This window comes from SAR202 cluster bacterium, from assembly GCA_016872285.1.
In the GTDB taxonomy this organism is placed as follows: Bacteria; Chloroflexota; Dehalococcoidia; order Lucifugimonadales.
The window spans coordinates 1-57,671 of sequence record VGZZ01000005.1; the positions used below are offsets into that span (position 1 = coordinate 1).

General features: G+C 59.5%; 53 protein-coding genes (1 of these 53 running past the window's edge). 31 read left to right on the plus strand and 22 right to left on the minus strand.

Features of this window, described 5'->3' with window-relative positions:
• Nucleotides 1-28: 28 nt before the first annotated feature.
• Nucleotides 29-3,649, minus strand: coding sequence for a DNA polymerase III subunit alpha (locus tag FJ320_02715; GenBank protein MBM3924887.1), 3,621 nt, complete (start codon nt 3,647-3,649; stop codon nt 29-31).
• 118 nt (nt 3,650-3,767) lie between these two features.
• Between FJ320_02715 and FJ320_02720 the strand changes: the two genes are divergently transcribed.
• Together FJ320_02720 and FJ320_02725 are read left to right on the plus strand one after the other, a co-directional pair.
• Nucleotides 3,768-4,715: a complex I NDUFA9 subunit family protein gene (locus FJ320_02720; GenBank protein ID MBM3924888.1), complete on the plus strand. Its 948-nt coding sequence runs from the start codon at nt 3,768-3,770 to the stop codon at nt 4,713-4,715.
• A gap of 71 nt (nt 4,716-4,786) precedes the next feature.
• Nucleotides 4,787-6,001 carry an amidohydrolase gene (locus FJ320_02725; protein ID MBM3924889.1) on the plus strand — a complete coding sequence of 405 codons (1,215 nt, stop codon included), beginning with the start codon at nt 4,787-4,789 and terminating at the stop codon, nt 5,999-6,001.
• Nucleotides 6,002-6,243: 242 nt separating this feature from the next.
• On the opposite strand, the gene FJ320_02730 is transcribed toward FJ320_02725, so the two are convergent.
• Together FJ320_02730 and FJ320_02735 are read right to left on the minus strand one after the other, a co-directional pair.
• The gene (locus FJ320_02730) at nt 6,244-6,978 is read right to left on the minus strand and encodes a cysteine hydrolase (protein ID MBM3924890.1); all 735 of its coding nucleotides are present in this window, start codon (nt 6,976-6,978) and stop codon (nt 6,244-6,246) included.
• Between the two features lie 96 nt (nt 6,979-7,074).
• Nucleotides 7,075-8,856, minus strand: a complete 1,782-nt coding sequence (locus FJ320_02735) for an ABC transporter substrate-binding protein (protein MBM3924891.1) — start codon at nt 8,854-8,856, stop codon at nt 7,075-7,077.
• Nucleotides 8,857-9,278: 422 nt separating this feature from the next.
• On the opposite strand from FJ320_02735, the gene FJ320_02740 reads away from it, so the two are divergent.
• Nucleotides 9,279-10,190 (plus strand): universal stress protein, encoded by a 912-nt coding sequence (locus tag FJ320_02740; protein ID MBM3924892.1) that lies wholly within the window; start codon nt 9,279-9,281, stop codon nt 10,188-10,190.
• Nucleotides 10,191-10,254: 64 nt separating this feature from the next.
• Here FJ320_02740 and FJ320_02745 read toward each other — a convergent pair whose 3' ends face one another.
• Both FJ320_02745 and FJ320_02750 read right to left on the minus strand, forming a co-directional pair.
• Nucleotides 10,255-10,986: a hypothetical protein gene (locus tag FJ320_02745; GenBank protein ID MBM3924893.1), complete on the minus strand. Its 732-nt coding sequence runs from the start codon at nt 10,984-10,986 to the stop codon at nt 10,255-10,257.
• Complete coding sequence (locus tag FJ320_02750; GenBank protein ID MBM3924894.1) at nt 10,973-11,566, minus strand: hypothetical protein; 594 nt, start codon at nt 11,564-11,566, stop codon at nt 10,973-10,975. The genes FJ320_02745 and FJ320_02750 overlap by 14 nt, the downstream gene beginning before the upstream one ends.
• Nucleotides 11,567-11,611: 45 nt before the next feature.
• Between FJ320_02750 and FJ320_02755 the strand changes: the two genes are divergently transcribed.
• From FJ320_02755 to FJ320_02765, 3 genes are all read left to right on the plus strand, one after another.
• Nucleotides 11,612-11,965 carry a rhodanese-like domain-containing protein gene (locus FJ320_02755; protein ID MBM3924895.1) on the plus strand — a complete coding sequence of 118 codons (354 nt, stop codon included), beginning with the start codon at nt 11,612-11,614 and terminating at the stop codon, nt 11,963-11,965.
• Between the two features lie 196 nt (nt 11,966-12,161).
• Nucleotides 12,162-12,635, plus strand: a complete 474-nt coding sequence (locus FJ320_02760) for a response regulator transcription factor (protein MBM3924896.1) — start codon at nt 12,162-12,164, stop codon at nt 12,633-12,635.
• The gene (locus tag FJ320_02765) at nt 12,563-12,856 is read left to right on the plus strand and encodes a winged helix-turn-helix transcriptional regulator (protein ID MBM3924897.1); all 294 of its coding nucleotides are present in this window, start codon (nt 12,563-12,565) and stop codon (nt 12,854-12,856) included. The genes FJ320_02760 and FJ320_02765 overlap by 73 nt, the downstream gene beginning before the upstream one ends.
• Before the next feature lie 7 nt (nt 12,857-12,863).
• Here FJ320_02765 and FJ320_02770 read toward each other — a convergent pair whose 3' ends face one another.
• From FJ320_02770 to FJ320_02815, 10 genes are all read right to left on the minus strand, one after another.
• Nucleotides 12,864-14,339 carry a HAMP domain-containing histidine kinase gene (locus tag FJ320_02770; GenBank protein MBM3924898.1) on the minus strand — a complete coding sequence of 492 codons (1,476 nt, stop codon included), beginning with the start codon at nt 14,337-14,339 and terminating at the stop codon, nt 12,864-12,866.
• A gap of 41 nt (nt 14,340-14,380) precedes the next feature.
• A complete protein-coding gene (locus FJ320_02775) occupies nt 14,381-14,878 on the minus strand; it encodes a hypothetical protein (GenBank protein MBM3924899.1) in 498 nt (165 codons plus the stop codon).
• A 376-nt stretch (nt 14,879-15,254) separates the two neighbouring features.
• The gene (locus FJ320_02780) at nt 15,255-15,911 is read right to left on the minus strand and encodes a peptidylprolyl isomerase (GenBank protein ID MBM3924900.1); all 657 of its coding nucleotides are present in this window, start codon (nt 15,909-15,911) and stop codon (nt 15,255-15,257) included.
• Between the two features lie 99 nt (nt 15,912-16,010).
• Nucleotides 16,011-17,021, minus strand: a complete 1,011-nt coding sequence (locus FJ320_02785) for a methyltransferase (GenBank protein MBM3924901.1) — start codon at nt 17,019-17,021, stop codon at nt 16,011-16,013.
• Between the two features lie 11 nt (nt 17,022-17,032).
• The gene (locus FJ320_02790; protein MBM3924902.1) at nt 17,033-17,800 is read right to left on the minus strand and encodes a glucose 1-dehydrogenase; all 768 of its coding nucleotides are present in this window, start codon (nt 17,798-17,800) and stop codon (nt 17,033-17,035) included.
• A complete protein-coding gene (locus tag FJ320_02795; protein MBM3924903.1) occupies nt 17,797-18,093 on the minus strand; it encodes a hypothetical protein in 297 nt (98 codons plus the stop codon). The genes FJ320_02790 and FJ320_02795 overlap by 4 nt, the downstream gene beginning before the upstream one ends.
• Nucleotides 18,094-18,150: 57 nt before the next feature.
• Nucleotides 18,151-19,188 (minus strand): LLM class flavin-dependent oxidoreductase, encoded by a 1,038-nt coding sequence (locus FJ320_02800; protein MBM3924904.1) that lies wholly within the window; start codon nt 19,186-19,188, stop codon nt 18,151-18,153.
• A gap of 33 nt (nt 19,189-19,221) precedes the next feature.
• Entirely contained in the window at nt 19,222-19,815 is a 594-nt protein-coding gene (locus FJ320_02805; protein MBM3924905.1) for a hypothetical protein, read from the minus strand.
• 66 nt (nt 19,816-19,881) lie between these two features.
• Nucleotides 19,882-20,457: a hypothetical protein gene (locus tag FJ320_02810; protein ID MBM3924906.1), complete on the minus strand. Its 576-nt coding sequence runs from the start codon at nt 20,455-20,457 to the stop codon at nt 19,882-19,884.
• A gap of 65 nt (nt 20,458-20,522) precedes the next feature.
• The gene (locus FJ320_02815) at nt 20,523-21,101 is read right to left on the minus strand and encodes a hypothetical protein (protein ID MBM3924907.1); all 579 of its coding nucleotides are present in this window, start codon (nt 21,099-21,101) and stop codon (nt 20,523-20,525) included.
• A 52-nt stretch (nt 21,102-21,153) separates the two neighbouring features.
• Here FJ320_02815 and FJ320_02820 point away from each other — a divergent pair, with 52 nt between their 5' ends.
• Nucleotides 21,154-23,358: an acetate--CoA ligase family protein gene (locus tag FJ320_02820; GenBank protein ID MBM3924908.1), complete on the plus strand. Its 2,205-nt coding sequence runs from the start codon at nt 21,154-21,156 to the stop codon at nt 23,356-23,358.
• A 7-nt stretch (nt 23,359-23,365) separates the two neighbouring features.
• Here the strand turns inward: FJ320_02820 and FJ320_02825 are convergent, their stop codons facing one another.
• From FJ320_02825 to FJ320_02835, 3 genes are read right to left on the minus strand one after another with little or no spacing between them, the layout of a single operon-like run.
• Nucleotides 23,366-24,292 carry a hypothetical protein gene (locus FJ320_02825; protein ID MBM3924909.1) on the minus strand — a complete coding sequence of 309 codons (927 nt, stop codon included), beginning with the start codon at nt 24,290-24,292 and terminating at the stop codon, nt 23,366-23,368.
• Between the two features lie 18 nt (nt 24,293-24,310).
• A complete protein-coding gene (locus tag FJ320_02830) occupies nt 24,311-25,222 on the minus strand; it encodes a hypothetical protein (protein ID MBM3924910.1) in 912 nt (303 codons plus the stop codon).
• Nucleotides 25,215-25,934 (minus strand): hypothetical protein, encoded by a 720-nt coding sequence (locus FJ320_02835; GenBank protein ID MBM3924911.1) that lies wholly within the window; start codon nt 25,932-25,934, stop codon nt 25,215-25,217. The genes FJ320_02830 and FJ320_02835 overlap by 8 nt, the downstream gene beginning before the upstream one ends.
• 371 nt (nt 25,935-26,305) lie before the next feature.
• Between FJ320_02835 and FJ320_02840 the strand changes: the two genes are divergently transcribed.
• From FJ320_02840 to FJ320_02925, 18 genes are all read left to right on the plus strand, one after another.
• The gene (locus tag FJ320_02840; GenBank protein MBM3924912.1) at nt 26,306-27,286 is read left to right on the plus strand and encodes a MoxR family ATPase; all 981 of its coding nucleotides are present in this window, start codon (nt 26,306-26,308) and stop codon (nt 27,284-27,286) included.
• A 25-nt stretch (nt 27,287-27,311) separates the two neighbouring features.
• On the plus strand, nt 27,312-28,508 hold the full coding sequence (locus tag FJ320_02845; GenBank protein ID MBM3924913.1) for a DUF58 domain-containing protein: 1,197 nt from the start codon (nt 27,312-27,314) through the stop codon (nt 28,506-28,508).
• A 15-nt stretch (nt 28,509-28,523) separates the two neighbouring features.
• Nucleotides 28,524-30,986, plus strand: coding sequence for a transglutaminase domain-containing protein (locus tag FJ320_02850; protein ID MBM3924914.1), 2,463 nt, complete (start codon nt 28,524-28,526; stop codon nt 30,984-30,986).
• Nucleotides 30,987-31,310: 324 nt separating this feature from the next.
• Entirely contained in the window at nt 31,311-32,246 is a 936-nt protein-coding gene (locus tag FJ320_02855; GenBank protein ID MBM3924915.1) for a TIGR03619 family F420-dependent LLM class oxidoreductase, read from the plus strand.
• 562 nt (nt 32,247-32,808) lie between these two features.
• Nucleotides 32,809-33,105, plus strand: a complete 297-nt coding sequence (locus FJ320_02860) for a hypothetical protein (GenBank protein MBM3924916.1) — start codon at nt 32,809-32,811, stop codon at nt 33,103-33,105.
• A complete protein-coding gene (locus FJ320_02865; GenBank protein MBM3924917.1) occupies nt 33,105-33,725 on the plus strand; it encodes a cytochrome c3 family protein in 621 nt (206 codons plus the stop codon). Before FJ320_02860 ends, FJ320_02865 begins: the two co-directional genes overlap by 1 nt.
• A 4-nt stretch (nt 33,726-33,729) precedes the next feature.
• Nucleotides 33,730-36,006 (plus strand): 4Fe-4S ferredoxin, encoded by a 2,277-nt coding sequence (locus FJ320_02870; GenBank protein ID MBM3924918.1) that lies wholly within the window; start codon nt 33,730-33,732, stop codon nt 36,004-36,006.
• A 2-nt stretch (nt 36,007-36,008) separates the two neighbouring features.
• Complete coding sequence (locus FJ320_02875) at nt 36,009-36,764, plus strand: 4Fe-4S dicluster domain-containing protein (GenBank protein ID MBM3924919.1); 756 nt, start codon at nt 36,009-36,011, stop codon at nt 36,762-36,764.
• Entirely contained in the window at nt 36,748-38,175 is a 1,428-nt protein-coding gene (locus FJ320_02880) for a hypothetical protein (GenBank protein ID MBM3924920.1), read from the plus strand. Before FJ320_02875 ends, FJ320_02880 begins: the two co-directional genes overlap by 17 nt.
• 20 nt (nt 38,176-38,195) lie before the next feature.
• Complete coding sequence (locus tag FJ320_02885; GenBank protein MBM3924921.1) at nt 38,196-39,572, plus strand: molybdopterin oxidoreductase; 1,377 nt, start codon at nt 38,196-38,198, stop codon at nt 39,570-39,572.
• A 20-nt stretch (nt 39,573-39,592) separates the two neighbouring features.
• Nucleotides 39,593-40,105, plus strand: a complete 513-nt coding sequence (locus FJ320_02890) for a DUF3341 domain-containing protein (protein ID MBM3924922.1) — start codon at nt 39,593-39,595, stop codon at nt 40,103-40,105.
• Nucleotides 40,105-40,785 (plus strand): cytochrome c, encoded by a 681-nt coding sequence (locus tag FJ320_02895; protein ID MBM3924923.1) that lies wholly within the window; start codon nt 40,105-40,107, stop codon nt 40,783-40,785. The genes FJ320_02890 and FJ320_02895 overlap by 1 nt, the downstream gene beginning before the upstream one ends.
• Nucleotides 40,786-40,839: 54 nt before the next feature.
• Nucleotides 40,840-41,397, plus strand: a complete 558-nt coding sequence (locus FJ320_02900; GenBank protein MBM3924924.1) for a cytochrome c-type biogenesis protein CcmH — start codon at nt 40,840-40,842, stop codon at nt 41,395-41,397.
• The gene (locus FJ320_02905) at nt 41,390-43,402 is read left to right on the plus strand and encodes a heme lyase CcmF/NrfE family subunit (protein ID MBM3924925.1); all 2,013 of its coding nucleotides are present in this window, start codon (nt 41,390-41,392) and stop codon (nt 43,400-43,402) included. The genes FJ320_02900 and FJ320_02905 overlap by 8 nt, the downstream gene beginning before the upstream one ends.
• A 284-nt stretch (nt 43,403-43,686) precedes the next feature.
• Nucleotides 43,687-44,052 (plus strand): hypothetical protein, encoded by a 366-nt coding sequence (locus FJ320_02910; GenBank protein MBM3924926.1) that lies wholly within the window; start codon nt 43,687-43,689, stop codon nt 44,050-44,052.
• Nucleotides 44,049-45,245, plus strand: coding sequence for a hypothetical protein (locus FJ320_02915; GenBank protein ID MBM3924927.1), 1,197 nt, complete (start codon nt 44,049-44,051; stop codon nt 45,243-45,245). Before FJ320_02910 ends, FJ320_02915 begins: the two co-directional genes overlap by 4 nt.
• 340 nt (nt 45,246-45,585) lie before the next feature.
• Nucleotides 45,586-46,161, plus strand: a complete 576-nt coding sequence (locus tag FJ320_02920; protein ID MBM3924928.1) for a TlpA family protein disulfide reductase — start codon at nt 45,586-45,588, stop codon at nt 46,159-46,161.
• 305 nt (nt 46,162-46,466) lie between these two features.
• On the plus strand, nt 46,467-47,600 hold the full coding sequence (locus FJ320_02925) for a hypothetical protein (protein MBM3924929.1): 1,134 nt from the start codon (nt 46,467-46,469) through the stop codon (nt 47,598-47,600).
• 315 nt (nt 47,601-47,915) lie between these two features.
• On the opposite strand, the gene FJ320_02930 is transcribed toward FJ320_02925, so the two are convergent.
• The 3 genes from FJ320_02930 to FJ320_02940 form a co-directional block, all read right to left on the minus strand.
• Complete coding sequence (locus tag FJ320_02930) at nt 47,916-48,251, minus strand: DUF1232 domain-containing protein (protein MBM3924930.1); 336 nt, start codon at nt 48,249-48,251, stop codon at nt 47,916-47,918.
• On the minus strand, nt 48,236-49,201 hold the full coding sequence (locus FJ320_02935; GenBank protein ID MBM3924931.1) for an FAD-binding protein: 966 nt from the start codon (nt 49,199-49,201) through the stop codon (nt 48,236-48,238). Before FJ320_02935 ends, FJ320_02930 begins: the two co-directional genes overlap by 16 nt.
• 290 nt (nt 49,202-49,491) lie before the next feature.
• Nucleotides 49,492-50,826: an aminotransferase class III-fold pyridoxal phosphate-dependent enzyme gene (locus FJ320_02940; GenBank protein ID MBM3924932.1), complete on the minus strand. Its 1,335-nt coding sequence runs from the start codon at nt 50,824-50,826 to the stop codon at nt 49,492-49,494.
• 97 nt (nt 50,827-50,923) lie between these two features.
• On the opposite strand from FJ320_02940, the gene FJ320_02945 reads away from it, so the two are divergent.
• The 5 genes from FJ320_02945 to queF all read left to right on the plus strand — a co-directional run bounded on the left by FJ320_02945 (nt 50,924) and on the right by queF (nt 56,193).
• Complete coding sequence (locus FJ320_02945; protein ID MBM3924933.1) at nt 50,924-52,099, plus strand: threonine synthase; 1,176 nt, start codon at nt 50,924-50,926, stop codon at nt 52,097-52,099.
• A 477-nt stretch (nt 52,100-52,576) separates the two neighbouring features.
• On the plus strand, nt 52,577-53,830 hold the full coding sequence (locus FJ320_02950) for a hypothetical protein (GenBank protein MBM3924934.1): 1,254 nt from the start codon (nt 52,577-52,579) through the stop codon (nt 53,828-53,830).
• Between the two features lie 295 nt (nt 53,831-54,125).
• Entirely contained in the window at nt 54,126-55,025 is a 900-nt protein-coding gene (gene ispH / locus FJ320_02955; protein ID MBM3924935.1) for a 4-hydroxy-3-methylbut-2-enyl diphosphate reductase, read from the plus strand.
• Nucleotides 55,026-55,312: 287 nt separating this feature from the next.
• Nucleotides 55,313-55,729 carry a hypothetical protein gene (locus FJ320_02960; protein ID MBM3924936.1) on the plus strand — a complete coding sequence of 139 codons (417 nt, stop codon included), beginning with the start codon at nt 55,313-55,315 and terminating at the stop codon, nt 55,727-55,729.
• A 68-nt stretch (nt 55,730-55,797) separates the two neighbouring features.
• Nucleotides 55,798-56,193: an NADPH-dependent 7-cyano-7-deazaguanine reductase QueF gene (queF, locus tag FJ320_02965; GenBank protein MBM3924937.1), complete on the plus strand. Its 396-nt coding sequence runs from the start codon at nt 55,798-55,800 to the stop codon at nt 56,191-56,193.
• A 154-nt stretch (nt 56,194-56,347) separates the two neighbouring features.
• Here queF and FJ320_02970 read toward each other — a convergent pair whose 3' ends face one another.
• Complete coding sequence (locus tag FJ320_02970) at nt 56,348-56,665, minus strand: non-heme iron oxygenase ferredoxin subunit (protein ID MBM3924938.1); 318 nt, start codon at nt 56,663-56,665, stop codon at nt 56,348-56,350.
• A gap of 351 nt (nt 56,666-57,016) precedes the next feature.
• Here FJ320_02970 and FJ320_02975 point away from each other — a divergent pair, with 351 nt between their 5' ends.
• Nucleotides 57,017-57,671, plus strand: partial view of a thiamine pyrophosphate-dependent dehydrogenase E1 component subunit alpha gene (locus FJ320_02975; protein ID MBM3924939.1) — the 5' portion only. It continues 380 nt past the right edge of the window; only the first 655 of its 1,035 coding nucleotides appear in the window; its start codon is at nt 57,017-57,019; its stop codon lies beyond the right edge, outside the window.

Sequence of the window (57,671 nt, forward strand, 5' to 3'; positions counted from 1 at the left end):
CAAATACGTCCATTTAATGCTCGGCATGTTACATCGCGCCGGTCTTAGCCGCTCCATTCCCAGAGTTCGCTTCGGCCGCTTCCACGGCTAACTTGCCCGGCCCCAAAAGCGTTTCCAACCTCTGCTCCAGTTCCGCGCAATGACCGACGCTGATAGGCATATCGACTCTTACCACCCGGCCGCCTGTGCGTATCCGCAGGTGTACATGGTCGTTGCCTGGATATTCCAGAAGGGCTTGCAGCAAGTCCTGGAGAAGATAAGCGTCCTCTCCCTGGTTTTCGGACTCATCGAGAGTAATCAGGATTGTATTAGTGGGAGCCAAGGGCGTCGGGGTCTCCTTATGGGCGCCGTTGGTCTTGACGCCGTTGGTTTTATTGCCGTTCGTTCTCGATCCGTTGCCGTTCTGCCTAGGGCCGTTTCTTTTTGACTCGATGGCTGACGAAGCGTCGTCGATGCTCGACTCGGATTCCTGGCCGGTATACTCCCTCGCGTCGTCGCAGTAGATTGAGATATCCTCGCCGCGCACCACCACCTTGCCGGTGCAGAGCAGCAGGCGTCCCTCCTGCCACACCCCTCTAGTCCGCTCTAAGGCCTGAGGCCATGCCAGCACCTCCAGCTCACCTCCCAGAAGCTCCAGCGTCGCGCTGAGGAAGGGGCGCTGGTCCTTGGTCATGCGCTGCTGTGTGGAGGATAGCTGGCCCAGCACCGTCACCTGCTGTCCCTCCATCTCCACGTCCAGCTGGTCACGAGAGGCTATAGCCTTGCTGGGAATGCCTTTAGCCAGGGCTTTAAGAGGATTGGAAGAGATGGGTATCCCCAGCAGCTCCTTCTCCCACGCCACCTTCTCCTCCATCAAGGCGTCTTCACCAGTAGGCCTGACCACCACCATAGCCACGTCGTCAGTCGCGGCCACACCCTGGAAGAGGCTTGTCTGGCCGGTCTGCCGCATCCTGGCCTCCCGCTGCGACTGGGCCAGTATCGTTTCCATGACATTGAGAACAGCGCCGCGTTTGCCCAGACAGTCCAGCGCGCCGGCCTTAATAAGGCTTTCCAGGCCGCGCTTGTTCAGTCCCCTGGGGTCGGAGCGCCGCGCGAAGTCCTCCAGCGACTTGAAGGGGCCGCCCTCTTCGCGAGCCTTCACTATAGGCGTCACCGCGCTTTCGCCCAGGTTCTTTATCGCCGACAGCCCGTACCGGATGCTTTCCTTGCCATCGACATCCTTGTCCAGGGCAAACTCCACGTCGCTGCGATTCACGTCCGGCGGCAGGATGGGAATCCCCATCCTAAGGCACTCGTTGATGGCGTTGTTCATCTTCTCCGGCTGGTCCCGCCGCGCGTTAAGCACCGAGGCCATGTACTCAAAGCGGTAGTTAGCCTTAAAGTACCCGGTCCAGTAAGAGATGAGGGCATAGCTAACGCTGTGCGCCTTATTGAAGGCGTATCCGGCAAAAGGCTCAATGAGGCTGAAAACCTCCTCGGACAACCCTTTGGAGAACCCCTTCTTGACCGCGCCCTCCAGGAAACGTTCCCGCTCCTTGCGCATAAGCTCAGGAATCTTCTTGCCCATGGCCTTGCGCACGATATCGGCGCTGCCCAGGCTGTAATCCGCGAAGGTCTGAAGTATCTTCAGCACCTGGTCCTGGAAGACAATAATGCCGTAGCTATCCTTTAATATTTCGTCCAGGCTGGGGTGAGGGGAGCGGACAGGAATGCGCCCGTGCTTGGCGTCGATGAACCGAGGTATCTGCTCCATAGGGCCGGGGCGATAGAGGGCTATCATCGCGGCCACGTCATTAATCGCCGTCGGTTTCAGCTCCTTAATATTGCGCTGCATCCCCGCGCTTTCAAGCTGGAACACTTCGTTGGTATGGCCCGATGACAAGAGATCAAAGGTCTTCTTGTCGTCCAGCGGTATCTTCTGCAAGTCCAGGCTGAGACCCCGGGTCTTCTGCAGCATCTTTACGGTGCGGTCTAGGATGGTAAGGTTTGTGAGGCCCAGGAAGTCCATCTTCAGCAGCCCCAGCTTCGCGATAGGCTCCATGGCGAACTGAGTCATCGATACCTGGCCCGCTTCGCCACGCACTGGCTGCTGCAGCGGTATGTACTCCGTCAGCGGCTCGTCTGATATTACGACGCCAGCGGCGTGTGTGCTGACGTGGTGGGGAATCCCTTCCAGCCCCTGGGCGTCGTCCAGGAGGTTCTTTATCTCTGGGTCGCCGTTGTACATATCCTTCATTTCAGGAACGCCTTCCAGGGCGTCCCTGAGCGTGCGCACTTTGAAGGGGACGAGCCGCGCTATGCGGTCGGTATCGGCGTAGCCCAGCCCTCGCGCCCGGCCCACGTCGCGAATCGCCGCCTTGGGCCCCAGTGTCCCGAAGGTGATGATTTGCGCCACCCTATCTTTGCCGTACCGCTGCATCACGTAGTTCAGGACCTCGTCGCGCCGGTCGTCCTGGAAGTCCATGTCGATGTCCGGCATCTCTTTGCGTTCTATGTTCAGGAAGCGCTCAAAGACCAGCCCGTACTTCAGCGGGTCGGCTTCAGTCACTCCCATGCAGTAGAGCGCCAGGCTGGCGGCGGCGCTGCCACGCACGCCCAGGAGGATACGGTTCTGCCGCGTGAACGACACTATCTCCCACACTACCAGGAAATAGTTAGCGAACCGTGTTTGCCTGATGACATCCAGTTCATACCTCAGGCGTGATTTCTGCTCCTCGGTGGGGTTCCCATAAAGACGCTTTAGCCCCTCCCAGCAAAGCTTTTCAAGGAACTGGTCTGCGGTAAAGCCTTCCGGGACAGGGTATCTAGGCAAATGAAGCTCGCCAAAGACCAGCTTGGTGTTGCACATCTCGGCGATTCGCTGGGTGTTGGTGATCGCCTCAGGCAAGTCCTTGAAAAGCTCCGCCATCTCTTGCGGACTTTTGATATAGAAGGACTCATCCTCCATCTTCAGCCGTTTGGGATTATGAATAGTATCATTAGTAGAGATGCAAATACGAATGTCCTGGAGGTGGGCATGGCCCTTCACGGTATAGTGGCTGTCGTTGGTGGCCACCAGCGGGATGCCCAGGGACTTGCTAAGCTCCAACAGTCCCTTGTTTATCGCCGGAAGCTCCGGGATACCCGAGTGCTCCTGCATCTCCAGGAAGAAGCGTCCAGGGAAGACCTCGTTGCACCACTTGGCCCGGGCAGCGGCCTTGTCCATACGGCCCTCGGTTATGAACCGCGGTATCTGGGCGTTGGGACAGCCCGATAGCACGATTAGTCCCTCCGAGTGCTGCGCGAAGACCTCGTCATCGATGCGTGGCCGGTAGTAGAACCCTTCCAGGTGCGCCTTGGTGACAAGCTGCATCAGGTTTTTATAGCCCCGGTTGTCCATTGCCAGGACGGTAAGGTGGTAGGGGCTTTTCTCCGACGGGTCCTTTATATGCCGGCTCTCCTTGGCCTCGTAGATCTCGCAGCCCAGGATGGGCTTCACCCCTGCCTCCATCGCCGACTGGTAGAAGTCCACCACCCCGTATAATGAGCCGTGGTCGGTGATAGCCAGGGATCCCATGCCCAGCTCCTTGGCCCGATGGACCATCTCATGGATCCGGCTGATGCCGTCCAGGAGGCTGTATTCGGAGTGAACGTGAAGATGAGTAAACATGGTTGGCTTTAGGGCCGCATAAACATAGTATATAGCCATATGGTGGTCAAGGCGGCAAGGGGCAGAATTACAACAAAGCGATGCAACAAATTAATAGGCTAATACAAGGGGTTGTAGCATGTTTGTACTAGTCACTGGCGCTACTGGCTTTGTCGGCAGACATGTTGTCAAGGAGTTGTTGGCCCGGGGACATGCCGTTCGTGCTCTAGTCCACCGAAAGCCCGCCAACGGCGTGTTGCCGGCACCCGTGGAGGCAGCCCAAGGCAGCGTTTCTAACAAGAAGTCCTTGCAGCCCGCCGCTCAGGGCTGCGACGCCGTCATCCACCTTGTGGCCGTCATCAGGAAGCGCGGCCCCAACCCCTTCGATAGGATTAACGTTGAAGGAACGCGAAACGTAGTCCAAGCCGCCAAGTCCGCCGGCGCCAAGCGTTTCATCCACGTCAGCGCCCTGGGCGCCCAGAACAACGAAAGGTATCCGTACCTGTTGAGCAAGTGGAGGAGTGAAGAGGCTGTTAAAAGCGCCGGCCTCCCTTACGTTATTTACAGGTTCTCCATTATGTTCGGCGAAGGCGATGAGTTCACCAACTCCCTGGCGGGGCTGGTGAAGGCCTTTCCGATAGTGCCTGTCGTCGGGTCCGGCAAAAACAAGTTCCAGCCTATACACGTGGAGGACGTGGCCCGGTGCATTGTCCTCTCCTTAGAGAGACCCGAACTGAACGGGGATACCCTGGAGTTAGGCGGCCCTCAATACCTGACCTACGACGACATCATCGACGTTATCGCCCGGACCCTCGGAAAGCGTCCTCCAAAACTCCACATCCCAGTGGCAGTAATGAAACCTATGGCCGCCCTAATGGACATCGCGACTCCCAGGTCTCCGGTCACCACTGACCAGCTAGACCTGTTGGCCGTTCCCAACTACGCTGAGATAGGATCGGTGGAGAAGGCCTCCGGCTTCAGCCCGAGGCCCATGGAAGGAAATTTGGACTACGTGAAGAAAATAAAAGCTTCCGATGGTCTTCGCATCGCCCTGGGCTTCATGCCAAAGCACATCCGCGACCACTAAAACCTAACTTCGTTGACACCTCTTGGGTGGCGGCATAGACTGGCCCTTAGTAACCCAACGGAGGCGATGGAATGGCCTGGAACGGCTGGAAGGTTATCGACATGGACTCGCACATTCAGGAGCAGCCCGCTCGAATGTATAACGGCTATGTGGACAAAGAGTACGAGGAGGACTTCCAGCGCCTCAAGAAGGCCATCGAGGCCAATATCCAGTCCGGCGGCAAGGGCGCCGTGGCCGCCAGCCGATACGCCATCCTGGCGCCCGTAGTCTCCGACGGCACCCTGGGCATGATGGACAGTTTCGGTATGGCCCCCCGCGAGTTTATTCTCCAGCCCAAGAAAGGCACCCGCACCAACTTTGGCCGCCCCGAACGCGGCGACCTCCCCATGATCCGGCCCGAGGTCAACTGGGACGTGAAGGCGCGAATCGAGGACATGGACGCCTCCTATGTGGACGTCGATGTCCTGTACCCTACCCACGTATCCAGCTACTGCGCCCTCAACGACGTGGGCTTCGAGAACGCCCTCTACCGCGCATACCATAGATGGGTCAGCGACTTCTGCTCCCAGGCCCCTGCCCGGCTCAAGTGGACGCTGGTGGCCAACATGCGTGACTCCCGATCAGCTGTGCAGGAGATTAAGTACTGGGCCAAAAAGGACATAAATCTGGTAGGTGTCTATTTCTCACCCCAGGGCCCCAACGACATGCTCCTGGACGACAAAAGCCTCCACCCCATCTACGCCGCCGCTCAGGAGGAGGAGCTTCCCATCCTGGTCCACGGCGGCACCGCCCGGCCTCCCTACGCCCCCGGCACCTTCGACCTCCGCGGCGCCTGGTTCCTGCAGCACTCCCTGGGCAACCCCTGGGCGGGCATGGCCTCCATGGGCGCGCTCATCGGCGGCGGCATCTTCGAGAAGTTCCCATCGCTCCGGGCGGCGGTGGTCGAGACGGCGGCAGGCTGGCTCCCCGGCATCCTTGACCGATACGACAGCCACTACGCCCTGTCGCCGGCCCACGTGCCCTACTTGAAGCACACGCCCAGCCAGGTGGTCAAGGAAAGCGGCCGCTATTTCCACGGCATCGACACCTGGGAAAAGACCCTCGAATGGCTTGTCGGCGAGCTGGGCGAGGACGTCCTCGTCTTCGCCACCGACTGGCCCCACGGCGACACCGCCTGGCCCGAGGCTGTCCAGCAGGTGGTCGAATGGAAAGGCCTCAGCGACAGCGCCAAGCGCAAAATTCTAGGCGAGAACGCCCTGAAGCTCTGCCCCAGGCTGCAAGGGTAACCCCCTTACGGCTCTACTTACTTGCAGTGTTAGAACCCGCAGAGTGGTAAGGTGCTAGATCCCGTCTGGTCCTCTCCCTCCTTGAGGCCTGTCCCGAGTATCCCCCGAGGGAGGGAGAGTTAGAGAGGGGGGTCGGGGTGGAGAGGAGCGGGAGTCTTCATTCGCCACGTCCATAATTATTAGTCCCCTTACGATTGAATGAATGCCGCCTCGACCTTTCAGCGGGGCGGCATTTTTGTTTCTTATGCCTGGGTGGCGGGCTGCTTGGCGCCGCCCAGGGCCGCCACAAACTCTTCAGTGTTTACCACGCTGGCTATGCGCGGCAGGAGGTGCTTAAGGGCGGCCTCGTTGACCACAGGGTCGCGGTCGGCGCAGCCGTCGGCCAGGACCACAATATCCAGGTCCATATCCACCGCGTCGCGGGCCGTGGACTCGACGACCCCCACAGAGCTAACGCCAGTCAGGACTACGGTAGTAATCCCCCTCCCGTAAAGCACCTGCTGCAGATCGCTGCCGGTGAAGGCGCTCATTCGCTTCTTCGTGACTATAACGTCCCCCTGCTGCGGCGCCACCTCCTTGCATATCTGCGCCTCCGGCGAGCCGATTTTCATTCGCCCCGCCTCCTTGACCGCCTTGAACCATCCAGTCTTGCCAATCTCAGGGTGGCCCTCCCTAAAGCCAACGACCACGTGTATAACCGGCACCCCAGCGGCCCGGGCCGCGGCCATGCCGCGCTGCAGGACTGGCATGAGACGCTGCCGCTCTGTCGTAGGCAGCGCGCCGACGATCCCCTCCTGGCAGTCCATCACCAGGAGTGCGGAGGAGCCTTTATTTATAGAGAGGGCCATGGTTATCACCTTCGATAAGAGTTCAGAGAGCGGAGCGCAGGGAGTATCCCCACTGTCGGCATTCGGTGTCAAGAAGATGCCGGCGATGATGCCATGAAATATCGCGCCGTCCTGAACAGCCCTGCCCAAAAACAACCGTGTTAATTTAGGCGGCTTCCATGGCCCCGACAAGCCAAAGGCCCCCCGAAATCGGGGGGCCTTAATCCGCGTGCGCTGAAACCCAGGCTACTTGAACATAGCCTTGGTGTACTCGTGATGCCGGGTCGGGCCAAAGTGCAAGTGATTGGCCAGGTATTCCTGCACCACACTGGGGTCGTAGGGGACCTCCGGCAGAATGTACGCCATTGGCACGATTAAGTGCTGGTCGTACATGTAGTCGCCAATCTTGATCATCTGGCCCTGGATCTCGTTGGGCTGAAGCCGGGCCTTGAGGTCCAGGAACATGTCGTCCAGCACGGGCACCTCCCAAGAAGACGAGCCGCTTCCCCCTGCCACGTTGCTCATGGGGAAGGTCCAGCCCAGGTAATTCCGGTAGGGATAGGTGGAATACCGGATAAAGAAGATGCTCTTGTTGTATCCCCGGTTCCGCTGCTTGGTCAGCACGTCGCCGGACGGAATAGTCTCAATCTTTGCCGTCATACCTATGCTCTTCCAGTACTGGGCCACGGCCTCTGACACCTCAATCATCTCCGGCACGCCTGAAAACTTCGCGGTGGTCAGCGTGAACTCGAACCCGTTGGGATATCCGGCCTGGGCCAGGAGCTGCTTCGCCTGATTGGGGTCGTACGGGTAAGGCGCCCACTCCTTCTTATGGTAGTCAAAAAGCGGCGACATGTTATGGATGCTGAAAAGGACGGCGGCCTTGCCCCAGAACTTGTCTACAAGCTCCTGCCGGTTAATCGCCAGGTTAGCCGCTTTGCGCACTTCCAGCTTCCGGAAGGGATCGTCGGCGCTGTAGCCCGGCGCCACAGGCTCAGTTTGCCCTTGCTTGCTGCCCGCCCTTATAGGCATAGGCTTGTCGTAGTAGAGACCGCTGAAGAAAGCGTAGGCGAAGAAGCCGGGCGTTGTGCTGGTCGCAATCTTGTAACCCTGGCCCTTAGCCTCTTTCAGCAGCGACTTGGGCACGTCCGCGATGTGGACTTCCTTGGCCAGCAGCTGCGCCAGCCGGGTCGCATCCTCCGGCACGTAGAAGAACTGAAGCTCCTGGAAGTCAGCGGTCTTTCTCCAATGGTTCTCGACCCGCTTGTGAAGAATATGCTGGTTAACCTTTATCTCCACAAACTGGAAAGGCCCCGTTCCTACCGGGTTATCCAGATACTTCTCCAGCCCTCCCACCTTGTCTTGATAGTCCTGGCTTATGATTCCCGCCACCCACTGTTCGCTGAGCCAGAACGGAAGGAAAACGTCCAGCTTAGCCGCCTTCCAGACCAGCTCATTGGGGCTGACTATCTGAAAGTTTTCATCCTTCAGGCCCATGTCCTTGAATATCTGGTAGCTGGCTAACGAATCGTCGCGGCCAACGGAGCGGAAGGTGGCAATGTAGTCCTTAGCGGTGACTTCCACCCCCTTGAAGTCGCCCACTGTATGAAACGGGATACCCTTCTTTATCTTGAAAGTCCAGGTCTTCCCGTCGGCGGACATAGCCCAGCTCTCGCCTACCTGCTCGTTGTTTAGCTCTTCGGTGAAACGGTTCATCCCTATAGGATGCTCATACATACCCTTAAACGGACCCGTGCCGCTTTGGGCTACTTTCCACATCATGTTAGTCTGCTGAAGCGGCGGGACTATCCCAACCTTAAGCCTCGGCGAGACCGGCACCTTGGGGGCGGCGGTGGGCGTTGGAGTAGCCGCCGGCGCCGACGTTGCGGTGGCCGTGGCCTGCGGCTGGCTCGTGACGCCTCGGGTAGGCGTATTGTCCTCTCCGCAAGCCGCAATGAACAGCATTAACCCCAGCAGCAATGTCAGCGGGAGCATGAACTTCAAAACTAATCGAATATTCGTAACCAAGGACTGGTCCTCCTCTCAATATTTATGAACTCAAAACGTGGAGTCAGGCTCTGCTAATCTATACATAGCGGAAAATTTTGGCGGCAATAACTCGTAAAAGACTAAAGCAGTGTCTTCTAGTTGCTAACCGCTGTATCCGCCAGAACCTAGCATTATATCAGCATAAAGTCAATATATACTTTTCGAATTCTATATCATCAATCCATCCGCATAATCGATATCTAAATATCAGCGATTGCTGTCCATACTCATAATTTAATTCCCAAAATCTTTCCTCGCGCTGCTCCGCTCTCAGCCTAAGATCGCTTTCTATGTCCATGTTCATGGAACCTGCTACCCCATTCGGACTATTCGCGATGATAATTGACCCGTTTTCGTACTGTGCATATACTCAAATTTGAAGCTCCTCAAGGAGGACACGCGTGTATTCCCACATCGTCGTGCCCGTGGATGGTTCCAATCTCTCGGAAAGCGCCCTGCCCTGGGCGTACGCCTTAGCCAAAGCCTTCGAAAGCAGAATTATCCTAGTAGAGGCCCTTGCCCCCGGCGAAGCCACCGCCGGCCACTGGAAGGAGACTGAAGCTAAGACACGCGGGGCCATGGCAGAGGCGCGCCGTAAGGAGCAAGCCTACCTTACTATGTTGGAGCAGCGTCTCCACGGCGTTCAGACCGCCCATTCCCTCAAATCAGGCCGTCCCGAAAGAGTCATTGTGGCCGAAGCCAAACGCCACGGCGATTCCACCCTCATCGCCATGTCAACCCATGGGCGCACCGGTATTGGCCGATGGCTCGTAGGCAGCGTCACCACAAAAGTTATCCACGGCGCGCCTTCCTCTATGCTGATCGTACGGCCTGAGCAACAGGACAATCACAAGCAGTTGGAAGCCAGGTTAAGGCATGTCATCCTGCCGCTGGACGGCTCCCCCCTGTCCGAGGCCGCCACACCCACCGCCTTAGAACTGGCAGTTAAGCTCAATTTGCCCATAACTCTAGTACGCGTAGTGCCCACAGCCCAATTTACCGCCGCTGGCGGCTGGGCCGGCACTTACGCCGGGGGCTATGCGCAAGTCCTGGAAGCTGTCGAGTCGGAAACCAAAGAATACCTGGCTGCCAAAGTATCGGACCTGAAAGGCCGTGGAATCTCACAGGTGGATTCCAAGATGTTCTTGGGCGACCCGGCCGGCCACATAGTGGACCTGGGACGAGAGAGTGAGGGCAATCTTATCGTTATGTCTAGCAGAGGCCGCACAGGCCTGGGCCGCGCGGTCCTCGGCAGCGTCGCTGATAGGGTGGTCTCCAGCTCCGGAGCGCCCGTCCTCCTCGTCAAAACCTAGCCCGCCGCCTCACCTCCAACCTCCATTTATCCGAGACCCCATCGTGAATCAGCGGTTGCCGTCTTTAAGGGCCCTTCCGGCGAAAAAGCGAGAAGAAGCGGTCCTGGTAATGCTGGAAAAGGCCCCATCGGTCCAGCTCTCTTTTCAGAATTGCGGGATCCGCGCCCCTCTCAGTGTCTCTAAAAAGCTCTTCAATGCGCTGGATCGCCGCTCTTGGCGCTTCCATCTCCCCCGCGGGATCAAACAACCGGCGCGACTGCAGCTCTTCAACATTCCCCGCCACAGACGCCGCCGTGTATTCGTAAATGAACTTTAGCAGCGACACATCCCATAGCTCGTCAACGCCCAGCATCACCACAGAAAGGTTGTTGCTTTCGTCCTTCAGCCTGCTGCTCACCCGCTGGGCCACCTCAACGGCCGCTCCTTCCACTATCTCCATCTCGCCCGGCTCGTTCTTGTAGTGGTAAAGCAGCCCAGGCGCATTGGCGCCATGACGGAGAGCCAGGGAGTTGAAATACGCCTTGGCGTCATCTCCAAAACCATCAAGCTGGGCCATATACGCTGGCGTGACAACCTGAGGCCGCTCCGCGGTCACAACCCCTTGCCTGATAACCGCCTCCGACGGCCCGGGGGCTACCTCTTTGTAAACCGGTTCGGTGACAATAAAATACTGCAATCTCGTGACGCCAAAAGTGTGCAAGTATTGATGAGGCGCCTTCACTACCTGTGTCCTTGAGACGGCGTCTATCAAACGACGGTATTGACCGTCCAGGTCCTCCATGTCAGACCATCTCAACGAGATGCTTCTTGTTCTCTTCCAGATGCTGCTCGTACTGACGGTCAATCTGGCTGGCAATCCGCATCCACTGCTGTTGAAACTCCGGCAGGGTCTCCACCTGTATCTGGACCTGCCCTTGCTGCGTTCCCCGCTGGCGGCTCAGCGCCTCCATGACCTGTTGCTCCATCTGCATCTTCAACTGCTGTCTGGTCTGCTCCCTCTGAGGCACCGCGAACTGCCAGTACTGGTCGGAAACATACTTGGCGCGGGATAACAGTTCCTTGGCTTTGGGCTTCTCCTTAAGAAGCCTCTCCAGGCCCTCAATCATTTTAGTGTTCGCCAGATAAGTTGCCTGGGTCCTGGGCAGCTGCAGATTCGAGATTAAAACGTTAGCCATTCCTCTAACTAGATAAGGCCGGTGCTCCGGCGGCGCGCCGGCGATTTTCGAGAACGGGGCGCTCTCCCCCTTTATGAACTCCCCCGCCAGCTTCTGGCCTTCGGGCAGCAGCTTCCACTCCAGTCGCTGCCTATCGTTGGGCTTCTCAAGCTGCTCAATCTTCTCCATGGCTCTTTCGTATGCGGATTTAATGCGGTCCATATTCTTTCTTATAAACTCCCATCGCGGTACGTACAGTATAGCAAGATGTCCAAAAGGCATGAAACGCCCTTTGCGGAACTTACCACTCATGCAGATGTTGACCCGACGACGCCTTTGTGCTATCTCTCTGCTATACACAAGCGCATCGGAGGCCCTATGTCGGAAAGCATTGGAAAGAAACTAATAGAATCTGCTCAGAACGCCGTGCCCTCTATCTCCACGGACGAGGTCCAAAAGAAGTTGCAGCGCCGGGAAAAGATCGTCGTTCTGGATGTCAGAGAACCGGACGAATGGGCCAACGGCCACATAAAGGAGGCCACTCTCCTTGCCCGTGGGCGCATCGAGGGCAGGATTGAGGAGATGATCCCAGACAAGAACACTCTCATAGTCACCCATTGAGGGGGCACAGGCCGCGCTGCCCTGGCAGGGCAGACCCTTAAGAATATGGGATACAAGAACGTGTGCTACATGAATCCCGGCTTCAGCGGCTGGAAGGAGGAGGGCAAGCCCATCGTTAAACCGTCCTAAATCCCCACTGCCCCCGTCATTTCGCCCTTGAACCCCCTATTGCTTTCGGGGGTATACTAGAAAAACCATGGCGACTATTTTACTGGTGGATGACGAAAAGTCGGTGCTGGACATGCTTAGCGCATGTTGCGAGGAGGCTGGCCACCAGCCCCTCCCCGCCTTAAGCGCCCTGGAAGCCCTGCGGCTCCTTTTCAAGTACCAGCCCGGTCTGGTTATTACCGATATCCGAATGCCCGGCATGACGGGTTTCGACCTGGTGAAACGCATCCGCGAGGTCACTGATATACCTGTCATCCTTCTTAGCGCCATGGGCGGCGAAGATGAGAAGGTCATAGGTCTGAAGCTGGGCGCGGACGACTATTTGGTAAAACCTATCGGCATCAAGGAGCTGTCCGCGCGAATTGAGGCGGCCCTCCGGCGCGCTAAAACCCCCGTCACAGCGCCCAGGGAGTCTACTCGGACGGCACCATTTCAATCAACCTGGACCGGCAAGAAGCCTATCTCAAGGATAAGAAGCTTGACCTCACGCCAAAAGAGCTAAAGCTCCTTATCTTCCTGACACAAAAGGCTGGGAAAGTAGTATCCGTTCCGGAAATACTACGGTCGGTTTGGGGGTCCCTAGGATACTCGGAAGAAAGCGTGAAATGGCACATCGCCAGTCTCAGACGCAAAATAGAGAATGAGCCCCATAACCCCAAGCTTATCCTAACCGTGTGGGGGTCCGGCTATAGATACGAGCGTCAGCTAGCAGAAGCAGCCTGAACCAGGCCTACCCTACTCCGGCGGTAAGTTTCTCAACCATCGACTGCCTGCTCAACGGGAACTTTATAACCACCTCCGTGCCCTCCCCCTCCGCGCTCTTGACCTCAATGCTCCCGTTATGCTCGGTTACTATACGATGGCAGACGTACAGTCCTAGGCCTGTCCCCTTGCCCACTTCCTTTGTCGTAAAGAACGGCTCAAACAATCGGTGTTGCACGCTCTCCGGTATCCCCCTGCCATTGTCTTGGACCGACACGCCGGCAAACCCGTCCTCAGCCCAGCACTTAACCGTAATCTGACAGCCTGACCCGGAAGCGTCTTTAGCATTCATCAAAAGATTGACAAAGACCTGCTCAATCTTATCCGGCCAGCCCTGGATATACTGCGTATCAGAATAATCCTTCTGAATCTCTACGCCCTTATTCGCGATGTCCCTGCCCACCAGGTCCAGGGCCACGTCCATAGCCTCCGACAGCTTTACCTGCCTGGGCGTGACCGACGGCCTGGAATACGCCAGAAGCTCCTGCACAATCTTCGCCGCCCTCTGGGCCATCTCGTGAATCGCCTCTATATACTCGCGTACCCTCATGCTGGCCAGGTGCTTCTCCGGCGCCCTCAGCAGCAGCTCCGCCCTCCCCAATATCGCGAACAGTGGGTTGTTTATCTCGTGCGCCACACCCGCCGCTAGGGTGCCTACCGACGCCATCTTGGCGGACTGGATTAGCTGTGCCTGCGTGGTCTTCAGCTCGTCCATCTGCTTCTTCAGTCGGGACGCCAGCTCAATGTTTTCCCGCGCCTCTTTAACACTCCGGGTCAGAGCAATATAGGCCAAAGCCATAGGAATGACCATAAGCAGCATGGACCACCAGGCCTCATGCCAGAGCACTAACGCCAGGAATCCTAGGGGCAAGATAGCCGCTTCTTGTACGTTGTCCAGAATCCAGGCCCGCCTCCACATGGACCAAAAAGCGGCGCCTTTTTGTATGGAAAGCATCCCAATCATCGCGGCGACGTTGACAGCGTGTAATGCCATTCCCGCCAGCACTGAGGCTCCCAGCACCCCGGCGCTCAAAAGGGCGCCGTCCTTGCTCCCGCCTAGGCTTTGGAACACCATCCCTGAGAGGCTCACCGACAGGACTACCACGGCGGCGTTGAAAGTCGCCACTTCTTTCCGTCGTCGCAGCCACAGGTCTGCCGATATGGACCCTGCCGCCGTGGCTACCGCCGCCTGAAGCGGCGACAACAGCAGCACCCCCAAAAACAGCGGCGCGATAGCCAGCGACGCATCCGCCTGAGGCGATACCTTCAAAGCGTAGACCAGGGCTATCCCCACCAGCACGGCCGTCAGTCCCATAACCGCTGCCTCCTCCCCTCCCCACTCCCCCGGCCACAAACCCTGGCCTAGAGCCATGACCGCGAGCCCTGCGATCAAAACGGCGCCTATATACCAGCGGTATTTCATTTCTTTACGCCATGCCCTCATCAAAGTCAAGCCAAATTAACCGTAATTAGTCCTAATAGCTGCTATTTGAGCATCAATCTCCCACTGACCTCCGTGTTGGAATCACCCCTGGCTATCTGCTTGAATTTGTCGCCGTCCACTGATGCCATAATCTTGGTCGCATGGGTCGTGGCTGAATGCGTAATAACTGTTACCTCCACATGAGTCACCTTCGATTTGCCGCGCTTCGGTCCGTTTGTAACGGTGGTTACCGAGCCGACGACGCCGCACCCCAGGTCATCGGATGACTCCTTCACTGAAACGGCCGATACACCCTCAGGCAATGTGACGTTGACTGTTATGCCTGTCAGGTCGCAGCCGTTTTCTGTTGGCACGTCCACTCTTATCGCAACGATATGGCCGTTGCTAAGCTCTATGACCGGGTCCACGCCGCTCCAGCTCATCCACGCGGAGCCGGTGGACGGCAAAGCCCATAAGACCGCCGCCATCATAAGGGCGGCAGCCAGAAGGAGGATCTTCTTGCGAGTTCCCATGATATTCAGCACTCTTGAGTTAACCATTCTGACCCCCTGTCGCTAGGGTAATTGTGCCGGTTAGTGACTTCCTATGGTTTCAGTCATTTCAGTTTGGCAATCGCGGGCAAGTATAAGCCATCAAAAGTGTGAAAATGGTGAGATATACTGCTAAGTTTCGTTATTATTCTTTCATTGATTTCTAAAATTCTTTTAAGATTTTCCTCCTTCTCCTAATTCGTTTAGGCACGCTTCCCCGGTATTCCTTCATTAGCCCTTCGCGTTACTATTCAAGTAGTCTAGGTCTCATACCTTAGCGATATCGAAATGATTCGTTGGAATTCTGCATGAATCCTGGCCGTCAAAACAAAGAGCAGCCGCCCCGAAGAGTCGGGGCGGCTGCTCTGCTCGGCCTCTTATAGTTCTAAGATTCTGTGATGGTTACAGTCTTTATGAAGACCTGCTCCAGCGGTTTTGAACGCTCCTGTCCTGTGTCATTGAGGCCTACAGGCACGTTGGCAATGGCGTCCACCGTGTCCAGTCCCTCCTTGACTATGCCAAAGATGTTATAGCTCTTCGGCAGCCCCGCGTTTTGATGCATTATGAAAAACTGGCTTCCATTAGTATTCCGGCCAGAATTAGCCATGGCGATAATGCCGCGCGAGTAGTCCCGCGTCACCGGCTCGTCTTGGAAGCGATATCCCGGCCCCCCGAAGCCAGTCCCCAGAGGGTCCCCGCTCTGCACCATAAACCCCTTGATCACCCTGTGGAACACCACGTCGTTATAAAAGCCCTCCCGTGCCAAAAAAACGAAGTTGTTCACCGTTACCGGCGCCTCTTTCGCGAAAAGCTCCAGGGTTATCTTCCCCTTATTGGTGTCCACCACCGCCTCGTACTTCTTGTTCGCGTCGATGGTCATGGCGGGCGCCGCATTATACGTTTTCTTCACTGTTCCTCCGTTTTGGGGTTGATTTGTAGGACTGGCCGCGGATGAAGGCGCTGTCGCTGTCGCGCCGCCGTCATCGCCGCACGCGCTCAATAAGGCCACGCCCACCGCAGCCGCCACTAGCCAGAGTTTCATTCGGTATGCCGTTCTAACTAGCTCCAACGTCTCACTCCTATATATCGGATTCCAAGCATAAGCCCGATACTGGATACTAACACAAGGCCCATCGCTCCACTAGGCTGGCTTTTGAGCTTCAATCAATACCGAAGCCCCGTCCAGCCGTCTCCTGCGAATTTTCACGAAGCCCACCTCTTCCAGCCATTCTCTAAACACGCTGTACGGCCTCGTCCCCCCCTGCGGCATCACCACCAGAGCGAACAGGTTGAACAGCGAGCTGAACGTCGGCGATACCCCGTCCTCCTCCAGCACGTAGTCCACCACCAGCAGCTCCCCGCCGGGCGTTAATGCGTCGAAGCTCTTTTTCAAGAGACTCTGACACTGCTCGTCCCCAAAGTTATGAAAGATATTGCTGAATAAATGAACGTCCGCTTCCTCCGGCAGCGGTTCGGTGAAAAAATCGCTGCCCTTGGCCGTTACTCGATGCGAAAGTCCCGCTTTTTCTATGTTCTGCCTTGCCGCCTCGCACACCCCAGGGCGGTCTAATATCGTGATCTTTAAGTCTGGGTTCGCCGCCGCCAGCGCCAACGCCATCGCCCCTGACCCGCCCCCTACATCCAGCAGATGCCTTCTGACACGCAGACTGCGCCTAGATGCCAGCGCCCTCGCCGCCGGCGCCCTGAGGTGGTGGGTCGCGACGGCCAGGAGCCGGCCCTCCTCTCGCGATATGGGCACATGCCTGCCTGACTCATCTACGCTCCACAACGCTTTCCCCGTCCTCACCGCCTCTTCAAATCTCAAGAAAGGGCTGTAAAATATCCTATTCATGGCGACAAAGAAATCCCCTAGATACTCCCGCTTTCCCTCCACCAGGAAACCCTCCACCTCATCCGCCACCTTATAGCGCGGCCCCTCCTTTTCTAGGAGCTTCAATGAAGTCATCGCGTCCATCAATATCCGCGCCCCTCTTTGGGATAGTCCCGCCGATTCCGAAAGCTTTTCCACTGTATCTTTTCCCTGGTTCACCAGAGTGAACAGTCTCAAGCTGCACGCCGTCAAAAACGCCTTGGACTGCCAGTAACTTAGCCCCAGGTCTAAAAGTCGCTGACGATGTTGTGACGGTCTCAATACAGGCTTCTCTACTGTGCCGTCCGGCCGCCGTCTATCACTATCTCCGCGCCCGTCACGTAGGATGACTCGTCCGATGCTAGATACACCGCCAGGTGGGCTATGTCCTCGGGTGTGCCCAGCCGTCCAAGCGGCGCCTGAGCCAGCCGCGACGCCATCCTGGCCGGGTCCGCCAGGTAGTCCCTATTCATCGGCGTCAGCACGTCTCCGGGGTGCACAGAATTTACCCGTATGTTTTGCCCCGAGTACCGCAGCGCCATAGCCTTGGTCAGCGCCCTCATTGCCCCCTTGGACGCCCGGTAGTCCACCGACGCCCCGCCGCCGATCATCGCCGCCACCGACGATATGTTGATAATCGAACCGCTCCCACTCTTAGCCATGGCGGGAGCGCAGTATTTTATACCCAGATACGCGCCCATCGCGTTCACATCCATCGTCCGCTGCCAGTCCTCCAGGGTCGTCTCCTCTACAGTTGATCGAGAACCAATTCCCGCATTGTTCACCAGGATATCCAGCCTTCCAAACGTCGCCACCACCAGTGACACCACCCGCTCCCAGTCCCCTTCAACCGACACGTCCATCCGGTCGAACACGACCTCTCCGCCTTGGCCTTTAATACTCTCTGCCGTCTCCCGTCCTTCCCTTTCCAGCACGTCCCCTATCAGCACCCTTGCCCCCTCCTTCGCAAACGCCCCGCAAATCGCCGCGCCAATCCCCCTGGCCCCGCCGGTCACCACCGCAGCCTTCCCTGCCAGCCGGTTCCCCCGCGACGCCTTCACACCTCGGTAACCTCACCCTCATCGATGGCATCCACCAGCGCCGCGCCGACTCGCTTCAACAGGGCCTTCCTTCCCGTCTCCTCCTCCTCATCCCCCAGCTTAGACGCCACAGACTTGATATACATTACCCAGTCCAGCGGCATCCCCTGCGGCGCTTCGCGAGTCAGCACCTCCTGGGCTGTCGAAAGCAAGTCCTCCCGGCCCGACTCCGCCTCCTGCACCACGCCATCGATTATCCGCATGGCGGCTTGAGCAAGCGCGTCCGAGTAGGAGTCTGAAGACCTTCGGGACATGGCTGTATCCGTGATGTTCTCTTAGTAACCTGCAAGCCATTGTACAGGATGGCAAAACTAAGGGCTTATTCCCTTCACAAAGGTCTTATATTGTTCAACGTCTTCGCCCTCTGGCATCGGCACGAAAATATGAGTGATACCTAGGGCCTGATATTCGATGAGCCTTTGCCGCACTTCCCTCTCGCTGCCCACTATCGCCACCTGCGCGGCCAGTCCGTCAGGAATAATGCGGCGTACCGCCTCATAATCTGCGGCTTCTCGAAACTCGCGAGTCCACCCGCCCATCGACAGCACCTTCGTGGCCCTGGTAACCCGCCGCAGTTCTTCCACAATCCTCGGAACGTCAAAATCTTTCGACACCATGGCGTTATCCAACCCGGGAAGGCTGTACATCACGCCCATCTGTTCCTTCATCCCCGCCAGCGCAAACCCCACCTCCTCCGTCACCTTGAAACCTGTCTGCACCGCGAAAATAAATCTTTCACTATCCAGCCCCACCTTAAGCCGCTCCGCCTTTACCAATGGAATCGTTTTGCGCAAAAACTCCACGCTGGGCCAGCTAAACACCAGCCCGTCGGCCACTCGCGCCGCCACCTCCACCATCCTAGGCCCCACTGCCGCTACATATATCGGTATGTGTTCCTGTACGCCCTCTACGTCCCGCCGCAGCTTGCGTACCTTGAAATAGCCTTCCCCGCTGGCCTCGTAAGGCTCCTGCCACCACTGCCGCAGCAAGCCAATGTTCTCCCTGACCACTTCCACCGCGTCGCCCACGTCCATGCCTAGCAGTTTCTCATACCACGGCGTCATGCTCCGGCCCAAGCCCAAAAACGCCCGCCCCTGGCTCAAACGGTCCAGGGTGGCAATGGACATAGCCTGTAGGTGCGGCGGCCTCAAGTACGGGCTGGTTACCCCCGGCCCCAGACGGATCCTATTCGTGCCGCCGGCCAGGTATCCCAGAATCCCAAAGGCGTCCCAATGAAAAAGCTCCTCCGACGCCCACGCCGACTCCACACCCGCCGCTTCCGCCTTCTTTACCAGCGACAGCAGGTCTTGCGGCAGACCGTCCCGAAGCGGACGGTGGCCTATCTCAATGCAAAACTTGACGTGCTCACCCCAAAAGGATGTTTAGAGCTTGTGACCTTGCGGCACCAGCCAGGACTCGGAAAACGCCAGCGACGACTGCGCCTGGGTGTTGGGATGCTCGCTCACCAGGAACGTCCTGCCACTTACTGACTTGCCGTTGATGCTTAGCCGCGCCCCGCCGGTAGGTATCATGCAAGCGTAGACGCCAAAGGGCCGCGGCGGGTTGCTCCCAGGCGCCCTCGCGATGTTGTACGGCTCGCCGATGTCGTGCCACGTCATCTCGATGTCCTCATCCCGCGACGAGATGGTCTCCGTCCAGAAGGAGCGCACGTCGCCATAAGCGTCAAAGTCGGCCTGTATTACTTCCAGGCTCTCGTCGCCGAAGGGCTTGTGCTGCCAGTTGGCTATGTTCTTCTGGAACCATCGCGCCATGTTCAGATTGTCCGAATATATCTTGGGTTTCTGCCCCGTCAGCTCGCTGACGATAAACAAGGCGTTGCCCGGCCCAGCCGGCGAGAATATGACCTTCCACAGGCTTGTTCTGGCCGTCAATTCGCCATCCGGCTTGTGGGCCAGCCTGATGTACGGGTTCTCTCCCGTGAAAAGTATTTTGTTTGGATCGGCGCCAGGGGGCATGACTCACCTCCCGCAGAGATTGTCCAGGATTTTATATGACAAGCCCCTCAAACAAAAGGGTATCGTTTATCTGCTGACGAGCCACGTCTCGGAAAACGCCAGCCCGCATGTGCTGCTAGCCCCTCCCATCAAGTCCTGTGGAAAGACACGGCCCTGGGCTTCCTTGCCGTTCAATGTCAGCCGCGCCGCCCTGGCAGGAATAATCGTCCCGTAGATCCCAAAGGCTGCCCCGGGCCTCCCGCCCGTCGGAACCACCGCGATGAACGGCTCCCCTAAATCGTGCCACGTCAACCGTATTCGCTCCACGCTAGACACCACCTCCTCCGTCCAGAAGGCCCTCAAGTCCCCGCTGGACCTAAACCGCGCCTCCTCCACCGCCAGCTCCTCATCCCCAAAGGGCGTCTTTCGAGGCCCCTCCAGCGTCCGCTGCATCCATCTTGCTAGATTGATGTTGTCTGAATAGACTCTCGGACGACCCTCCGTAAGCTCGCTGAGGAGGAACAACACGTGTCCCGGCCCCGCCGTCGATAGCAATATCCGCCAGAAGCTGGCGTTAGTGGTAAACGGCTGACCCTGGGCCGGCCCCAGCCGCAGAAACGGGTTCTCCCCCGTCAAAAGCACTTTATTCGGGTCAACGCCCATCGGTCCACCTCGTTCCGTGGGGCCGCCAAAGCTATGATGACGGCCCCGCGCAATTGCTCAAGCGACTACTTCCTTGGCCCCAGCCATGACTCCGAAAACGCCAGGCTGGCTGTGCTGCCGATGGCGCTCTCCCGCTTCAGCTCGTACGGCTTCCCCGACGCCTGCTCCCCATTGATGGTGAGCCGCGCCCCTCGCGCCGGTATAAGCACCGTGTACACCCCGTGAGGGCTGGTGGGCCGCTGCCCCACCGGCGTGTGCGATATGAAGGGCTCCCCCAGGTCGTACCATGTCATGTGTATCTCGCCCTCCGACGAGTATATGGACTCAGTCCAATAGGAGCGCAGGTCCCCGGACTTGTCGAACTCGGCATCCACCACAGGCACGTTCTGGTCTCCAAACGGCGCGTGCAGGTACTTCTCGATTTCGCCCTGAAGCCACCGCGTCATGTTGATGTTGTCGGAATAGACCTTGGTCTTGTTCCCCGTCAGCTCACTGGTGATGAACAGCACGTGCCCCGGGCCGCCGGGCGAAAACAGGATCCGCCAGTAGCTGCTTCGAGTCGTGAACTCCCCATCCTTTTTGGGGGACAGCCGTATGTAAGGGTTCTCGCCGGTTAGAAGAATCTTGTTGGTATCGACGGGCATAACTACCTCCCCAGTTTTGTTGACGGCGCCATTGTAACAGCGACGTTATGTAATGACTACCCTGGGCCGACGCCCTGGCGCAAGCCGTCCTGGATGGCTAATATTAGTTCGCTTCATTCATCCTCCGGAGGCATACCACCGAATCATGGCCCAGGCCCCTTCCGCCAAGCTTCAGTCCATCGACCGCATGCTCAACCCTCGAAGCGTGGCCGTCGTCGGCGCCACCGAACGCCCCCAGTACGGCGGGCGGTTCCTTCGTTCCGTCCTCGCCAGCCAGGACAAGCTGAGAGTCTATCCCATCAACCCTCGATATCAAGATGTCCTGGGCATGAAGTGCTATCCTCGCCTCACCGACCTCCCCGAGACCCCCGACCTCGTCGGCGTCATCGTCCCCGCCGAAGCCGTCATGCCCGTCCTGGAGGACTGCGCCAAAATCAAGGTCCCCTCAGCCATAGTCATCTCCGCCGGCTTCTCTGAGCGCGGCGACACCGCCCACCAGCAGCAGCAGGCCAAACTCAAAGAGTTCGCCGCCCAGTCCGGCGTTCGAGTGTGCGGCCCCAACTGCCTCGGCGTCGCCAACATCAGGACCGGCGTCTGGGCCAGCTCCTCCGCCCCTTACACCGACCTTAAGCCCGGCCCCATCGCCCTGGTCTCCCACAGCGGCGCCACCGCCTTCGGCCCTCTTATGACTCGCGCCGCCGACATGGGCGTCGGCTACTCCCACATCATCTCCACCGGCAACGAGGCCGACCTGGAGTCCTCCGACTTCATCGACTATCTCCTCGACGACCCCGATGTGAAAGTCATCGCCTGCTTCATCGAAGGTTTTAAAGATGGGCGCAAGTTTATCGCCGCCGCCAAAAAAGCCCTGGACGTGGGCAAGGCCATCGTCCTGCTCAAAGTAGGCCGCTCTGAGACCGGCGCCAAGGCCGCCATGTCCCACACCGCCGCCCTCACCGGTTCCGACGCCGTCCATGACGCCGTTTTCAAACAGTACGGCGTCCTCCGCGTCGACGACTACGACGATTTAATCCAGGCTTCCAACCTCCTGGCCTACGCTCCCGCCCCGTCAAAAGTAGGCGTGGCCGTGGTCTCCCACTCCGGCGGCGTCAGCTCCCTCATCGCCGACCACCTCGGCCTCAACGGCCTGTCCCTGCCTCCCCTGACCCGGACCGCCGAGGAAGGCATTAACAAGATTTTGAACGGCTTCGGCTGGGCCTCCAACCCCGCCGACATCACCGGCTACGCCAACCGCCCGGAACTCGACGCCATCATGCGCCTGCTGGAGCAAGAGCCCGAAGCGGGCGCAGTTGTCGTCGCTACCGCGGGCCGCGCCTCCCAGGCCCAGCAGGTCATCAAGCTCCGCGACGAGTCCTCCAAGCCCATCATCTTCATGACCACCGGCGGCGAGGAGACGGAAGAGGGCCTCGCCCAGCTCCGCCAGGCCCACATTCCCCTCTTCGACTCGCCCCGCCGCATGGCCGGCGCCATGGGCGGTTTCTTCACCTACCATAGGCGCCGCAAGCTTTGGCGGCAGGCCAAGGCAGCAGTCAAATCCTCCAAGGGCGTTGTTGCCCCGGACTTTAAATCCGGCCCCCATTTCCTCACTGAACACGCATCCAAAACACTTCTCGCACATTGGGGCGTGCCATCCACCCGTGAAATTCGAGCCTCCAATGCCGATGAAGCCGTTAACGCCGCCAAAACCCTCGGCTATCCCGTCGCGCTAAAGCTGGAATCTGAACACATCCTGCATAAGACCGAGGCTGGCGTCGTCCGCCTCGGCCTCCAAAACGCCAACCAGGTTAAACAGGCCTACGCGGAAATCGTCGCCTATGGAATAAAATTCGCCCCCAATTCCAAAGGCTCGCCCGTCTTGGTGCAAGAGATGGTGAACGGAGGCGTGGAAGTCATCGTCGGCCTCTCCCAGGACTCCCACTTCGGCCCCGTCCTCCTCGTAGGCCTTGGCGGCATCTTCGTGGAAGTCTTCAAAGACACCGCCATGCGCGTCTGCCCCATCACCGAAAACGACGCGCGGGAGATGCTCGAAGAAATCCGCGGCGCCAAGCTGCTGAAAGGCTTCCGAGGCAAGCCCCCCGCCGACATCGACGCCCTAATCAAAGTAATGCTGGCCCTCTCCCATCTCTCCCAAGACCTAGCCGCCCGCCGCCCCGAACTCGACATCAACCCACTGGTGGTCCTCCCCAAAGGCCAAGGCGTGAAGGCCGTCGACGCCCGCATTAATCTCCACGAGTGACCGACCCCTACTCCTTCCCCGCCTTCTCCATCGCCCGTCGCTTCTCCTCATCCCGCGCCCGGCACCGCGACGCTCGCTCCAGCACCGCCTTGGCCCACTCGTCCACCGGCACGTCGATCATACGCTTTCCCAGCGGCACCGCTGCCGTCCCCCTGGCCACTCCCTCGGCGAACACCTCTCGCACCTTCTTGTAATACTCCACCTGCTCCGCCGTCGGCGAGAAGGCCCTGTTAAACGGCCCTATCCATTCTCGATTGCTGAACAACGCGCCTTTGAATCCCAGGTCTTTAGCGTTGGTTCCCAACCTAAACAAGTCCTCAGATGAACACTTCGGTCGCAGTGTGCCGAGGGGGTGCGGCACATCCAGCGGCTGCACCTTAGCTGCCGTCGCCTCTACCACTACCCTGCCCCTGGCATACTCAAACGGGTCCAAGCCCTCTTGTAACTTAATATCCAGGTCCTTCGCCAGAGCGATCTCGTCCAGTGACACCTGCGTAACCCTTGGAGACGCTTTAATAACCTCGCGTACATTCCACACGCCCAGGGCCGTCTCCAGTACCGGTACTATTTGCAAGCTGCCCTTAGATATTCCCCTGCGAGTCTCGTAATCCTCCAGCCGTTTATCCAACGCCACCACCTGCTCCCCTGTCTCCGCTCCCCCGAAAACCACCCCCGACAGCCCCGGCCACACACCAGCCCCCAGTTGCCGTTCCGTCGCCTTGGAATCCACCACTACGAAGACTTCAGAGCCCCCGTATGAAGCGAAGCCCGTGCTTATCCTCACCCATTTCCTGGATTGCCCATTTAGGGCCTCGGCAGGCATCCCCCGTAAGTCCAGGGCCACAGCGTCGGCCCCCAGCTTCCAGAGGTCGTCCATACCCTTCAGCGTCTTCAGGGAGACCATCAAAATTGTTCGACGCACCAGGCTAAGCACTCGCGCCTCCCTGGTCCTTCATCGACTTCGCCTTCCGACGGTCCTTTCCGCGCAAGCCTCGGCAAACTCCAACAGCGCCTTCGCCCGCCTGGCTTCGTACCTATCAATCACTCGTCCCTCCAACTCGGCCCAGGCCCGTCCCTCCGCCTCCAGCGTCTTGTATAACTCCATGACCCGCCGTGCCTCGGACACCTCCTCCGCCGTCGGCGTGTGCCCTCGGTTCTGTGGCTCCACCACGTTTGGATGCAGTCCCCCGCCGATGTAAAAGCCTAGCTTCCGGCTGGCCTCGGCAATCTTGAAAGTATAATCGGCGTCGCTCACGCTGCCTGAAACATCTGGAATAAAAATAGCGGCGTGTATATCCATCTCCTTCACCATGCCCGCCAGCTCCAGCTCCCCCTTGCCGTACATGAACTGCTCAAACCCCACGAACATCTCCACGCCCAGGTCTCGCGACATGTCGTACCCCGCGCCGCCCCCAAAGTCATTAATCCGAGGGCTCGCCGCCGCGATTTCATGGGCGTTCGACACCCCCAGCGCCGTCTCGATATTCGCGCCAATCTCTATATAACCCGGCGCAATGCCCCGCTCCTTCTCCAGACGTGAAATTATTGAATCCACAAATCGAATCTCCTCCGCCGTCTCCGTCTTTGGATAGTTGACCCGCCTCAGCCCGGGCCATACCGCGGCTCCTAGGTCCTCCTCCACCATATCGTGGTTTATCCGCACCCAGACTTCAGCCCCGCCCTTGGCGGCTACCGGTATCGCCGTCTTCACCAGACTTCGAGCGTAGGCCTTCTGCTGCGGCGGCACCGAGTCCTCTAAATCCAAAACAAGGAAGTCGCATCCCCGCGTCCAAGCCTTCTCCAGAAAACGAGGGTTATTGATTGGGAAAATTAGCCCAGAACGCCGCACCAGTCTTTCAGCCATGACTGAACCCTCGATTTACCGGCTCCACCTGATGGCCTTCAACGCAGAACGCCCCCTTGAACCCCAGCGCCTTTCCTCTCAGCGACGCCTCGTATGTATCCTCCGCCCCCGCCCGCAGCCCCCGCGCCGTCGAACGCCACCACGCCCCTAAAGGGACCACCCCTGCCGCGCGCGCGATGATAATCAGCCTCTCCATAAAATAAGGTAAGAGATGCAATTCGCCGGACGGCTCCGGCCTCAAGTCCATCTCTAGGTCCGCCCTACCTAAGGTCACACCCCACACCCTTGGACTCGCTTTTACTATCTCCATGGCCTTGTGGTTCCCCAAAGCCGTCTCCAGCGACGCCACAACCCCCAGGCTCTTCGGCGCTAGGCCCCTCTCATCCTCCAAACGCCCCAGCGCCTCATCGCAGGCCGCCACCTCCTCCGCCGACTCTACCCTAGATAGCACCACCCCTGAAAGGCCCGGCCAGGCCACCGCGCCAAGCTCCTCCCTTAGCCTGGACTTGTGCGCCATAGCGAAAACTTCGCTGTGTACTGAGGCATGTCCAATAGCGCGGAGGGCCTGCTGCCGCGCCCGTCCCCTTTGGGCGTCCGGCGTAAGCTCCACCAAGTCCACCACCATAACGTCCGGCATGGACTCCGCGGCCTTAAAAAACTCTTCGATATTGTGTGGCGGCGCCAGAAGCCACGATCGGCGTTTAGAAATCATTCGTCTGTGCCGGAGAAAAGTTGCCAGCTAGCATATCTAAGGCCGCTGCGCCGCGCAACGGGCGACGGCTCGTCATGTCCGTTGCCATATTTGAGCGTCTTAATAATTTCTTCCCCCTTCATATGTACTCTGTACAATAAGAATCAAAGGGGCGTGGGTCAGAGGGAAGTCATCCAACCATCTTCTCATCCAAAAACGTAACAAGTCCGGGCGGGAACTATTTTCATCGAAAAGACATCATATATATTATCGGCGTCCCGCCAAAAATTAGTCTTGCGTCAGGTATCTTGCGCTTGCATAATGCGTTAAGTTAAGCTGATGCCGCCCATCCATCTAAGCTTCCAGCGAGGGCCACAGTGGAAAACTTCACACTGAATGATGCGCGTGAAATAGCCAGCCGTCTTACGGCCAACGTTGAGAAAGTTATCGTCGGCAAAAATAAAATCGTGAAGTCCGGCGTCATGGCCCTCCTGTGCAGGGGTCACGTACTTATCGAGGGCGTCCCCGGCGTCGGAAAGACCATGCTGGCCCGCAGCATCGCCGTATCCATCGGCGGCACCTTCAAGCGCATCCAGTGCACCTCAGACCTCCTCCCCAGCGACGTCACCGGCACCTACGTCTTCGACCAGCGCGACCGCGAATTTCACTTCCGCCCCGGCCCCATCATGGCCAACCTGGTGGTGGTCGATGAGATAAACCGCGCCTCCCCGCGTACCCAGTCAGCTTTCTTGGAGTCTATGGAGGAGCGCCAGGTGACCGTGGACGGCACCACCCATCCGCTACCAAACCCCTTCTTTATTCTCGCCACCCGCAACCCCATTGAGCATGGCGGCACCTTCCCGCTGCCGGAGACCGAATTGGACAGGTTTATCATGCGCGTGCGCCTTAGCTATCCCACCGTCGGCGACGAAGCTGCCATTGTTGAAAATCAGATGCTGGCCCACCCCATTACCACTTTGGGAAAGGTGGTAGACCTGGACGAGATAGTTAAAGCGCAGGAAGCCGTCCGGCGCGTCTACATGGACCGTCTAGTTACAGACTACGCCGTGGCCATCGTCAGCGCCACCAGGCAGCACCCCCTTATCCACCTCGGCGCTTCACCCAGGGCCACCCTTTCCCTTGTAGCCTTGGCCCAGGCCAACGCCCTGGTGGAAGGCAGGGACTTTGTGCTGCCCGACGATATCAAGGCCGTAGCCGCCGAGGCCCTTAGCCATCGCGTCATCCTCAACGCGGAAGGGCGCGCCGGCGGCGGCGAAGACCAGGTTGTCGAAAACGTCCTAAGCACCGTCCCCGTAGAACGCACCGCCGCCGCCCAGCGCACCCCCTTCCCCACTGCCCGTGCTGCCAGCTAATGAGGGCCTATCAGGATAACTCCTAATGAGAAGGCTCATAACTCTAGTCTTCTTCTTGTTGCTGGCCTTGGTCTTAGCCCTGGCCACCGGATACAGGCCCTTATACCTCGTCCTTTACACCCTGGTTTCCATATCAGCCCTGGCCTACCTCTGGGCGTGGATACAGACTCGCGGCCTTGAAGCCGCCGTCGAAAACCTCACCTCCAGGCCCCACGTAGGTCAGCCTATCCTCCTCAAAGTAACCCTCCGCGACAGATGGGGACTCCCTCGAATCGCCCTGCGGGTGCAGCCGGACAACGTATCCCTTGAAACTCAGAACTCGGTTAACCTGCGACCAAGAGGCTCCTTCGAATTCAGCGTCAACGCCAGAAGCCATCATCGCGGCTACAATCCTATCGGCCGCGTCACTGTCACCGCCAGCGACCCCTTAGGCATAGCCCACATCCAGCGGCGCCTCGGCTCCTCTCATGATGTCCTGGTCTATCCTGAAGTCATCCAACTGACGCCCGGCCTCTCCGTCGGCTCCGCCGCCCTGGGCCACATCGGCTATGTCACCACCCTTGCCAGCGCCAGCACCTCCGCCTCCAGGGTCCGCGAGTACCACCCGGGCGACAGCCTGAGCCATATCCACTGGCCCACCACGGCGCGTCGCAACAGCCTCATGACCAAGGAGTTTGACAGCGGCGGCCACAGCGAAGTCTGGATCTTTGTGGACCTCCAGGGGTCAAACCAGGCGGGGACCGCCCCGGAGAACACCGAGGAGTATTCCATCACCATCGCTGCCTCCATAGCCTACAGCCTCATTGACCAGGGCCAGTTAGTGGGACTGGCTTACCAGGGCGCCGTCTTCCAGCGCATAGCTCCCAAACGCACCGCCGAGCATCTATGGGACGTCCTGACCGCCCTCGCTGTCGCCAGGGCCCAGGGCAGCGCGCCCATCGCGGCCCTGGTAGAAAACAGCGTCCCCTTCCTCGCTCCGGGCAGCGTCGTCTTAGCCGTGGCGTCAGGCTCCGCCGCCCCCCTGGTCGCCCTGGGACATCGAATGGAGCGCACCGGCGCGTCGCTGGTGCCCGTCATGCTGGACCCCTCCAGCTTCGCTCAAGGCAAACAAAACGGCGCTAAAGCCCCCTCCTCCAACGGCTCCGTCCCCGTCTTCAACATCCGGCAGGGCGACAATCTCGGTCCTTCTCTTTCTTCAGTCATGGACCGTCTTATTTACTAGCGCGGGGAATAAGCAATGGCCAGACAAAACCGTGCCGCTAAAAGCGGAGTGAAGAAAACCCCTCCCATCAGCTTGGTATCCACCATCTTGCAGACCTTGCTCAGCCTTGTCCTTATAGGCCTCCCTATGTACGTAGCCTTCTATCCGCTTCAGGAGGCCAAATGGGTTGCCGGCCTGCCGCCTCTGATTATCCCCATAGCCATATCTCTTACCTTCAGCCTCCTCCTCGCCTATCGAGGGGTTTCCTGGCGCTTTGCCCATCCCGCGGCCACCCTTTTATCGGGCGGTCTGGCCCTTGGCCTCGGCCTGCCAGCCCTAAGCGGCGGTGTGGATATGGGAATGGGGATGTTCCTCATATTCGTAGCCGCATGGCTCTCCCACGTCGCCGTCTGGCTGTCCCTCCGCGGCCCGGCCCCCGTCCTCATGGGTATGCCAGGCCTTCTGGTTGTCCTCATCACCCTGACTTTTCTACCCTCCGACTACTTCAAGTACGTGCCCCTCTATCTCTTGTCCCTGGCCCCGGCCCTGGCCCACTTCCACGTGCGAAGATGGGTCACCCAGACCGGCGTCCTGGCCCGTGGCGCTCCCCTCCTAGCCGCCCTGGCCCTCGTCGGCGTCGCCGTGGGGTTCACCTGGTCGGCCCCTTCCCCGGAAGACCCCATTCGCCCTAACGCCACCAAAAAGTTCGAAGACCAGTTCTACGGCTTCTGGGAAAACACCGCCAGCGTCTTTGACAAACTGCCTAATCGACGCCAGTGGCCCCAGTTCAACCTCCACCCAGACCTGCCCTTCAACTCTGTCACCGACCAGAGCGATGACATCATGATGCTGGTCAAATCGGACGACGCCTACAAATGGCGCTATCGTGTCTATGAGACCTACACCGGCGAAGGCTGGACCAGGGAGGAGGTGGCGGCCACAGACGCTACCACCGGCGTCGACTTAAAAGATGAGCTCCAGGGACTGTCGGATCGTAAAGAGGTAGAAATCCGTGTGCGGCTCCTCTCCACCAACACCCACATGGCTACCGTCGGCGTGCCTGTTGGAGCTGAGGGCACCGTCCTGGCTGAGGCGTCCCCGGACAGAAGTTTTGTTTTTAACCTCTCCGGCAGCCAGTCCACCTTCCTCCCCCCGGACCTGAGGACTTTTCGCAACGATCTCGCAAACAGGCGCGGCTCCGGCCGCACCTCCGCCGCCATAGAGCGTGCCGTCTCCGCCGTTGGCCTTGAGATCACGTCAGGCCTCTCTTCCTCCTCCAATCCCACATCTGTTACTGTGCAGCGCGCCCAGGAAGAGGTTGTCCCTTCCCTGGCCCTTCTCTTCTCCAGGCGCCAAGCCCCTCCCAGAAGCTACCTCACCCGGGGCTCCATATCCGTAGCCACCCCTGGAGACCTCCGGCAAGCCTCCCGCAGCTACCCTGAGTGGGTGACAGACCGCTATCTGCAGCTTCCCACCGCCTATCCCCAGACTGTGCGGTCTCTAGCGACTACCCTGGCCGCCGGCCAGACGAATCCCTACGACATTGCCCTCAGCATCCAGGAGTTCCTCCACAATATACCCTACAGCCTGAACGTGGAAGCGCCGCCCAAGGGCAGGGATGCCGTCGAGTGGTTCCTCACCGAAAAGCATGTCGGCTTCTGCATGTATTACGCCTCCGCCATGACCACCATGCTCCGTTCCCTCGGCATCCCCGCTCGATTGGTCGTAGGCTTCGCCCCCGGCGATCTCGACCCTGACCGCGACGCCTACGTAGTCCGCGCCAAGCACTACCACGCCTGGCCGGAAGTCTACTTCCCAGAATACGGCTGGGTCGAATTCGAGCCTACTCCGCCCGGCGTTCAGAGCGGCCTTCAGGAGCTTGGCCTTGGCGACTTCGGTGTCGCCACTACTCCACCCCCGCAAGTCCTGGAGGACGAATGCTTCCTCGCCGGTATAGACTGCGGTTTCGTGGACGACCCCTCACTCAACAACGGCAGCGATATTGAGTTGGATAACATTGTTCCAAACAACCCAGTAGTAACGGATACCGAAGGCGGCGGAGGCTCCTTGCCTACACGGCCCTTCATGCTCGCCATTTTTTCCCTTGGCGCGCTGGCGGCTATCATCTTCGCCATTAACATGTACATGCGCCATCTAAGATTAAGGAACGGCGCCCCCGCCCTCAACTACATGCTCCTTGGACTCCTGGGAAGGCTGGCGGGAGTACCTCGCAGGCTCCAGCACACCCCCTCCGAATACGGGCTTATCATGGCCCGCGCCCTCCCTGCTTACGCGGGTTCCATAGAACGCGTGGTGAAGTCCTATGAATTGGTGCTTTTCAGCCGCGCCAAAACCCTGGACTCCGAGCAGGCGCTATCCCTCCAGCGCTCCTGGCGCACCCTTAGGTGGGGCCTTCTGGGCCTCATCCTGCGACGCCGCATCCTGCGATGGTTCCCCCCCTGGCGGCAGGCCGCCCGTCCGGCCCCCTCCCCCGCCTAGCTCAGCAAGCCGCCTTATTTGCTGAGGCTTCCCCTGATTCCCTTCCTATCCTCTCCCCTGCTACGCGGGGGAGAGTTAGAGAGGGGGCAGGGGACGGGTAGAGAGGGAAGGTACCGCTTAACTCTTACTCACCTTATACACATAGAGGGCTTTGTTACCGCCCCCCTACTTGCTATACTTGGCCTCTAAAATTTCGGAGGTGCCATATGTGCCAGAGCTGCGGCTGCACAACTGCCGAACCCAAGAAAAAAACCCAAGCCCGGTAAGTAGTTCCCGTCTCCAGGGGCTAGGGCCTCCACGCTCTAGCCCCCTTCTTCTACCCACATGTCTAAACCAAAAGTCCGCATCGGCTTCGCTCCCGGCCAGTTCCCTGACAGCCCCCAGGGCCACGACACCGTGCGACAGCTGGCGCATCTAGGCGACGAGGTCGGCTACGACTCCGTCTGGTTCAGCGACCGCGTCGTCGGTGGCCGCTTCCCTCTGGAACCCATCGTCGCCCTCTCTATGACCGCCGCCTACTCCCCAAAGCTCAAATTCGGCGCCAGCGTCCTCGCCCTCCCCCTCCGAAATCCCGTCCTCCTGGCCAAGGAGCTGGCCACCCTGGACTACCTATCCAAAGGCCGCCTCCTCCCCGCCGTCGGTCTCGGCCAGGACGACCCCGCCGAGTATCAGGCCTGCGGCGTGTCCAAAGAAGGTCGCGCCGAACGCACTGACGAAGCCATCACAGTCATGCGCCGACTCTGGCAAGAGGACTCGGTCACCCACCACGGCCGCTTCTTCTCCTTCGATGACGTTTCTATCGTTCCAAAGCCCTTCCAAAAACCGGCGCCGCCCATCTGGATTGGCGGGCGCAGCAAGGCCGCCCAAAAACGCACGGGCCGCCTCGGCGACGGCTGGCTGGTCTCCCAGGCCACGCCTCAGGAAATCGAGCAGGGCTGCCGCGTCATCTTTGCCGCCGCCGGCGAGCATGGCCGCGCCGTTGACGAAGGTCACATTGGCACTATGCTGGGCTTCTGCATCGCCGCCGACGACGCCCAGGCCGCGCTCATCGCCCAGCCCTACCTGGGCCGCCCCCGTGACGATATGCCCTTCCAACACTACACCGCCCTGGGCCCGCCCCGCCAAATCTCCTCCCTCATCAACGACTACATCGCCGCCGGCGCCACCAAGTTTGTTGCCAGACCTCTCTGCCCCGCCGACCAGGCTATGTCCCAACTGAGGCTCTTCGGCCAGGAAATCCTCCCGCTTTTTCATAGGTAGAGTCCAGACAAACCCGCCTTGAGTTAAAACCTTACCCTTCAGTGCGCGCGTGACACACATCAAGAGAAGTGTGAAGCCTCCCTTCTTCTGTACCATCTTCTTTTATATGCGCTTGTGTTTATCAGCCTGGCTTGTGAAAAACATAGACCTCTTGAACAGATAGGGTTTGGATGGTCTCCGCCTGGTTCTCCCTCTTCGGCCTGGAAGAACTCCGCTGCCTTTAAGCATATATCGCGGAGTCCGATACAATCGGACCGTCCTGAGTCCGCCTCAGGCGGACCGAAGGAGGGGGTTGTGGTATTTCTTTTTTCTTTCCCTCTTCTCCCGTAGTCGGGAGAAGAGGGCTGCAAGCTCGCCGTGGCGAGACAAAGGGTGATGAGGTTCCCCCGATTGAGAACAAGGTCAGCTTTCTACGCAAAACCACTCGAGACAACTCCAACCTCCGCCGCTCTTAACTTAAGCCTCATATCCTCTTGACACTCCAATTTAGTATGTGATAATTTTCACCTGCACGTTCGGCGGATTCCTCAGACACTCCTGAACAGGTGACCTCTAACCAATGATGCCGGACCCCTCTGCCATCAGCCAGTTCACCTGGCAAGAGATAGGCAAACTCCTCCATAATCTTTGGTATTTCTTTGCTCTGATTTTCGTCACCGCCTTGTTCCTGGTCACCTCCCTCGCCATAATTCCCTCCCTGGTCGCCTCCGGCCACCTGCCCCGCACCGCCAGCCTCTTCAGGTTCTCCATGGTTCTTACCGGCCTGGCCCTCCTCGGCTTAGCCATAACCTTGATGATCTACAGCGCGGAACTGGCTCGCGTAATCATGGAATCCTTCTACGACAGGTACTGGATCTAATGGGCGCCCTCATACCGCCCTTCATCCCTAAAAAACTCTTTTATTTGTCCCTGGCGTTAGGCGGCCTCCTTTCCATTGCTATCTCTGTCCTCGTCGGCGTCTTCGTTATAAAAGCCTGGTGGGGCACGCCTTTTGAAGTCTTCGGCTGGGCTGGCCCTCCCGAGCAGCCCATAGCCTTCCCCCACACCACCCACGTTAAAATCGACGGCATCAACTGCGCCTTCTGCCATCGCGGCGTTCTCAGCGGCGACGCCGCCACCCTCCCCGCCGTGGAGCAGTGCCTCTTCTGCCATCAGACCATCCAGGGCCAGAACGCCCCTCCCGAAATCGCGAAACTCATTAACTATTTCAATGAAGGCCAGCCCATCAACTGGGAGAAAGTCCACCGCCTTCCCGACCACGTCCAGTTCGCCCACGAACCCCACGTCCGCTTCCTCACTGAGACCCGCGGCCTTAACATAGAAGCCGCCTGCTCCACCTGCCACGGCAATGTCCGCGACATGGTGGAAGTGGAACAGGTCCGCCGCCTCAAGATGGGCGACTGCGTGGACTGCCATAGAAACAACCTGGACGCCACCGAGAACAAGGACATCACAGACTGCACGGCCTGTCACTATTAAAGCTATGAAAGTATCTCGAAGAGATTTCTTGAAACTCGCTGGCCTCTCCACCGTCGGAGCCGTGGCCTGCAACATATTCCCTGACCGGGAGTTCCAAGAACAGAGTCCCCTGCGGATTCCCGAGGACATGGTCACTGGCGTGGATAACTGGTACGCCACCACCGCCCGGGGCGGCATCGAGACCGAAGGCCTGGTGATACGCGTTATGGAAGGCCGCGCCAAAAAGGTGGAAGGCAACCCTCTCTTCCCCACCAACCAGGGCGCCCACAGTATGCGTTCCGAAGCCCTCCTCCAGGAGCTTTACCACCCTGACCGCATCCCCTCGCCTATGCGGCGTGTCGGCGCCCGAGGCTCCGGCCAGTGGGAGCCGATAACCTGGGACGACGCCCTAAACACCCTCCGAGACCGCCTCAGCGGCGTCTCAAATCGTAATCAGATGCTCATGGTCACCAACTCCATGCGCGGCAGCATGGCTAACCTGGCCCAGTCCTTCGCTCAGGCCTACGGCGGCCGCTCCGCCGCCCTGGACCTCATGCACGAGACCGTGGCCGCCCAGGTCGTCCGCGACCTTTTCGGCCAGGACCGGATGCCCGTTTTCGATATCAGGAACTCGGAATACGTCCTCTCCTTTGGCGCAGACTTCCTTGCCACCTGGGGCTCGCCCATCCAGTTCTCCAAGGGCTACGGCCACTTCCGACAGGGCGAAGGCCGCTCCCGCGGTACCCTTGTCCACGTCGACCCCCGCTTCTCCCTCACCGCCGCCAACGCCGACCAGTGGGTCCCCATCCGGCCCGGTCATGAAGGCAGGCTCGCCCTCAGCATCGCCCACGTCATCATCTCGGAGGGCCTCGGCAGCGCCGCCGCCGTCAACGCCATGACCGGCGGCAACCGCAACGTCCTGGAGGCCTACGCCCCGGAACGTATCTCCCACGAACTGAACATTCCTCTCATCCACGGCAAGTCCCCCGTGGACATGATTAAAGAAATCGCCCACGACCTCGCCAGCCACGGCCCTCGAAGCATCGCCATCGGCGGCGGCTCCGCCGGCGCTCACACCAACGGCTATTTCAACCTCGCCGCCATTTACGCCCTCAACTTCCTCGTCGGCAGCGTAGGTCAGCAGGGCGGCGTTATCCTCAACCCTCCCGCGCCGACCCCTGAGTTCGGCGCATTCCTAAATCCCACCACGGTTCGGGACTGGCAGGGCATCCGAAACGACATCGCCGGCGGCGCCGTCAGGCTGGTCATGGTCCGCGGCGCTGACCCCGTCCACAGCCTCGCCGCCCTCGACTTCGCCGGCGCCATCAACCGCGACGATGTCTTCGTCGTCTCCTTTGCCACCGTCCCCAACGACACCTCCCACATGGCCGACCTTATCCTCCCCGAGCGCGCCGCCCTGGAGGACTGGGGCAGCGACGTTCCCAACATCGGCCCTGGTTTCCAGGTCGTCGGCATTCAGCAGCCCGTGGTCAACCCCCTGCCCGAGTACGACCCCATGGGCTTCGGCGATGTTCTCCTCCGTATGGCCGCCGAGTTAGGCATCGCCAACAAGGCCCCTCTGAACCATGTCACCTTCGCCGATGTCCTCAAGGACCACGCCCGTGGCCTTCAAGCGCTGAATCGCGGCTCCGTCCGCAACGCCAGCTTCGACGCCTTCTGGAACCGCCTCCTCCAGCAAGGCGGATGGTGGGATGAAGGCTCTCGTGGCGCAGCCCCTCCCGCCGCTCCCAGACTCGCCGATATCGTCGCCATGGCCCGCGACGCCGTTATTAGCGGCCCCACCGGCGGCAACACCTTCAACCTCCTGGCCTTCCCCCACATCTCCCTTACCGACGGCCGCGGCGCCAACCTGCCCTGGCTTCAGTCCACCCCCGACCCCATCACCTCCGTCGCCTGGACCACCTGGGTGGAGTTGAACACCGACACCGCTGACCTCCTAGATCTGAAGGAAGGCGATTATGTGAACATAGAAGGTCCCAACGGCAGGTCCTTCACCGCCCGCGTCTATCACCATCCCGCCGCGCCCAAGGATATGATCAGCGTGCCTATGGGCCAGGGCCACCGCAACGCCGGCCAGTACGCCGCCGGTCGAGGCGCCAACGTCCTGGAAATCCTCGGCCTGCCTGTCGAAGAACGCACCGGCGCCCTTGCCTGGTCTTCCACTCGCGTGCGGCTTACACCCGCCGGGCGCAATGACAGCATTCCCAAGTTTGAAGGCATCGTGCCCGCCTTCCAGCTCAGCGAGCATGAGGCCATCGTTAAGGTGACCAACGAGGGATAAATATGGCAAGCCATCACAAATGGGGAATGGTTGTTGATATTGACCGCTGCACCGGCTGCCAGGCCTGTGTCATGGCATGCCAGGCCGAGAATAACATCGCTGTCAATGAAGAAGTCCATTTCCTCTCCCGCCGCGCTCACCAGTGGATCCGTATAGACCGCTACTGGGACGGCGACACCAAGGAGAAAGGCGTCGTTACCTGGCCCGATGTGAAGGCCAGATTCATCCCTGTCCTCTGCCAGCACTGCGAAAATGCCCCCTGCGAACCTGTCTGCCCGGTCTATGCTACCTACCACAATAACCAGGGCCTTAACGTCCAGGTGTACAACCGCTGCATTGGCACCCGTTACTGCGCCAACAACTGTCCCTATCAGGTCCGCTTCTTCAATTTCCGCGACCCCCTGTGGCCCAAGAGCCTCTGGAACCATCTGAACCCGGACGTGACCATCCGAAGCCGCGGCATCATGGAAAAGTGCACCTTCTGTATTCAGCGCATCCGCCGCGCCGAGCGCGTTGTCGAAGGCCAGCGCGGCGAGCAGTTGGATGACGCCAAGCTCAAGGCCGGCAACTGGATGCCTGCTTGTGTCAACGCCTGTCCGACTGATACCCTCATCTTTGGCGATTTGAACGACCCCAACAGCCAGGTCTCCAGGAAGTCCCAGGACCCGCGGCACTACAAGCTCCTGGAAGAGCTCGGCACAGATCCTAACGTCGTCTACTTGAAGAAGGTTGACCCACAGCATGCACAGCACGCATAGCCTCCCCATCGGCGACGACGTCCACACCAAGGACTACAAGGTCCAGCTCTCCGTCCACGGCGAAGAGCTGGACTCCAAGACCATTATCGAGGATGTCAGCCGCGGCTTTTTCGCCTTCGGGGCCTTCTATAAGCTGGCCCTGCTCGCGCTGGCAGCCCTTTTCGCCGTCGGCATCGTTGTCTTTGTAATACGCGCCGCCGACGGCCTAGGCGACGCCAGCCGCCACCAATGGGACTACCTCGCCGCCGTCTTCGCCTTCATCGTCAGCGCCGCCGGCTGCGCTCCCCTCATAGCAGTCGCCCTCCGCATGACCCGCAACCACTGGCGCCGCCCTATTTCACGCATCGCCGAGCTCTACGCCGTCGTCGGCCTCCTCAGCCTTCTCATGTTCATCCCCCTCCTCCGGGTGCTTCCCCCCATTGATGGCCGCCGCACCCTCTGGTTCACCGATGAGTTCCCCGGCGCGCCTGTCTGGTGGAACTTCTTCGGCCTCCTGGGGTTGGTAATCGCAGGCTTAGCGCTCCTCTTCGTCTCCGCCCTGCCGGACTGGCTCCAGACCTCCCGCCGCGGCCAGGGCTTTCGCGCCGGCTTCGCCGGGGTTTTCGCCGGTCGGTGGACCGGCACCGAGGCCCAGTGGAAACTCCATCGCGCCGTCCTGGCGATTATGGGCGCCTTCTACTTCCTTCTCCTTATTTACATGCTCAGCATCATCAACACGGACTTCGTCATGTCCCTGGTGCCCGGCTGGAAAGACGCCATCATGCCCGCCCACCAGGCCCTCACCGGCATACAGAGCGCCCTGGCCCTGGTCCTCATCACAGCCTTTCTGGTCAGGACCTTCGGCGGCTACAAAAAATACTTCCCCATGGAAGTCTTTTGGTCCTCCAGCAAAATTCTCATGGCCCTCTGCCTCCTATGGGCCTACTTCTGGTTCGCCGCCTTCATGACCTTCTGGTATGGCCGTATGCCCGTGGAGCAGACCATCCTCAAGACTTTCATGTTCGAAAGTTACTTTATACCTTTCCTAATCAACATCTTCTGCAGTTGGCTCATCCCCTTCTTCGGCCTCCTCATGTGGAACCCCGTGCGCAAAAGTGTATGGGGACCCACCCTCGCCTCCTGCTTTATCCTGGTCGGCGCCTTCTTCATGATGGTCCGTCTCTACGTCCCCGCCTTCAACATTGAAGATGTCACGGCCTTTAGCCTGGAGACCGTGCCAGCCGCTGTTACCCCCAACGCCGGCGATATCTTCATCATTATCGGAGCCCTTTCAGGCGCCGTCTTTCTCTATATGCTTGCCGCCAAGTTCATCCCCATCATTTCCATCTGGGAAATGAAGGAGGGGCTTCTGTATCAGCGCGTCCGCACCCTCTTCCGGTCCCGGTTCTTGATGGTAGGCAAGCCTGATTAATCCAAGGCAGTAACAACCCCGTGCAAGAAGCAAAAGTTTTAAGCTACCGGCAAATCAATAAGGACCTGCTGGGGAACATCTTCAAGAGTTCCAACAGGTACTGGCTCATCGTCGGCTTCCTCACCATCATCGTTCTGGGCGCCTTCGCCGCCGCCGGCTATATGATAAACCGGGGCCTCTGGGTCACCGGCCTCAATCGCCCCATCTTCTGGGGCTTCATGATCACTAACTTCGTCTTTTGGATAGGCATCAGCCACGCCGGCGTCATGCTCTCCGCCATCCTCCGCCTCTCTAAGGCCGAATGGCGCCGCCCCGCCACCCGCGCCGCTGAGGTCCTCACCATCTTCTCCCTCATGACCGCCGTCACCATGCCCATCATCCACACCGGGCGCCCCTGGCGCACTCTCTACTGGGCCTTCCCCTTCGACTTCCAGCGCGGCATCTGGCCCGACGTCCGCTCCGCCCTGGTCTGGGACCCCTCCGCCATCAACACCTACCTCACCTCCAGCATCATGTTCGTCTTCGTCGCCCTCATCCCCGACCTGGCCGTCCTCCGCGACCGCAGCACCGGCCTCCGCCGCATGATTTATACCGTCCTCTCCATGGGCTGGCGAGGCTCTCCCCGGCAGTGGAAACTTCAGGCTATCGCCGGCATCCTCCTCTCCGCCCTCATCCTGCCCGTCTTCGTCTCGGTTCACAGCATCGTGTCCTTCGACTTCTCCATGACTATCTCCGTTAAGGCCTGGCACTCCACCATTTTCGCTCCCTACTTCGTCATCGGCGCCGTCCTCTCCGGCGTCTCCGGCGTCGTCACCGTCATGATTTTTATACGATGGCTCTTCAACTGGGAGGACTACATCCGGCGCGAGCACATCGACGCCCTGGGCCGCCTCCTCATCGTCATCGCCCTGGCCTGGTTCTACTTCTTCGCCCTGGAGTTCATGTTCGGCATCTACGGCCAGGAGGGCGACGAGCTGGCCACCAGGCACATGCAGATGTTTGAGCCGCCCTGGTCCTGGCTCTTCCTGACCTTCATCATCACCGCCTTCTTCATACCCCTGGGCCTCTGGCTCTTTAGAGACGTTCGACGCAGCTTCTTGTGGATGACCATCACCACCCTCCTGGTGAACGTGGGCATGTGGCTGGAGCGGTTCCTTATCATAGTCCCAGGCCTTGCCAGAAAGCAGGGCTTCACTGGCACGTGGCACACCTATGCTCCCAGCGCCGTGGAGATAACCATCATCGTGGGCACCTTCGCCATGGTCCTCCTTCTATTCCTCCTCTTCGCCAAAGTGTTCCCGCTTATTCCCCTCTTCGACATAAAAGAGGGCCAGGTCCTTAAAGATGAAATCAAGATTGGCCGCAGGCGCGTGCCTGCCGTCATTCGAGAAGACTAACCCTTCTGTGAGGTGGTCTCGTGGCTAAAAAAGAATTGATGGGCCTCTTTACCGACGCCGGGTACGCCGCCGAAGCAGGCGACGCCCTGGAGCGCGCCGGCCTTACCAAAAATGACTACGATTTCCTCACCGACACGCCATATCCTGAAGGCGCCCTCGGCGAGCGGCACATCAGCCACAAAATCTACGTCTTCCCCTTCATCGGCGCCATGCTCGGCCTCACCGTCGCTATCCTCATCACCGCCGGCACCCAGGTCTCCTACCCCCTCATCACCGGCGGCAAGCCCGTCCTCTCCGTCCCCGCTATGGCCATCATCTCCTACGAAGGCACCATGCTGGGCGCCATCCTTTTCACTGTCCTCGGCATCCTTTTCGAGTCCCGCCTCCCCTACTTCCGCAAGCGCCTTTACGACGACCGCATCACCGAAGGCTACATTGGTCTGGTGGTGGAGGTCGACGACTCCAAAGTAAGCGACGTCGAACGGGCCTTGACCCAGGCCGGCGCCGTCGAAATCAAGCGGGCCGCCGCCTAATGCTCAATCCGATGAGAAAAGCTACCGCTATTAGGACCGGGTTAGCACCACGGCTGGCTACCCTCAGGTTCCTTCCCCTCTTGAGGGGGGAGGTTAGGATGGGGGGTCGGGGTCTTAGTGCGGGGTTCCCTCTCAAGAGTCGACTGGTATTCCTCGCTTTGGCAGGCCTCCTCGTCGCCCTGCTGGGCGCGGCCTGCGGTCGCGGCTCCTACCCCATCGACTTCTTCTACGAGATGCATTACCAGCGTTCCTACCACCAGCAGGAGCCGCCGCGCCTTTTGCCCCCTGACGGCGCTGTACCCACTACTGGCCGTGAGGTGCTGCTTACCCCTCAGGCCCTGGACTCCATTACCAACCCCATACCCGGCCAGGGCATCGAGCACGGCGCGCTTCTATACGCCATCAACTGCTCCCAATGCCACGGCGCTACCGGCCTCGGCGACGGCCAGGTCCTCGTAACTATGATGGCGAAATATGGCTACGTCCCCAAACTGAGCCCCAATCTAGTGGCTGTAAGAGCCCTTCCTGACAGCTTCCTCTACGGCATCATCAGCAACCGCGACCTCATCCTCACCGACCCAAATCAGCCCAAGGTCATGCCCCGGTTCCAGCAGCTCCTCACGCCTGAGGAGCGCTGGATGATCATTAACTACCTGCGCGAGGGTCTGACCGGCCAGTAGCGCCCATAACGGAGCGGTGCCTGGTAAAATGGTGGCACCTTCCTTGGAACAAATATTTTGGAACTAGATCGGATTAGGCCCATCATCGGTTTTTGGCTAGCCCTTATAGTTTCCCTTATCCTTATCCTCTCAGCCTGCGGCGACGCCCAACCAAAGACCCTGGAACAGCAGGCTGTGGAAATCGACAAGTCCCTCATGTGCCCCGTCTGTCCTGCCGAGACCATCGACCAGTCCCAGGTCCCCCTGGCCGCGGACATGCGCGCCTTCGTCCGCGAAAAACTGGCGGAGGGCTGGACCAAGCAGCAGATCCTCGACTACTTCTCCTCCGAGGAGCGCTACGGCCCTTCCGTTCTCGCCGCGCCCCCCAGGTCCGGCGCTCACCTCCTCGTCTGGGTCGTGCCGCCCATTGGCGTGGCCGCCGCCGCGCTAATCCTCTTCTTCATCCTCCGCTCCATGCGCTCCGGTCCCTCTACTCTACCTCCCCAACCCGCCGACGACCCATCCCTCACCCCCTACCTCGCCCAGGTCGACGCCGCTTTAAACCCTGCACCTGAGAATCCTTCCGAAGAAACCCCTTCCAACCCTCCGAGGACTGCGCCAGACCGTGGGTGACCTGGGCCTCATAGCCATGCTCATCTCCCTGGCCCTGGCCGGCTACGCCGCCATCGGCTCCGTCCTGGGTAGGCTGCGTAACAATTTGGCCCTCGTGGACAGCGCTCGATACGCCACCTACCTCGCCACCCTTGCCCTGATTATCTCAACTCTCAGCCTGGTCAGCGCCTTCCTATCTCGCGATTTCGAACTGCGATATGTTTTCGAACACAGCAGCCTCGCCATGCCGCGAATTTACACCTGGGTAGCCTTCTACGCCGGTAACGAAGGCTCCCTCCTTTTCATCACCACCGCCCTCTCCCTGATGGCAACCCTGGCCGTAGCCCTGGCCCCCGCACGGTTCCGGCCCAGCCTCCCCTACACCAATGCCGTCCTTATGCTCATTCTCGCCTTCTTCCTGTCGGTCATGACCACCCTCGCCAACCCCTTCGCCAAGCTGGATGTCGTCCCCGCAGACGGCCGAGGCATCAACCCCCTGCTGGTCCACCCGGGCATGTTCTTCCACCCGCCTATGCTCATGACCGGCCTCGTAATGGTCAGCATCCCCTTCGCCTTCGCCCTGGGCACCCTCCTATCCAAGCGCGTCGGCGACGAGTGGGTGGACATGGGGCGAGTGTGGGGCATCCTGGCCTGGGCTGTTTTAGGCATCGGTCTGCTCCTGGGAAGCTGGTGGGCCTACACTATCCTGGGCTGGGGCGGCTACTGGGCCTGGGACCCCGTCGAAAACGCTGGCCTCATGCCCTGGCTCGGCCTCACCGCCTTCATCCACTCCATCATGGTCCAGAAACGATTCGGCATGTTCCGAATGTGGAACCTGGCCTTGGTCTTTATCAGCTTCGGCCTCTCCCTCTTCGGCATGTTCATCAACCGAGGCGGCCCCGTCCCCTCCGTCCACTCCTTCGCCGCCTCCACCCTGGGCTGGGTCTTCCTCATCTTCCTCATTGTCGGCGTGATAGCCCCCTTCGCCCTCTTCTTCTGGCGCTTCAACCTCCTGAAAAGCGCCCGCCCCCTGGAGTCCAGCCTCTCCCGCGAGGCCGCCTTCTTGGTCAACAACCTTCTTCTGCTCGGCGTGGCCTTCGTCACCCTCTGGGGAGTGGTCTACCCCCTTGTCTCTGAGCTTATCAACGGCGTCACCGTCACTGTGGGCGAACCGTTCTACAACAATGTCAATGGCCCAATTCTTCTTGGCCTCATCTTCCTCATGGGCGTCGGCCCTCTGCTCCCCTGGCGCCGCGCCAACTTCGCCATCCTCAAGCGTAACCTCCTATGGCCCCTTATCGCCGCCCTGGTGGTCGCCATCACCCTGGCCGTCCTAGGCGTTCGTAAGCCCTACGCTCTCCTCGCCTTCAGCCTCCTGGCTGCTGTTGCCGCCGCTATCCTCATCGAATGGTTCCGCGGCACGCGCACACGACACCGCCGCGGCGAGAATCCCCTCCAGGCCTTCGCCCTCCTCATGGCCTCCAACCGCCCTAGATACGGCGGCTACGTCGTGCATCTGGCTATCGTCGTTCTAGCCCTGGGCATCGTGGGCTCCTCCTTTTACGGTAGCCAGCAGGACATCCTCCTCTCCCCCGGCCAGTCGGCCAACGTCGAGGGCTACAACGTCCGCTACGTCGACTCCCGCACCGTTGCCCGCGCTGACCGCACCGAGTCCTACTACACCATCGACATCACCAAAAACGGCGATCACGTCACCACCCTGGAGGCCCAGCGCACCTTCTACCCCGACTTCAATATGAACGCCACCCGCGCCGGCATCCGCTCCACGCCTGTCCAGGACCTCTACGTCGTCCCCAGCGAAAGCCGTGAGGGCAGCGACGTCATCGGCTTCCGAGTTTTCATCAACCCCCTCATCTGGTGGCTGTGGATAGCCGGCCCCATCATGATCCTTGGCACCGTCATCGCCCTCTGGCCTGCGGGCGTCCCCGCCTGGCTCGCCGCCCGTGTCCCCCAGACCCAGCGCCAGCGCCCAGAACCCACCCCAGAGATCCCCGCCCATGATTAATCAGCTACTTCCAGGAGCCAATAATTCCCTTCCCCTTAAGTCGCCTGTTGCTAACCGAGAACTGAGGCCGGAAGATGAGAAGCGTTTTTGTCATTCTGAGCGAAGCCTCCCCAACCTTAGTTTCTATTCAATTAGGGAAGCTCGATTTATCGGCTTGTACTCAGGCGTAGTCGAAGAATCTGTTATGACCTCGACAACGCCACGTATATCACTGGCACGCCTCGCCTTCTCTTCTCCTACAAAATCATCCCCAACACTCTCAAGAACGGGCTCAACCCCCTGACATGGCCGCCATCATCGGTATCCTTATAGCCCTCCTCTGCCTGGTAGTCCTCGCCATCCCCTTCCTCAAAGCCCGCTACCACAACACCTTGTTGCGCGACAGCGGCGATTCAGACCGCGACGCCGAAATCCGCGCCGTCTTCAGCGAAATGGAACGCCTCAAGCTAGACCGCGACGTCGGCTATTTAACCGACCAGGAGTACACGGAACGCCTCCACCCCCTCCGCCTCGCCGCCGCCGACCTCCTGCGAAAGCGCCAGCAGCCCGACGCTGCGCCCGGCCAGTCCCAGCCCATCCCTCATGACCTCGACCAGCGCATCGAGGACGCCATAACCAGCCTGCGTCTGAAAAGCAAAGCCGAGTCATGAAATCTCTCCATCTGGTTCTCGTTCTAGCCGTCCTCGCCACCCTGGCGCTCCTGACCCCCAGTCCCGCAACCCACGCCCAGGAGCACACTGCCATCCAGGCCCAAGTCGCCAACGGCACCGCCGGCGCCACGCCCCCCGACGGCCTGCAAGTCACCCTCCACATCTTCGACACCGCCGGCGGCGTTCAGACCCTCCGCTCCACTACCAACCCCCAGGGCCTGTCGGCCTTCGATAACGTCCCTATCGAGGCAGGGAAAGTTTACGCCCTCTCCACCGAATACCTTGGCGTCACCTACAGCCATCGCTTCGACCCCTCCCAGGGCAACCTCAACCCAACTCTGCAAGTCTTCGAGACCACCCGCGACCTCTCGTCCATTACCTTCGACAGCTACCTCTGGTATCTCCGTAACATCGACGGTGCCAAACGAGAGATTAACGCCATCGAAATCGTCTCCTTCACTAACCGACTTAACCGCACCTTCGTCCCCAATATCAGCCAGCCCAGCGCCATGAATTTGCTGCGGTTCTCCTTTCCCCCCCACGCCCAGGCCCTCCAGGTGGACTCAGACCTGCCCCAGGGCAATGTCATTAACGTCGGCACCGGCTTCGGACTTAACTCCCCCATCCCGCCTGGCGAGTACCAAATCGCCTTCGCCTACCAGCTCCCCTACGAGGGCGAAGGCTTTAGCGTGTCCAAAAATCTCCTCCAGGGCGCCTCCGCCTTCCGAGTCCTTCTCCCCCAGGGCGCAGGCGTCGTCTCCAGCCCCGGCCTCCAGGAAACCCAGCGCGCCGTCATCGGCGATGCCATCTATCGAGTCTGGGAGGCCCGTGACTTAGGCTCGCGTTCGACTCTTTCCATCGACTTCTCCGGCCTCCCTCAGCCCTCCCTCTGGCAGCGAATCCAGCAAGGCTTCACTGAAGGCTCCTACGCCTATATCGCCATCCCATCCTTCCTCGGCCTCGGCATCCTCGCCCTCCTCGCCTACGCCCTCCTCCGCCAACAACCCCAACCCGCTATCGCAGACTCCCGTCAACTCTTGCAAGAAATCGCCCATCTCGATGACCTCTACGACTCCCAGGCCCTAGAAGAGGCCCAATACCGCCGCCGCCGCGCCCATCTCAAACACCGCCTAGCCAGCCTTATGCAAAGCCAGGAATCCGGCATCCATGGAACTACGCCAGGTAATGGATAGTTTGCAGAGTTCACTACTCATCCAGCGCTTGTCGATGCCTAAAACGAAAACGAATTGTCATTCTGAGCGAAGCCTGTACTCAGGCGTAGTCGAAGAATCTGTGCCCACTACCTGCTTCGCTTCACTAATTACGCTATGGGCCTCTTCTCTTCTTTCCTCTCCCTTGATGGGAGAGGATAAAGGTCGAAGACTCGCCGTGGAGAGTGAGGGTGAAACCCTAGCACTACGATACGTCCGTCAGGCTCTGCCACACCTCCCTTTGAACCCTTCCCTCTGGTTCTCTCGCCCCTTGGGGGGAGAGCTAGAGAGGGGGTCGGGGTAGGGTAGGGGTGCCCAAGCCATGACGCACCGCCAGTGGGTCATCCTCTGGGTCTCCCTACCCCTCATCGCCCTCTTCGGCATCCTCGGCTGGGCGCTAGCCCGCAGCGGCGCCAACCCCGGCGGCCTCGGCGTCAACTCCCAGTTCGGCGAAGTCGCCGTCGCCAGCCAGCCCGCCCCCAACCTCTCCATGACCACCATCGACGGCTCCACCATCGACCTCTCCGCCCTCCGGGGCAAAGTCGTCATGCTCGACTTCTGGTCCTCCTGGTGCCCGCCCTGCCGCGCCGAAGCCCCCGCCCTCTCCCAGGTCTACGAAGAATACCAGGGCCGCCCCGTCGAGTTCGTCGGCATCGCCATCTGGGACAAAGACCAAGCCATCCGTCGGTTTGTAAACGACTTCAATGTCCTATATCCCAACGCCATCGACCCTCGAGGCCGCGCCGCCATCCTCTACGGCGTCCGTGGCATCCCCGAAAAATTCTTCATCGATGCCCAGGGCAACGTAGTCAAAAAACTAGTCGGCCCCATCAACCCGGACACCCTCCGCCGCACCCTGGATGAGCTACTAGCCACAACCGCCGCCTCCAGTCTTTAGAAGATCAGAGTACGGTGTATACTATCCACACCTTCGGTACCCTTCCTGTTTAGCGGGCAAGGTCTAGATGGGGAGAGCCTTCCCCTCCGATTTCCTCTCCCTTGATGGGAGAGGATTTAAGGTGAGGGTGAAACCCTAGCTCCACGCTCCGTCCGCCAGGCTCAACCGTACCTCCCTAGCTTTGTCCATCTCATTCTTTCTGACCTTGAGAACTTGTCCTGAGCAGGTGAAGGAAAGAGGATTAAGCCTACATCAAGGGTCGTTGAAGGGAAGGATTCATTCCAATACCTCCCCGGAGGCGTCCCATGAGGCGCTTCTTTAAAACCTTGGGCCTCGTCATACTGCTAATCCTCCTCGCCCTCTCCGTCTTCCTCGGCGCCACCCGACAAGGCCGCGCCACCACCAAGTCCATCCTCTTCATTCCCCAGGTCTTCAACATGCCCGTCCGGCCCCTGGAATGGTTCACTAACGAACCCATCGTCCAGCGCGTCACCTTCCCCATCCCCGACGGCATCGGCCAGGGCGACCTATACCGCCCTCCCGGCGACGGCCCCTATGGCGCCGCCCTCCTCTTCCTCGGCGTCGCCCCCGCCGGCCCTGACGACGCCCGCGTCCTCCGCCTCGGCAAAGCCCTGGCCCGCTCCAACATGGTCACGCTGTTCTACTGGTCGCCCTCTATGCGAGAGAAGCGCATGGAGCCTGACGACATCCATAACCTCGTCGCCGCCTTCCAGTACCTCCACAGCCTTCCCTTCGTCGATCCTGAGCGAGTCGGCATGGGCGGCTTCTGCGTCGGCGCCAGCTACGCCCTTATGGCCGCCTCCCAGCCCCAAATAAATGAGAACGTATCCTTCGTCAACGCCTTCGGTCCTTACTTCAGTATGCCTGAATTGGTGCTAGCCATTGCCACCAGGAAGAAATTCTCCAACGGCCAGTATGTCGATTGGGAACCCGATAGGCTCACCCGGGAAGTCTTCATTACTCACATCACCAGGGACTTGCCCGATAACGAGGGGGCGATCTTGAGAGACACCTTTCAGCAAAACTCGCCTGAGACCATAAACCCGAACGCTCTGTCTCAAGAAGGACAGGCCGCTTACCAACTCCTTAACATCCCATCCATGGAACAAGCCGCTGAGGCAATCTCGCGGCTGCCTGATAAGACTCGCGAAAATTTGCTTCAGGTCTCGCCTTCCACATACCTCGGCGACCTCCAGGCCCGTGTCCTCATAATGCACGACCGCGAGGACGATCTCGTCCCCGCCTACGAGTCCCAGCGTCTTTACGATGTCCTAAAAGCCAACAACAAAGACGTCACCCACACCGAGTACGGTATCTTCCGCCACGTCACCCCCGACCTAGCCGGCGGCCTCGACGCTATGGCAGAACTCTGGCGCTTCTCCCGCCACATGCATTCCATCATGATGCAGGCCACCTAGCCGCTTTTGTCATTCTGAGACGCAGTTTGTATTTAGACGTAGTCAAGGGACCTATGCCCAAAGACGACCTTTCAACTACCTCCAACCTGGGCCATCTCGTCAGGTTCTCCCTCTTCTCCTATTGAAAAGGAGAAGAGGGAGTTAGAGGGTGATGAGGTGATCCTACTTTCTCTTCCCCTTCCAGCAGGAAGGGGATAAAGGGGATGGTATCCCACTTAAGACCGACGAATGTGCTGTCCATTAAACGTTTGACGGGATTACGATAAGAGGCTTGCGTCAAACTGAACTCCTTGCTCCGCGCACCATCGATAACTATCACTTCAACCGCAGTCTTGAAACCTCAACCGTAGGCCTGTTCAGCATCCCGCACCGCATCCTGCACTCCTCCACCACGTCCCTCGGCGCCAGCTTCACCGCCATAAACACCAGTCCGCCGACGACCAACAGGTCGTCCAGCTGTCCTAACACTGGCACAAAGTCCGGCACCAAGTCGATAGGCGAGACTAGATACAGCGTCGCCATCCCCAGCAGCCCCCTTGAAATCAAGGGCGTCCTTGGATGCGCCGCCAGCTCCTTCAGGAATTGTGCTTCCCTTTTGAATAGCTTGGTAAAAGCCGCCCACAACAACCGCCGCCTCAGTAACGCCAGCATCCCAACCCACCTCTAACCTTCGAGTTGCTTCTTTTTGTCTTCAAGTACCTGTACGCGCTGATGGCCGCTGTCGCCCCATCCCCCGCTGCGCTGGCTAGCTGCCCCGACGACCTCTGCCGGATATCCCCCGCCGCGAACACTCCCGGCATCTCCGTCCCCATATCCAGCCCCACCCCAATATGCCCGGCCTTGTCCAGCTTCAGCGCCTTGCTTACAAATCGAGTGTTCGGCTCCAACCCCACATATACAAACAGCCCAGAAAGTTCCACCTGCCCGGCCTCGCCCGTCTGCCCGTCCTTCACCCTCACCCCGCTCAACATCTCATCCCCCAATAGCTCCTCCACCACAGTGTTCCATCGTACCTCAATCTTGGGGCTGCCCGCCACCCGCTCTTGCAGGACCCTCTGCGTCCGCATCTCCCCTCGACGATGGAACAGCACCACCTTCGACGCGTAATTAGCCAGCGTCAGCGCCTCGTCCGCCGCCGAATCCCCGCCGCCGACCACTCCCACCACCTGGTCCTGGAACAGCGGCCCGTCGCATGTCGCGCAGTGCGACAGTCCCCGCCCTTGCATCTCCTCCTCCCGCGCCAGCCCCAGCCTCCGCAGCGACGACCCCGCCGCCACTATCACCGCCGCCGCCCGGTATTCGCCTTCCTCCGTTGCCAGCACCCTATCCTCCCCCTCCAGCCTCAAATCGACAACCTCATCCGTCAAAATCTCCGCCCCCGCGTTCATCGCCTGCTCCTGTATCAGCGGCGCCAGTTCCGCCCCCGATATACCCTGCGGAAACCCCGGAAAATTCTCGATTCGCTCCACATTTATAATCTGCGCCCCGGGCATCATGCGCTCAAGCACAGCCGTCCGCAGGCCGTAGCGCGCGGCGTACAGCCCCGCCGTCAGCCCCGCCACCCCTGCCCCGACTATTAGCAAATCATATTTCTTATCCACGTATCCTCCACGTTTGGCTGGACGGCTCTGCTAAGGACACCCTAACTGAGCAAGCCTGGATTCTCCCCTTCTTCTTTCCTCTCCCCTTGTGGGAGAGGATTATGGAACACCTTAATTCCCATGTAATCGTGACATCCCGATGCTAATCGGGAAGGTGAGGGGTAAAACCCTAGAAGCACAATGCAAGTATTATGGTCACCTTCCACGCTGCGAATATCCCCTGCCCCTTGAAACAATTCAGGCCGCAAGCGTGCAGCCTGCGGCCTGAACAAACTCTCAATCAACGGAACCTACACCAGGTTCTCCTTCCGCATGGCCGACAGCGTCTTCTCGAAGGCACCCACTGTCTTCTCCACGTCTTTCTTCGTATGCACCGCGCTGACGATGAACCCTCGTCCGCCCATAATGTCCACGCCATTGTTGATCATCGACTTCTTGAAATTGGGCAGCGCGCCGGCCTTGGCCCCATGGTGCAGCTTCTCGGATGACACCTTCCACACCTCCTCCGGGTCGCTCTCGACGCCGAAGGCTATCAGCACCAGCGACGACACCCCGTGGGCCACGCCCGGCACCTCCATCTTCGAGAACACCTCGTTCAAGCCTTTGCGAAGCTCCGCCGCCGTGGCGTCAGCCCTGGCGTTTATCGGCTCCTTGGCCAGCATTTCCAGGGCCGTGTACCCCGCCACCGCAGACAGCGGGTTGGCGTTGAACGTCCCGTTATGCGCCACACGCCTCTTGTTGTCAAAGGCCGCGTCGCCTCGATGCTGAATCATGTCGATGATGTCGGCCTTGCCGCCCACAGCGCCGCCCGGCAGTCCTCCCGCCACAATCTTGGCCATAGTCGTTAGGTCAGGTGTAATGCCATACTTCACCTGGGCCCCACCCTTAGACAGCCGGAAACCCGTCACCACCTCGTCCAGTATCATCACCACGCCATGCTTCTGCGTAATCTCCCTGAGGCTCTTCAAATAATCCGGGTTCTTCAGCGGGTACTGGCCCATGTGCGGTCCCGTCGGCTCGCTGATAACCCCGGCCACGTCCTTGTCCTTCGACAGCAGCCTGTCCAGCGCCTGCAAGTCCCCCGACGGCACCACCGCCATCGATTCCCATGTGCTGGCCGGAATGCCGCCAGGACTCCCGTCGCCGCCGGCCATAGCGTAGTCGTGCCAGCCGTGGAAGTGGTCCTGGAACTTTACAATCTTGTTCTTGCCCGTGTACGCCCGCGCCATACGCATCGCCATCAGGGTGGCCTCGGTGCCCGAGCTATGGAACCGTATCTTCTCCACCGACGGCATCAGCGCTTTGATTGCCTTGCCCCACCTCAGCTCATACTCCGTGTTCGCCCCCAGGTGCGTGCCCTTCGCCATCTGGTCCTGTACCACCTTTACGATAGCCTGATGCGAGTGACCCAGGATCAGCGCCCCATGACCCGATACATAGTCGACGTACTCAAAGCCGTCCACGTCCCATTTGAGGCCGCCTCTGGCCTCGGTGATATACAGCGGGAAGGGCGTCATATATCGCGTGTCGTGCGTGACGCCGTCCGGAAACGTCTCCGCTGACTGTTTGAACAGCGCCGCCGCCTTGGGGTGCTTCTTTACATACTCTTCAACGATTGTAGGCATTACTGTCTCCTTTTTGAGCAAGTCTAACTCAGTCCCGATTTACGCTTGGCGCCATGATACAATACCGCATGTATCACTCTCAAGGAGCGCCTGGCTGATGAAGAGCTACCTCACCCACCTGGAATGCACCGCCTGCGGCAAGACCCATCCCCACGCCCAGGCCATCCGCACCTGCCCCGACTGTGGCAAGGTCCTCTTCGCCCGCTACGACCTCCCCAAAGCCCGCCGCGAAATCACCCCCAAAGCCTTCCAGGGCCGAGGCAACAGCATGTGGCGTTTCTTCGAGCTTATGCCAGTCCTCAATGAGCGAAACGTCGTCTCCCTGGGCGAAGGCGGCACGCCCCTCCTCAAAGCCGAGCGCCTCGGCAAAAAGCTAGGCCTCAAGAACCTCTACCTCAAGGACGAAGGCCTCAACCCCACCGGCTCCTTTAAAGCGCGAGGCCTCTCCGCCGCCGTCTCCAAAGCCAAAGAGGTCGGCCAGATGCGCGTCACTATACCCACCGCCGGCAATGCCGGCGGCGCCCTGGCCGCTTACGCCGCCCGCGGTGGCCTCGAGTCCTATGTCTTCATGCCCAAGGACGCTCCCGACGCCAACAAGATCGAATGCCAGGTCCTCGGCTCCAACCTCAACCTCGTCGACGGCCTCATCAGCGACGCTGGCCGCATCTCGCAGGAAAAGGCTAAAAAAGAAGGCCTCTTCGACCTATCCACCCTTCGCGAGCCTTACCGCGCCGAAGGCAAAAAGACCATGGCCCTGGAGCTAGCCATCGACCTGGGCTGGAGGGCCCCCGACGCCATTATCTACCCCACCGGCGGCGGCACCGGAATCGTCGGCATGCATAAAGCCTTCAACGAGCTTCGCGAGCTAGGCTGGATCGACTCGCCCCAGCCCAAGTTTGTCTCCATCCAGGCGGAAGGCTGCCAGCCCCTCGTCAAAGCCTACCGCGAGGGCGCCGACAAGGCCGAGCCCTACCCCAACGCTCACACCCTCGCCAGCGGCCTCCGCGTTCCCGGTGTCTTCGCCGACTACATAATCCTCAAAGTGTTACGCGAGACCGGCGGCACAGCCCTCCCGGTCCCTGACCGCGATATGGTCGCCGCCATGAAAGAGCTAGGCGCCGCCGAGGGCGTCTTCGCATGCCCTGAGGGCGCCGCCACCCTGGCCGGCCTCAAACAACTCCTCAAGCAAAACTTCTTCAAAGGCGACGAGACCATCATCCTCATGAACACCGGCTCCGGCCTCAAATACCTGGACGTGCTAAACGCGCATTAGAATTAGTTTCGTCCCTAATGAGCCTGTTCGGCCTTCAGACTTTCATAGTTCGTACAGTTGCGTTCAGGTAAGACTAGTGGTTTGAAGCGAGCGTTACCCATTCTGGTTCTCCCCCTTCGGCCTGGAAGGCGCAGGGGGAGCTAGACGCTGTCCCGAGCCCGCCTCAGGCGGGCCGAAGGAGGGGGTTGTGGTGGTTTATTTTCTTTCCCTCTTCTCCCGTAGTTGGGAGAAGAGGGCTGTAAGCTCGCCGTGGCGAGATAAAGGGTGATGAGGGCCTCTCGGTTAAAGCCAAGGCTAGCTTTTCAGACAAAGCTCATCAATGCAGGGAGCTCCAAGTTTGCCCTTTCGTACAGTGCCGCGCCCCCTTAACGGCTGATACCTGCCACATCTAACCACTGCTAAAGTTATGAAAACTACCCTCGGAGCAGTTGTGGCCCAGGTACCCGCCCGCGAAAATCTATTCCAGGCCTTCCTCCAATGGGGCGCCAGAGGCCTCCCCACCCGCCGCCTGCGGCCAGGTTCTACGCCGCGGCCCTGGTCTTTGTGATAAAAAAGCTCCTCCAACACGAACGGGCCAGCCATTCCCCCATCGCCTCCGACTTCCTCAACCGCTTGTTCCCGGACGCCAATCTTCATTTGCAGGGCGATTGGGATATAGAGAGTCCCATGGCTGACCACGCCGACGGTGAACCCGACATCATTATCACCGCCCCCGGACTCCTCGCCTTCCTGAAGGTCACCGAGTCTAAGCGGGCAAACCCAAAACGGCTTGCTCCCCAAGTTCGCGCTCTCCACGCGTCGTTAGCCAATGAGGGAGCGCGGCAAGGCGTGCGCGCCACCCTTCTTCTCCTCACCCCCTTCGGCGGGCAGTCCCATAAGGCGTCTTCTACCTTTGAATCCTCCTGGCTTAGGGCCTCGCAGCTCCTAGGAGAAATCGACGAGTCGCTGCCAGCCGGCCCCTCCAGCATGGAAGACGCTCTACGTACCCGCGGCCTCATTCAAACCTTTCGACAGTTCCTGAAGGAGAACGGCCTCGCGGTCGAGAAGCTCCATCACGCCCCCACATCCAGCGACCTCCCAAGCGTTGTCAGCCTCCTGATGCAAGTTCGATGGGCGCTGGAAGCTCAAGGCTTGAGCGCCGGCAAGAACGAAGGCCATTCCCCCGCCAGCATCGGCGATTGGATGGGCTGGCAGCTTAAGTCCCGCCGCAAAGCTCCTCGATATTCCTGCGGCATCTACCTCAGCTTCCCCTCCGAAATCGTAGTCCGCTGCCACGGCGCGGCGGACTCCCACCTGCCCCAAATACCAGGCCGCGCTATCACTGGCGGCAACTGGCTCCCCCTGAAAGACGGCTTCGAGTACCGCACCCTCGACGGCGGCTATATCCTAGAGATCAGGAAGCCCCTCCCTAACCAGTTCCCCATCTCTACCGTCGAAAAACAGGTTGCCCGAGTCCAGGACATCATCAAGGCCGCTCTGGATATAGTCGAATTCAAAGACTCTTTGGAGGACTCCCCTAAAAGCCGTTTTCCATCGGGCTGCGTCAAGTCAACCCTGGACCAGAAAATTGGGAAGTCTCGCCCTTATTTCATCCCGCCCTCCACGCCCAAATTCGCTTCAAAAGGCCATCGGACCGCCAGCCAGCGGACGCTTCTCTTGCAAAAACAGGCAAAGCCTTCGCCCTACTCCTTCCTCGCCTCCGGATGCTACCTTTCCGCCCATTCCTCCTAACACCACTCTTCCCTGAACGTCTGTCGCCAGTTGAGGATTGTGGCTTATGAAAAGAAGTATTCTGTCATTCTGAACGAAGTCGGTGCTCCGACGCAGTCGAAGAATCAGTTATGACGGTAACTCCGCTAGCCTTATCAGTGACACACTCCACTTTCCTTGCCGTCCGCAATTCCTGTCAACCATCCGCAATTAATGCCAACTATCCAAGGAACCTTATCTTCACTCGTACTTCTTCTTGCCCACTAACTCTCCCTGATGCTACCATGACCTCTGAACCTAAATGGGAAGGCGAGTCATGGAAGTAGTCCTTAGCGCACCCCGGGGCTTCTGCGCCGGGGTAGTCCGCGCTATCGAAGTCGTTGAACTCTGCCTCGAGCGCTTTAACCCGCCCATTTATGTAAAGCACCAGATCGTCCACAACCCCTACGTCGTCGCCGCCCTCGAAAAGAAAGGCGCCATCACCGTCGAGGACGTGGATGAAATCCCCCCCGGCTCCACCGTCGTCTTCTCCGCCCACGGCTCGCCGCCCGAAGACTTCCAGAAGGCCAAAGACCGGAGCCTTCGCGTCATCGACGCCACCTGCCCCCTCGTTACGCGCGTTCACAACGAGGCCCTCAAGTACAGCCGAGAAGGCAAAAAGCTCGTCCTCGTTGGCCACCGCGGCCACGCCGAAGTCCGCGGCACCATGGGCCAGTCCCCCATGCTCCTCATCGACGACCGTCACGTCAACGACGTCCCATCTTGGAATCCCAACACGGAAATCGCTGTCCTCACCCAGACTACCCTCTCCGTGGACGATACCGCCAAAGCCATCGGCCGCATCAAGGAACGCTTCCCCAGCGCCATTATCCGCAACGACGTCTGTTACGCCACCACCAACCGCCAGGAGGCCGTCAAAAAGCTCGCCAAAGTTGTGGACCTGGTCCTGGTCATCGGCGCCGAGAACTCCTCCAACTGCAACCGCCTCCGTGAGGTGGCCGAAAGTTATGGCGTCCCCGCCTACCTCATCAACGGCGCCAACGAACTGAAAAACGAGTGGTTGGAGGGCGTCCAGCGCGTCGGCATCACCTCCGGCGCCTCCACCCCGGAAATCTTGGTGGAAGAGGTCATAGAAGCCCTCAAGCCCGAGGAAGTCTCCACCCTCAAAGGCGTCGATGAAGACGTAACCTTCGTCCTCCCCAAAGAACTCCGCTAACCGCCCGATGTCATTGAGCCTCGATATCTTGAGTGATTGCTCTGTCCAGAAAATTCCTTTCTCTCTCAAAATGCTTAGATCTTGTCGAGGTTTGAAGCATATAAAGAGGGCTGACCGGCACCAAGGAAATTCCTTCTCCCCTTGTGCCTGTCCCGAGTACCCCCGAGGGAGGAGAAGGCGTAGCATGAGGGGTGAATCCCTAGCACTACAAGACACTCATCAGAGCCAACACTCCCTGTTCATCCCCAAACCAACATGTCGTTCCCGCAGACAGGCCATCTTATAAAATGAAACCCTACAACCGTCCCCTCACCATCTGGGGCTTCCTCTGGAGCCTCCCCGTCACCGTCCTCGGCCTCCCCCTGGCCCTCCTCTCCTTCCCCTCCCTCGGCCTCCGCGGCGGCGTCCTCCTCTGCGTCGGCAACCGGGGCTTCGCCCACCTCTTCCTCGCCAAACGCGGCTACGCCGCTATAACCCTTGGCCATATCCTCATCGCCATCCGGCCTCCGCCCAACCACCTTTGGCAGCACGAGCGCGAGCACACCCGCCAGGCCCAGCGCCTTGGCATCTTCTTCCTCCTCGCCTATCTCTTCTTCCTGGCCCGCCACGGCTACCGACAGAATCCCTTCGAAGTCGCTGCCCGCCAGGTCCAGGACCAGTTCCGCGCCGACAATCCCGCTATCGCCGACCAGCTAATCGGCTAAAATAGACCTTACTTACTCCGCATCGGAGGCTTCTAGTGGCGAAAATTCCTGAGCTAAAAGAGCAGTACCTGTCCCTGGACAGGGAGATCAAATGGAAAGGCGAGGAGGTTATCGACACCGGATGCCTACTAGCCTTCGAGTACGAATACCCCGACCAGCCGGCTGAAGTCAAAATCGACACCGACGAATTCACCGCCGTCTGCCCCTGGACCGGCCTCCCCGACTACGGCGTCCTCACCATCCACTACACGCCGTCGGACAAAGTCATCGAGCTCAAGTCCCTTAAGTACTATCTGTTCTCGTATCGAGACGTTGGCATCGTCCAGGAGCACGCCGCCAACCGCATCCTCAACGACCTCGTCGCCCTATGCCGCCCCCGCAGCATGAAAATAACCCTGGACTACAAAGTCCGAGGCGGCATCCACACCGTCGTCACCACCGAATACCCCACGGCCAACGCCTAAACGCATTCTTGTCATTCTGAGCTAAGTCCTTCTGTACTCGGAAGGACTTAGTCGAAGAATCTGTTCTCACATCAAACCTGGCCTCATCTTAGGCTGGATGAATCCACTATTTTTGTAGGGGCGAGGTGACCTCGACCATCCCTGCAACGCCCACCTACTTCTTCCTCCCCACCAAAACGTCCTCTCCGCTCACCCTCACTTCATATACAGACAACGCCTCGTCAGCCGGCGGCGACTCCGGCTGCCCCGTCTTGATATTAAATATCGCCGCGTGTATCGGGCACTCCACCAGGTGGCCGTCAAAATACCCCTCCGAAAGCAGCCCGCCCGCGTGTGTGCACTCCTCCCCGACAGCGTAAAACTCCCCGCCTAGGTTCACAATCATAACCCGTTCCGTCCCTATCTCCACCACCTTCAGCTTCCCCGGCGGGATCTCAGCGGTCGTAGCTGCCTTTCTAAACTCCTCTGCCATGCGCACCTCTGCTGGAATAACTAGCTGCCCATTTTAAGACTAGCCCTAATCGACGGCCAGCCAGCCAGATTATAGCTGCTTTACGTAGCGCACAAAAGGCTGGCTTTCCTTCGCAGTTTATCCTTGACTTGCCCCTACCCCTTGGCTAGAATCGAATTATGCTCTCATCCGCTAATCTGGGATAGCGTATCTCTTGCATCAACCAATTCATTACACAGCGCAATTCATGAGGATAATTATTGAGGCTATCATAATTACCAAGGGCTTCGGCCCTGAGACACATACGCACGGAAAATTCCTGGGGGCACATCAAATGCCCCCAAGTGTTTTTCAGACGACTGGGAGGTTAACATGGCCCAGCTAAAAGAACGACCAGCCACCAGCCACAGCGCATCACTGCCCCACCACGACTTGAGCGTCTCCGACTCCCAGATGCTCGAGCTCTACTCCAAGATGGTCCTGGCTCGTGGCTTGGACGAACGCCTCTGGGCCTTGAACCGCCAGGGCAAAGTCCCCCTCCTAGCCTCCTGCCAGGGCCTCGAGTCCGCCTCCGTCGGCAACGCCTTTGCCGCCCTCCAGGAAGGCGGATGCTTCTTCTTCTCTTATTACCGCGAGCTTCCCCTCCGCCTCATGCTGGGCCTCTCGCCTCTGGATATCATGGTGGCCCACTACGGCAAGGCCGCTGACGCTTTCAACGCCGGCCGTCAGTTCCTCTTCCAGGGCTACTCCCCCAAACACCCCATCATCATCAACTCCAATGTTGTCGGCTCCAGCCTCTGCCATGCCACCGGCTACGCCCTGGGCTGCAAGACCCTGGGCGAGGACACAGTAGTCCTCGTCTCCTTCGGCGACGGCGGCTCCAGTGAGGGCGAGGCCCATGAGGCTATGAACTTCGCCGGCATCCATAAGCTTCCCATTGTCTTTATCTGCTACAACAACAAGCTCGCCATATCCGTCCCCCAACGAAAGCAGATGGCCATCGACAACCTCGCCGACCGCGCCCCCG

Coding starts and splice junctions, on each gene's coding strand:
- FJ320_02715 (MBM3924887.1), bottom strand. CDS start 3,649: ATGTTTACTCATCTTCACGTTCACTCCGAATACAGCCTCCTGGACGGC.
- FJ320_02720 (MBM3924888.1), top strand. CDS start 3,768: ATGTTTGTACTAGTCACTGGCGCTACTGGCTTTGTCGGCAGACATGTT.
- FJ320_02725 (MBM3924889.1), top strand. CDS start 4,787: ATGGCCTGGAACGGCTGGAAGGTTATCGACATGGACTCGCACATTCAG.
- FJ320_02750 (MBM3924894.1), bottom strand. CDS start 11,566: ATGGACCGCATTAAATCCGCATACGAAAGAGCCATGGAGAAGATTGAG.
- FJ320_02755 (MBM3924895.1), top strand. CDS start 11,612: ATGTCCAAAAGGCATGAAACGCCCTTTGCGGAACTTACCACTCATGCA.
- FJ320_02760 (MBM3924896.1), top strand. CDS start 12,162: ATGGCGACTATTTTACTGGTGGATGACGAAAAGTCGGTGCTGGACATG.
- FJ320_02770 (MBM3924898.1), bottom strand. CDS start 14,339: ATGAGGGCATGGCGTAAAGAAATGAAATACCGCTGGTATATAGGCGCC.
- FJ320_02775 (MBM3924899.1), bottom strand. CDS start 14,878: ATGGTTAACTCAAGAGTGCTGAATATCATGGGAACTCGCAAGAAGATC.
- FJ320_02780 (MBM3924900.1), bottom strand. CDS start 15,911: ATGAAACTCTGGCTAGTGGCGGCTGCGGTGGGCGTGGCCTTATTGAGC.
- FJ320_02795 (MBM3924903.1), bottom strand. CDS start 18,093: ATGTCCCGAAGGTCTTCAGACTCCTACTCGGACGCGCTTGCTCAAGCC.
- FJ320_02805 (MBM3924905.1), bottom strand. CDS start 19,815: ATGCCCCCTGGCGCCGATCCAAACAAAATACTTTTCACGGGAGAGAAC.
- FJ320_02810 (MBM3924906.1), bottom strand. CDS start 20,457: ATGGGCGTTGACCCGAATAAAGTGCTTTTGACGGGGGAGAACCCGTTT.
- FJ320_02815 (MBM3924907.1), bottom strand. CDS start 21,101: ATGCCCGTCGATACCAACAAGATTCTTCTAACCGGCGAGAACCCTTAC.
- FJ320_02820 (MBM3924908.1), top strand. CDS start 21,154: ATGACTACCCTGGGCCGACGCCCTGGCGCAAGCCGTCCTGGATGGCTA.
- FJ320_02830 (MBM3924910.1), bottom strand. CDS start 25,222: ATGGCTGAAAGACTGGTGCGGCGTTCTGGGCTAATTTTCCCAATCAAT.
- FJ320_02835 (MBM3924911.1), bottom strand. CDS start 25,934: ATGATTTCTAAACGCCGATCGTGGCTTCTGGCGCCGCCACACAATATC.
- FJ320_02845 (MBM3924913.1), top strand. CDS start 27,312: ATGAGAAGGCTCATAACTCTAGTCTTCTTCTTGTTGCTGGCCTTGGTC.
- FJ320_02850 (MBM3924914.1), top strand. CDS start 28,524: ATGGCCAGACAAAACCGTGCCGCTAAAAGCGGAGTGAAGAAAACCCCT.
- FJ320_02855 (MBM3924915.1), top strand. CDS start 31,311: ATGTCTAAACCAAAAGTCCGCATCGGCTTCGCTCCCGGCCAGTTCCCT.
- FJ320_02860 (MBM3924916.1), top strand. CDS start 32,809: ATGCCGGACCCCTCTGCCATCAGCCAGTTCACCTGGCAAGAGATAGGC.
- FJ320_02865 (MBM3924917.1), top strand. CDS start 33,105: ATGGGCGCCCTCATACCGCCCTTCATCCCTAAAAAACTCTTTTATTTG.
- FJ320_02870 (MBM3924918.1), top strand. CDS start 33,730: ATGAAAGTATCTCGAAGAGATTTCTTGAAACTCGCTGGCCTCTCCACC.
- FJ320_02875 (MBM3924919.1), top strand. CDS start 36,009: ATGGCAAGCCATCACAAATGGGGAATGGTTGTTGATATTGACCGCTGC.
- FJ320_02880 (MBM3924920.1), top strand. CDS start 36,748: ATGCACAGCACGCATAGCCTCCCCATCGGCGACGACGTCCACACCAAG.
- FJ320_02895 (MBM3924923.1), top strand. CDS start 40,105: ATGCTCAATCCGATGAGAAAAGCTACCGCTATTAGGACCGGGTTAGCA.
- FJ320_02910 (MBM3924926.1), top strand. CDS start 43,687: ATGGCCGCCATCATCGGTATCCTTATAGCCCTCCTCTGCCTGGTAGTC.
- FJ320_02915 (MBM3924927.1), top strand. CDS start 44,049: ATGAAATCTCTCCATCTGGTTCTCGTTCTAGCCGTCCTCGCCACCCTG.
- FJ320_02920 (MBM3924928.1), top strand. CDS start 45,586: ATGACGCACCGCCAGTGGGTCATCCTCTGGGTCTCCCTACCCCTCATC.
- FJ320_02925 (MBM3924929.1), top strand. CDS start 46,467: ATGAGGCGCTTCTTTAAAACCTTGGGCCTCGTCATACTGCTAATCCTC.
- FJ320_02930 (MBM3924930.1), bottom strand. CDS start 48,251: ATGCTGGCGTTACTGAGGCGGCGGTTGTTGTGGGCGGCTTTTACCAAG.
- FJ320_02940 (MBM3924932.1), bottom strand. CDS start 50,826: ATGCCTACAATCGTTGAAGAGTATGTAAAGAAGCACCCCAAGGCGGCG.
- FJ320_02945 (MBM3924933.1), top strand. CDS start 50,924: ATGAAGAGCTACCTCACCCACCTGGAATGCACCGCCTGCGGCAAGACC.
- FJ320_02950 (MBM3924934.1), top strand. CDS start 52,577: ATGGGGCGCCAGAGGCCTCCCCACCCGCCGCCTGCGGCCAGGTTCTAC.
- ispH (MBM3924935.1), top strand. CDS start 54,126: ATGGAAGTAGTCCTTAGCGCACCCCGGGGCTTCTGCGCCGGGGTAGTC.
- FJ320_02960 (MBM3924936.1), top strand. CDS start 55,313: ATGAAACCCTACAACCGTCCCCTCACCATCTGGGGCTTCCTCTGGAGC.
- FJ320_02970 (MBM3924938.1), bottom strand. CDS start 56,665: ATGGCAGAGGAGTTTAGAAAGGCAGCTACGACCGCTGAGATCCCGCCG.